40 protein-coding genes (1 of these 40 only partly in view) are annotated in these 55,580 nt (G+C 64.3%); 16 read left to right on the top strand and 24 right to left on the bottom strand.

The window, feature by feature from the left end; all coding sequences use genetic code 11:
• Positions 1-153: 153 nt before the first annotated feature.
• The 4 genes from IVB46_RS13295 to IVB46_RS13280 form a co-directional block, all read right to left on the bottom strand.
• Entirely contained in the window at positions 154-1,347 is a 1,194-nt protein-coding gene (locus IVB46_RS13295; RefSeq protein ID WP_071909074.1) for an ABC transporter substrate-binding protein, read from the bottom strand.
• Positions 1,348-1,639: 292 nt separating this feature from the next.
• Positions 1,640-4,810: a multidrug efflux RND transporter permease subunit gene (locus tag IVB46_RS13290; protein ID WP_247312923.1), complete on the bottom strand. Its 3,171-nt coding sequence runs from the start codon at positions 4,808-4,810 to the stop codon at positions 1,640-1,642.
• Positions 4,807-6,018: an efflux RND transporter periplasmic adaptor subunit gene (locus tag IVB46_RS13285; RefSeq protein WP_063979975.1), complete on the bottom strand. Its 1,212-nt coding sequence runs from the start codon at positions 6,016-6,018 to the stop codon at positions 4,807-4,809. Before IVB46_RS13285 ends, IVB46_RS13290 begins: the two co-directional genes overlap by 4 nt.
• Before the next feature lie 283 nt (positions 6,019-6,301).
• Positions 6,302-7,294 carry an aldo/keto reductase gene (locus tag IVB46_RS13280; RefSeq protein WP_247312926.1) on the bottom strand — a complete coding sequence of 331 codons (993 nt, stop codon included), beginning with the start codon at positions 7,292-7,294 and terminating at the stop codon, positions 6,302-6,304.
• A 323-nt stretch (positions 7,295-7,617) separates the two neighbouring features.
• Here IVB46_RS13280 and IVB46_RS13275 point away from each other — a divergent pair, with 323 nt between their 5' ends.
• The 7 genes from IVB46_RS13275 (at position 7,618) to IVB46_RS13245 (ending at position 16,371) form a co-directional block, all read left to right on the top strand.
• Positions 7,618-8,772, top strand: a complete 1,155-nt coding sequence (locus IVB46_RS13275) for an iron-containing alcohol dehydrogenase (RefSeq protein ID WP_247312929.1) — start codon at positions 7,618-7,620, stop codon at positions 8,770-8,772.
• 18 nt (positions 8,773-8,790) lie between these two features.
• On the top strand, positions 8,791-10,341 hold the full coding sequence (locus tag IVB46_RS13270; RefSeq protein ID WP_071909070.1) for an AMP-binding protein: 1,551 nt from the start codon (positions 8,791-8,793) through the stop codon (positions 10,339-10,341).
• Between the two features lie 374 nt (positions 10,342-10,715).
• Positions 10,716-12,314, top strand: coding sequence for an ABC transporter substrate-binding protein (locus IVB46_RS13265; RefSeq protein WP_247312932.1), 1,599 nt, complete (start codon positions 10,716-10,718; stop codon positions 12,312-12,314).
• Between the two features lie 35 nt (positions 12,315-12,349).
• Positions 12,350-13,297 carry an ABC transporter permease gene (locus tag IVB46_RS13260; RefSeq protein ID WP_208083589.1) on the top strand — a complete coding sequence of 316 codons (948 nt, stop codon included), beginning with the start codon at positions 12,350-12,352 and terminating at the stop codon, positions 13,295-13,297.
• Positions 13,298-13,487: 190 nt separating this feature from the next.
• Positions 13,488-14,381: an ABC transporter permease gene (locus IVB46_RS13255; RefSeq protein ID WP_247312933.1), complete on the top strand. Its 894-nt coding sequence runs from the start codon at positions 13,488-13,490 to the stop codon at positions 14,379-14,381.
• Positions 14,381-15,388, top strand: a complete 1,008-nt coding sequence (locus tag IVB46_RS13250) for an ABC transporter ATP-binding protein (RefSeq protein WP_247312934.1) — start codon at positions 14,381-14,383, stop codon at positions 15,386-15,388. Before IVB46_RS13255 ends, IVB46_RS13250 begins: the two co-directional genes overlap by 1 nt.
• On the top strand, positions 15,385-16,371 hold the full coding sequence (locus IVB46_RS13245) for a dipeptide ABC transporter ATP-binding protein (RefSeq protein ID WP_247312935.1): 987 nt from the start codon (positions 15,385-15,387) through the stop codon (positions 16,369-16,371). The genes IVB46_RS13250 and IVB46_RS13245 overlap by 4 nt, the downstream gene beginning before the upstream one ends.
• Here the strand turns inward: IVB46_RS13245 and IVB46_RS13240 are convergent.
• From IVB46_RS13240 to IVB46_RS13205, 8 genes are all read right to left on the bottom strand, one after another.
• Complete coding sequence (locus tag IVB46_RS13240) at positions 16,343-17,155, bottom strand: hypothetical protein (RefSeq protein ID WP_247312936.1); 813 nt, start codon at positions 17,153-17,155, stop codon at positions 16,343-16,345. The two genes, IVB46_RS13245 and IVB46_RS13240, sit on opposite strands and share 29 nt — an antisense overlap.
• Before the next feature lie 264 nt (positions 17,156-17,419).
• Complete coding sequence (locus IVB46_RS13235) at positions 17,420-19,396, bottom strand: acetyl-CoA carboxylase biotin carboxylase subunit (RefSeq protein ID WP_247312937.1); 1,977 nt, start codon at positions 19,394-19,396, stop codon at positions 17,420-17,422.
• Complete coding sequence (locus tag IVB46_RS13230) at positions 19,393-21,009, bottom strand: acyl-CoA carboxylase subunit beta (RefSeq protein WP_247312938.1); 1,617 nt, start codon at positions 21,007-21,009, stop codon at positions 19,393-19,395. Before IVB46_RS13230 ends, IVB46_RS13235 begins: the two co-directional genes overlap by 4 nt.
• Before the next feature lie 114 nt (positions 21,010-21,123).
• Positions 21,124-21,990 (bottom strand): 3-keto-5-aminohexanoate cleavage protein, encoded by an 867-nt coding sequence (locus tag IVB46_RS13225; protein WP_028155241.1) that lies wholly within the window; start codon positions 21,988-21,990, stop codon positions 21,124-21,126.
• Positions 21,991-22,189: 199 nt separating this feature from the next.
• Positions 22,190-22,990 (bottom strand): AraC family transcriptional regulator, encoded by an 801-nt coding sequence (locus tag IVB46_RS13220; RefSeq protein WP_085404006.1) that lies wholly within the window; start codon positions 22,988-22,990, stop codon positions 22,190-22,192.
• A 175-nt stretch (positions 22,991-23,165) separates the two neighbouring features.
• On the bottom strand, positions 23,166-23,822 hold the full coding sequence (locus IVB46_RS13215) for a glutathione S-transferase family protein (RefSeq protein WP_063979986.1): 657 nt from the start codon (positions 23,820-23,822) through the stop codon (positions 23,166-23,168).
• Positions 23,822-24,985 (bottom strand): acyl-CoA dehydrogenase family protein, encoded by a 1,164-nt coding sequence (locus IVB46_RS13210; RefSeq protein ID WP_247312941.1) that lies wholly within the window; start codon positions 24,983-24,985, stop codon positions 23,822-23,824. Before IVB46_RS13210 ends, IVB46_RS13215 begins: the two co-directional genes overlap by 1 nt.
• 133 nt (positions 24,986-25,118) lie before the next feature.
• Positions 25,119-26,255, bottom strand: coding sequence for an acyl-CoA dehydrogenase family protein (locus tag IVB46_RS13205; protein WP_247312943.1), 1,137 nt, complete (start codon positions 26,253-26,255; stop codon positions 25,119-25,121).
• Positions 26,256-26,522: 267 nt separating this feature from the next.
• On the opposite strand from IVB46_RS13205, the gene IVB46_RS13200 reads away from it, so the two are divergent.
• Positions 26,523-28,073, top strand: a complete 1,551-nt coding sequence (locus IVB46_RS13200; RefSeq protein WP_247312944.1) for a long-chain fatty acid--CoA ligase — start codon at positions 26,523-26,525, stop codon at positions 28,071-28,073.
• An 88-nt stretch (positions 28,074-28,161) separates the two neighbouring features.
• On the top strand, positions 28,162-29,382 hold the full coding sequence (locus IVB46_RS13195; protein ID WP_247312946.1) for an ABC transporter substrate-binding protein: 1,221 nt from the start codon (positions 28,162-28,164) through the stop codon (positions 29,380-29,382).
• Here IVB46_RS13195 and IVB46_RS13190 read toward each other — a convergent pair.
• A complete protein-coding gene (locus IVB46_RS13190) occupies positions 29,379-30,869 on the bottom strand; it encodes a glycosyltransferase family 2 protein (protein ID WP_247312948.1) in 1,491 nt (496 codons plus the stop codon). The two genes, IVB46_RS13195 and IVB46_RS13190, sit on opposite strands and share 4 nt — an antisense overlap.
• A gap of 48 nt (positions 30,870-30,917) precedes the next feature.
• Entirely contained in the window at positions 30,918-31,688 is a 771-nt protein-coding gene (locus tag IVB46_RS13185; RefSeq protein WP_247313200.1) for a helix-turn-helix transcriptional regulator, read from the bottom strand.
• 187 nt (positions 31,689-31,875) lie between these two features.
• Here IVB46_RS13185 and IVB46_RS13180 point away from each other — a divergent pair, with 187 nt between their 5' ends.
• The 5 genes from IVB46_RS13180 to IVB46_RS13160 all read left to right on the top strand — a co-directional run bounded on the left by IVB46_RS13180 (position 31,876) and on the right by IVB46_RS13160 (position 39,444).
• Positions 31,876-34,140, top strand: a complete 2,265-nt coding sequence (locus IVB46_RS13180) for a marine proteobacterial sortase target protein (protein WP_247312949.1) — start codon at positions 31,876-31,878, stop codon at positions 34,138-34,140.
• A 175-nt stretch (positions 34,141-34,315) separates the two neighbouring features.
• Positions 34,316-34,885: a class GN sortase gene (locus tag IVB46_RS13175; RefSeq protein WP_247312951.1), complete on the top strand. Its 570-nt coding sequence runs from the start codon at positions 34,316-34,318 to the stop codon at positions 34,883-34,885.
• A 153-nt stretch (positions 34,886-35,038) separates the two neighbouring features.
• Entirely contained in the window at positions 35,039-36,031 is a 993-nt protein-coding gene (locus IVB46_RS13170; protein WP_247312953.1) for a glycosyltransferase family 2 protein, read from the top strand.
• A gap of 218 nt (positions 36,032-36,249) precedes the next feature.
• Positions 36,250-38,469, top strand: coding sequence for an acetate--CoA ligase family protein (locus IVB46_RS13165; RefSeq protein ID WP_247312955.1), 2,220 nt, complete (start codon positions 36,250-36,252; stop codon positions 38,467-38,469).
• A 144-nt stretch (positions 38,470-38,613) separates the two neighbouring features.
• Complete coding sequence (locus IVB46_RS13160; protein ID WP_063979996.1) at positions 38,614-39,444, top strand: MlaD family protein; 831 nt, start codon at positions 38,614-38,616, stop codon at positions 39,442-39,444.
• A gap of 178 nt (positions 39,445-39,622) precedes the next feature.
• Here IVB46_RS13160 and IVB46_RS13155 read toward each other — a convergent pair whose 3' ends face one another.
• The 9 genes from IVB46_RS13155 to urtA all read right to left on the bottom strand — a co-directional run bounded on the left by IVB46_RS13155 (position 39,623) and on the right by urtA (position 50,822).
• Entirely contained in the window at positions 39,623-42,619 is a 2,997-nt protein-coding gene (locus tag IVB46_RS13155) for an autotransporter outer membrane beta-barrel domain-containing protein (RefSeq protein WP_247312957.1), read from the bottom strand.
• Positions 42,620-43,012: 393 nt separating this feature from the next.
• Positions 43,013-44,053: an aliphatic amidase gene (locus IVB46_RS13150; protein ID WP_063979998.1), complete on the bottom strand. Its 1,041-nt coding sequence runs from the start codon at positions 44,051-44,053 to the stop codon at positions 43,013-43,015.
• Between the two features lie 45 nt (positions 44,054-44,098).
• Positions 44,099-44,476, bottom strand: a complete 378-nt coding sequence (locus IVB46_RS13145; RefSeq protein ID WP_247312959.1) for a zinc ribbon domain-containing protein — start codon at positions 44,474-44,476, stop codon at positions 44,099-44,101.
• Positions 44,477-44,570: 94 nt separating this feature from the next.
• Positions 44,571-45,800: a formamidase gene (gene fmdA, locus IVB46_RS13140; RefSeq protein ID WP_247312960.1), complete on the bottom strand. Its 1,230-nt coding sequence runs from the start codon at positions 45,798-45,800 to the stop codon at positions 44,571-44,573.
• A gap of 28 nt (positions 45,801-45,828) precedes the next feature.
• Complete coding sequence (urtE, locus tag IVB46_RS13135) at positions 45,829-46,518, bottom strand: urea ABC transporter ATP-binding subunit UrtE (protein WP_071909047.1); 690 nt, start codon at positions 46,516-46,518, stop codon at positions 45,829-45,831.
• Between the two features lie 12 nt (positions 46,519-46,530).
• Complete coding sequence (gene urtD / locus IVB46_RS13130; protein WP_011083791.1) at positions 46,531-47,286, bottom strand: urea ABC transporter ATP-binding protein UrtD; 756 nt, start codon at positions 47,284-47,286, stop codon at positions 46,531-46,533.
• A 64-nt stretch (positions 47,287-47,350) separates the two neighbouring features.
• Entirely contained in the window at positions 47,351-48,493 is a 1,143-nt protein-coding gene (urtC, locus tag IVB46_RS13125) for an urea ABC transporter permease subunit UrtC (protein WP_028155261.1), read from the bottom strand.
• Positions 48,494-48,511: 18 nt separating this feature from the next.
• The gene (gene urtB, locus IVB46_RS13120; protein WP_014491162.1) at positions 48,512-49,438 is read right to left on the bottom strand and encodes an urea ABC transporter permease subunit UrtB; all 927 of its coding nucleotides are present in this window, start codon (positions 49,436-49,438) and stop codon (positions 48,512-48,514) included.
• Positions 49,439-49,562: 124 nt separating this feature from the next.
• Positions 49,563-50,822, bottom strand: coding sequence for an urea ABC transporter substrate-binding protein (gene urtA, locus IVB46_RS13115; protein ID WP_028149118.1), 1,260 nt, complete (start codon positions 50,820-50,822; stop codon positions 49,563-49,565).
• Between the two features lie 169 nt (positions 50,823-50,991).
• On the opposite strand from urtA, the gene IVB46_RS13110 reads away from it, so the two are divergent.
• Together IVB46_RS13110 and IVB46_RS13105 are read left to right on the top strand one after the other, a co-directional pair.
• The gene (locus IVB46_RS13110) at positions 50,992-54,363 is read left to right on the top strand and encodes an ATP-binding protein (protein ID WP_247312963.1); all 3,372 of its coding nucleotides are present in this window, start codon (positions 50,992-50,994) and stop codon (positions 54,361-54,363) included.
• Positions 54,347-55,273 (top strand): response regulator, encoded by a 927-nt coding sequence (locus IVB46_RS13105; RefSeq protein ID WP_014491159.1) that lies wholly within the window; start codon positions 54,347-54,349, stop codon positions 55,271-55,273. The genes IVB46_RS13110 and IVB46_RS13105 overlap by 17 nt, the downstream gene beginning before the upstream one ends.
• A gap of 227 nt (positions 55,274-55,500) precedes the next feature.
• Here the strand turns inward: IVB46_RS13105 and IVB46_RS13100 are convergent, their stop codons facing one another.
• On the bottom strand, positions 55,501-55,580 hold the 3' end of the coding sequence (locus IVB46_RS13100) for an NAD(P)/FAD-dependent oxidoreductase (RefSeq protein ID WP_247312966.1). Its footprint extends 1,423 nt past the window's final position; only the last 80 of its 1,503 coding nucleotides appear in the window; the start codon falls outside the window, past its right edge; the stop codon is at positions 55,501-55,503.

The following is a 55,580-nucleotide window of genomic DNA, read 5'->3' as shown; positions in this document are numbered from 1 at the left end:
CCGCCTACAACAACATCCCGCGCAAATGCCTTGACTTCCGAACCCCCGCAGAGGCCTTCTCACGAGTGTTGCACTTCGAGTGTGAATCCACCTCCCCGCATTCGCGGGGACGACAGCCAGGGTGTGGCGCCAGCGTTGCCCCCTTGCGCCTCGCTACTTCGTCAGCGGGCAGCCGCTGTCCTTGGCGGCGAAGAACGCCTTGTCGCCGGGGACGGTTGCGAGCAGCTTGTAATAGTCCCACGGCTTCTTCGATTCCGACGGCTTCTTGACCTCGAACAGATACATGTCGTGGACCATGCGGCCGTTCTCGAGTACCTTGCCGCCCTGCGCGAAGTCGTCGTCGACCGGCAGCTCCTTCAGCTTCTTGGCGACCGCGTCGGGGTCCTTGGTGCCTGCGGCCTTGACCGCCTTGAGATAGCTCAGCGTCGCCGAATAGGTGCCGGCCTGGATCATGTTCGGCATCCGGCTGGTGCGCTTGAAGAAGCGTTCGCCGAAATGGCGGGTGCGGTCGTTGAGGTCCCAGTAGTAGCCCTCGGTCAGCACCAGGCCTTGCGCGGCCTGCAAGCCGAGACCATTCACCTCGGCGAGCGTCATCAGGAGGCCGGCAAGCTTCTGGCCGCCGGAGACGATACCGAACTCGGCCGCCTGCTTGATCGAGTTGGTGGTGTCGAGGCCGGCATTGGCGAGGCCGACGATCTTCGCCTTCGAGCTCTGCGCCTGGAGCAGGAAGGAGGAGAAGTCCGACGAGTTGAGCGGCACGCGGACCGAGCCGGCCACCTTGCCGCCATTGGCGGTGACGATCTCGCTGGTGTCCTTTTCCAGCGCATAGCCGAAGGCATAGTCGGCAGTGAGGAAGAACCACGTGTCGCCGCCCGCTTTCGTCAGCGCACCGCCGGTGCCGACGCCGAGCGCGCGGGTGTCATAGGCCCAGTGGAAGCCGTAGGGCTGGCAGGCATCGCCGGTGAGGCGCGAGGTCGCGGCGCCGACGACGATGTCGATCTTCTTCTTTTCCTTGGAGAGCTCGTGGATCGCGAGCGCGACCGAGGAGGTCGTCAGCTCCGTGATCATGTCCACGTTCTCGACGTCGTACCAGCGCCGCGCGATCGACGTGGCGAGATCCGGCTTGTTCTGGTGATCGGCGGTGACCATCTCGATCTTCTGGCCAAGCACTTCACCGCCGAAATCCTCGATCGCCATCTTGGCGGCTTCGACCGAGTACTTGCCGCCGTAGTCGGCATAGACGCCGGACTGATCGTTGAGAATGCCGATCTTGACGCCTTGTGCGGAGGCCGGCGCAGCGAGCAACAGAGCAGACGTTGCGACAGCGGCCAAAAGTGCTGATTTCATATGTTGGCTCCCAGCAGTTTTCTGTTTTGAAATCGCGCGGATACTAGTGAAGAACCCCGCGTCTGCCCATCCATTTCGGCGTAGGCCGTTAGTATGGGATTCTGCGCGCCAACCACCGCTGTCGTCCCGGGGCGCGCGTAGCGCGAGCCCGGGACCCATAACCACAGGGAGAGATTTGGCGAAGGCTCGTGGTTACCTGTCTCGCGCCGCAACTTCCCCCTGGGGGTATGGATCCCCGCTTACGCGGGGACGACAGCGAGGGTGTGGATACGCCAGTGGCCACCCGCAACGACTAAGAAGCAGCCACCTCCGGCTTCTTCCCCTCGTTCCGCCCTTCCGCCAGGTTCCGCACCACCACATAGAAGATCGGGGTGAACAGCAGGCCGAACAGGGTGACGCCGATCATGCCGAAGAACACGGCGACGCCGACCGCCTGCCGCATCTCCGAGCCGGAGCCGGACGATATCACCAGCGGCAGCACGCCGAGGATGAAGGCGAAGGAGGTCATCAGGATCGGCCGCAGGCGCAGGCGGCAGGCGTCGATCACCGCCTCCAGCCGCGGCTTGCCTTCTTTCTCGATGTCGCGTGCGAACTCGACGATCAGGATCGCGTTCTTGGCAGCTAACCCCACCAGAACGACGAATCCGATCTGGGTGAGGATGTTGACGTCCTGCCCCATGATGCGCACGCCGATCGTGGCGGCCAACAGGCACATCGGCACGATCAGGATCACCGCGAACGGCAGCGTCCAGCTGCCATATTGCGCGGCGAGCACGAGATAGACGAACAGCACGCAGATCGGGAACACGAGCAGGCCCGCGTTGCCGCCGGTGACCTGCTGGTAGGAGAGATCGGTCCATTCGAAGGTGAAGCCGCTCGGCAAGATGTCGTCCGCGAGCTTCTTGATGGTGTTGAGCGCGGTGGTCGAGCTGGTGCCCGGCGCCGGCTCGCCTTGGAGCTCGGACGCAGCATAGAGATTGTAGCGCGCGACGCGGTCGGGGCCGGAGACGTCCTTGAACTCGACCACGCTGCCCAGCATCACCATGTCGCCGGAGGCGTTACGCGTGCGCAGGCGCGAGAGGTCGCTGGGCTCTTTTCGGAACGGGAAGTCAGCCTGCGCGGTGACGTGATAGGTGCGGCCGAACAGGTTGAAGTCGTTGACATAGGTCGATCCGAAGTAGGTCTGGATCGTGTCGTTGATGCTGGCGATGGGCACGCCGAGCTTCTGCGCCTTGGTGCGGTCGATGTCGACGAAGAGCTGCGGCGTGTTGGCCGAGAACGGGGAGAAAACCGTGGGGCCGAGCAGCAACGGCGATTTGCGCGCCGCGGCGACAAGCTCGTCGGTGGCCGCGGCGAGCAGCTCAGGTCCTCGGCCCTGGCGGTCCTGGACGCGGATGGTGAAGCCGCCGCCGGTGCCGATGCCGGGCACGGCCGGCGGCGGAATCACGATGATGAAGGCGCCCTGGATTGCGGCCAGGCGCTTGCGCAGTTCGACCGTGATGGCGTTCGCAGACAATCCCTTCTTCATCCGCGCCTCGGGCTCGTCGAAAACCGGGAACAGCGCCGCAGCATTGCCCGCCTGCGTGCGGGTGGCGCCCGAGAAGCCGGCGAAGGCGGCGACGCGGACGATGCCGGGCGTGTCCAGCGAGATCCGCTCGATCTCGCGCACGACTTCGGTGGTGCGCGCCAGCGACGCCGCGCCCGGCAATTGCACGGAGATGATGACGTAGCCGCGATCCTGCGCGGGAATGAAGCCCTGCGGCGTGGTCGCGATCAGCCAGCCGGCGCTGCCGATCAGCACGACATAGATCAGGATCATCACCACCGAATGGCGGATCACGAAATTGGCGAGGCCGGCATAACCATGCGAGAGCCGGTCGAACACGCGGTTGAAGACGCCGGTGAACGCATTCCAGCCACGCGCGAGGAGATTCCAGGCGGCAGGCGGTCGCTTCTCTGCGTGCGGCGTGAGGATCATCGAAGCCAGCGCCGGCGACAGCGTCAGCGAGCAGAAGCAGGAGATCGCGGTCGCCACCGCAATGGTGACGGCGAATTGCTGGAAGAACTGCCCGGAGATGCCGCCAATGAATGCGGTCGGCACGAACACGGCGCAGAGCACCAGCGCGATCGAGACCAGCGCGCCGCCGACCTCCTCCATGGTCTTCAGCGCTGCATCGCGCCGACTTAAGCCGTGCTCGAGATGGCGCTCCACATTCTCCACCACCACGATGGCGTCGTCGACCACGATGCCAACGGCGAGCACGAGGCCGAACAAAGTGAGGTTGTTGATGGAGAAGCCGAGCGCCGCCATCACCGCGAAGGTGCCGACCAGTGAGACCGGAATCGCGATGATCGGAATGATCGCCGGCCGCCAGCCCTGCAAGAACACCAGCACCACGATGACCACGAGCAGCATGGCCTCATAGATGGTCTTGATCAGCTCGTGGACGGACTGTGCGATGAACTCGGTCGGGTTGTAGCCGATATTGTAGTCGAGGCCCTTCGGAAAGCTCTCCTTGAGCTTCACCATCGTGTCGGAGATGTTTTTCGCAGTCGCGAGCGCATTCGATCCCGGCCGCTGCGTCACCAGCATGGCAACCGCCGATTTGCGCAGCAGGAAGCTGTTGGTGGAGTAGGCGAGAGCACCGAGCTCGATGCGGGCGACGTCGCGCAGCCGCACCGTGCGGCCGTCGGAGCCGGCCTTGATCAGAATGTCCTCGAACTGCTTCTGGTCCTTGAGGCGCCCGGTGAAAACGAGGTTTGGCTGGAAGGCCCGGTCGGCGATCGGCGGTTCGGCGATCTGGCCGCCCGCGATCTGGACGTTCTGGGCACGGATCGCGGCCAGCACCTCGGTCGAGGTCAGGCCGAGATTGGCGATACGATCAGGGTCGAGCCAGAGCCGCATCGAATAGTCGCGTGCGCCGAAGATCTGGATATCGCCGACGCCGTCGATCCGCAGCAGCTGGTCACGGACCTGGAGCAGCGCGTAATTGGAGATGTAGAGCTGGTCGAACGTATCGTCCGGCGACAGCATGAACACGACCATCAGGATGTCGGGCGAGTTCTTGCGCGTGACGACGCCGTTGCGCTGCACTTCGTCCGGCAGCTGCGGCTGTGCGATCGCGACGCGGTTCTGCACCAGCACCTGCGCCTTGTCGAGGTCGGTCCCGAGCTTGAAGGTGACGGTGATCGTCAATTGCCCGTTCGAGGTCGCCTGGCTGTAGAGATACAGCATGTCCTCGACGCCGTTGATCTGCTGCTCGATCGGAGCTGCGACGGTGTCGGACACGGTCTGCGCCGAGGCGCCCGGATACTGCGTGGTGACAACGACGGTCGGCGGCACCACTTGCGGATATTCGGAGACCGGCAGCGTCGTATAGGCGAGCGCGCCGACGATCAGCAGCACGATCGACAGCACCATCGCCAGGATGGGCTGGTTGATGGAGAGACGGCCAAGGTTCATGACTTGTCACCGGACTTGGCCGGCGCTGGCGCGGGAGACGGAGCGACCTTGGCGCCGACGCGGGCGCGCTGGATGCCGTTGACGATGACGCGGTCCTCCGCCTTCAGCCCCTCGCGGATCACGCGCAGGCCCTCATCGAGCGGACCGAGCACCACGGGTCGCGCCTCGACGGTGTCGTCCGGCTTCACGACGAACACGATCTTGCGGGACTGGTCGGTTGCGACGGCAACGTCGGGAATCAGCAGCGCCTCATAGGGCGCGCTGCCGATCAGGCGGACGCGGCCGAACTGGCCCGGCAGAATCGAGAGATCGGTGTTCTTGATCACGGCGCGGCTGCGCAGCGTGCCGGTGGAAACATCGAGGCGGTTGTCGAGGAAGTTGATGGTGCCCTCATGCGACGGCTTCGTCTCGCCGGCGAGCGTCACCTGCACCGGGTTCGCGGTGTCGCGCGAGCTCGGGCGGCGACCTTCGAACCACAGCTTGCTGTATTTGATGAAGGTCGCCTCATCCATGTCGAAATAGACGTAGATCGGATCGAGTGCGACGATCGAGGTGAGCAGCGTCGAGGTGCCGGTATCGCTGCCCTGCACGAGATTCCCCGGGCTGACGAGATGGCGGCTGACGCGGCCGGTGAGCGGCGCGGTCACATGGGTGAACTCGATATTGAGCCGGGCGGCCTTCAGCGCGCCTGCGGCCTGCGTCTCCGCGGCATGCGCCGCCTGCAAGGCCTGGCGGCGCTGGTCGACGGCCTGCTCGGAGACCGCGCTGGTCTGGACCAGGTTCAGGCCACGGTCGAGCTCGCGCTTGGCAAGCTCCACCTTGGCACGCGCGTCGGACAACTGGCCGTCTGCCTGCTCGGCCACCGCCTCGAACGGGCGCGGGTCGATGACGTAGAGCAGGTCGCCCTGATGCACGATCGCGCCGTCCTGGAACTCGACGGAGTTGACGAAGCCGCCGACGCGGGGGCGCACCTGCACCTCCTCGACCGCCTCGAAGCGGCCGGTGAACTCGTCCCAATCGGTGACGGTGCGCTTGACCGGCTGGGCGACGGTCACCGGCGGGGGCGGTGGGGCGGCGGCCTGCGAGGCCGGTTGTCCGCAACCAGTGAGAGCGAACGTCGCGGCGAGGAGCCCGGCAATTGCGCAAAGTCGAGGTAGGACGAAATCGTGCGTTTTGACAAAATGCTCGTTTCGGTCCGGTCCGCTCATCCCAAGTCCCTCGCACATTTGCCGCAGCAAAAGCAGCGTACTCGCCTACCCGCGGGCGACACAAGATGGGTTTCAATGATGAAATCTTCAAGACGAAAGCACGCGCAACGCTTGGGAGGATGCCCTAGCCGGATGACGGGTTGACAGCGAGACCGCTGGCCCCGGACGTCGCGGTCGGCGGCGCTCTTGCACGACACGGCTGCAGGCGCTCGCCCTGTCGAGTCGTGCCGCCGTCGATCTCGTTTTCATCCTTGAGGAAGGACATCCCCTCGCGGTCAAAGCCCTAGCGGTCGATTGCCGCATCCAGAGCTTCCGACAGGGCTCCGCCCGTAATTTCGATGGCGGCGAAGGCCTGATCGATCTCGCGCCAATCCTTGGCCGTCAGCTCGACGTCAGCCGCCGGCAGATTGTCATCGAGATGATCGAACTTCGTCCCGCCCGGAATCGGTACGATCCACGGCCTCTGCGCAAGCAGCCACGCGAGTGCGATTTGGGCCGGCGTAATGCCCCTGTCTGCCGCCAGACTTTTCAGGAAATCGACCACTTTGAAATTGGCCTCGAGCGCCTCGGGTTTGAAGCGGGGAAAATCCTTGCGCAGGTCGTTCGGATCGTCGAACTTCATATCCTTGGTGATCTTGCCGGTCAGGAAGCCCTGACCGAGCGGTCCCCATGCCACAAGACCGATACCGAGTTCTTCGCAGACCGGAAACTTCGTGCTCTCGGGTTCGCGCATCCACAACGAATAGTGATCCTGGATTGCGGCGACCGGCAGCACCGCATGCGCCTTGCGGATGTTCTGTGGGCTCGCCTCCGACAAGCCGAAGTGCTTTACCTTGCCCTCCGCAACGAGTTCCTTCACCGCGCCGGCCACGTCCTCCATCGGTACCGCCGGATCGACGCGGTGCTGGTACAGGAGGTCGATCCGGTCCGTCCGCAGCCGCTTCAGCGAGGCCTCGACGACCTCGCGGATGTGCCTTGGCCGGCTGTCCAGCCCGAGCATCTCGCCCTTCTCGTTGATCTTGAAGCCGAACTTCGTGCAGATCAGAACCTGATCCCGCACCGGCTCCAACGCTTCGCCAACCAATGTCTCATTGGTGAACGGCCCATAGGCTTCTGCGGTGTCGAACAGCGTCACGCCGCGCTCGACCGCTGCGCGGATCACCGCGATCGCCTCCTTATGGTCGGCTGCAGGGCCGAGACCGAAGCTCAGCCCCATGCAGCCCAGACCGATTGCCGAAACCTCAAGACCGCTCGGGCCAAGCTTGCGCGTTTTCATTGCTGGATGTCCTGCTCAAACAAGTCGACACGCTGCCCGGCAATTGCCCGACGGCTCAAAGCGACGCCGCTTTTTCTCTGATTTCAATCGAAGGGTAGCCCTTTGAGATGCGAGCGATTAGCCGACAGAATGCGCATGAACCTATGCATTTTATTCATGAATTAGGCTTGCGCCCGCTGAACCGCGCGCTTGCTAACGCCTGACCTCGTCACGCTTGTGGGGGTCGGCAATAGGACGGGCAGCGTCTTCGCGCATGACGAATGCCGCCCGCTCGGCTAGATTACCCCCACAAAAACAAGGCGAATTGTCCGGGGAGGACAGGCGTGCACCAGGGACGTGTCGTTTACGGCGCGATCGAGGAGGTCGTGTTCGGCCATCCCGCGGCCGAGGCCGTCGTTGCGCAGATGGACCGGACAGGGACGCGCCGCGCTTTCCTGATGGTCTCGGGCACGCTGAACCGTCAGACCGACGAAATCACGAAGATCAAACAGGCGCTCGGCGCGCGTTGCGCCGGCCTGTTCGACGCTATGCCGGCGCACACGCCGCGCGAGGCGGTGATCGCGGCGACCAATGCGGCGCGCGAAGTGAACGCCGACCTGATCGTCACCGTGGGCGGCGGCTCGATCACCGACGGTGCCAAGGCGGTGCAGCTCTGCCTTGCCAACGGCATCGACGACGTCGACGGGATCGAGCGCATCCGCGTCCACAAGGGCGTCGCGCCCGAGATGACCGCCCCTGACGTGCGGCAGATCAGCGTGCCGACCACGATCGCCGGCGGCGAGTTCAGCGCGATCGCCGGCGTCACCGACCGTGGCACGCATGTGAAGCAGATGCTGCGGCATCCGCTCACGGTGCCGCGTGCGACCATCCTCGATCCCGCCATCACCGTGCACACGCCGGAATGGCTGTTTCTCTCCACCGGCATCCGCGCCGTCGACCATTGCGTCGAGGCGATCTGCTCGCGCGAGACGCACCCTTATGCCGACGCGCAGTCGGTGAAGGGGCTGGCCATGCTCGCCGACGCGCTGCCGCGGGTGAAGGCCGACCCTGCCGATCTCGACGCCCGCATGGATGCGCAGATCGGCACCTGGCTGTCGATGGGCGCGCTCGCCGCCGGCGTGCCGATGGGCGCGAGCCACGGCATCGGCTATGTGCTGGGTGCGGCCTTCGACGTGCCGCACGGCTACACCTCCTGCATCATGCTCCCTGCGGTGATGCGCTGGAATGCGCGCGACAATTCCGAGCGCCAGACGATCGTCGCCGCCGCGATGGGTTTTCCCGGCCACAACGCCGGCGACGTGCTCGACGCCTTCATCCGCTCGCTCGGCATGCCGCGCAGCCTCGCCGACGTCCGCGTCTCGCCTGAGCATTTCGACGCCATCGCCGAACAGGCGATGCGCACCAACTGGATCCCGCGCAACCCGCGCAAGATCGACGGCCCCGCCGACATTCGCGAAATCCTGCTTCTCGCCGCATAATTTCAAGCCGGAGGACTGATGTATCCAGGTCAGCATGCTCGTCTACGCCCGCTCCAGCCCGCCTTCATCATGGCTGCAACCGGCGAGGCCGTCACCTATCGCGAGCTCGATGCGCGCAGCAACCGCCTGGCGCATCTGTTCCGCGAGCACGGCTTGAAGCGGCTCGACCATTATTCGATCTTCATGGAGAACAATTCGCGCTACCTCGAAGCCTGCGGCGCGGGCGAGCGCTCCGGGCTGTACTACACCTGCATCAACTCGTTCCTGACACCGGGCGAGCTCGCCTATCTCCTCGTCAACAGCCAGTCGAAAATCCTGATCACGTCCGTTGCGAAACTCGACATCGCCCGCGAGGCGATCAAGGCCTGTCCGGACATCAAGCTCTGCATCGTCGCCGACGGCCCCGGCGAGAGCGACCGCATCGTCGGCCTCGCCGAGGTGACCGCCGACCTGCCCGAGGCTCCGATCGCCGATGAATGGCTCGGCACCGCCATGCTCTATTCATCCGGCACGACCGGACGGCCGAAAGGCATCCTGCGCCCGCTGCCGGAGGAACCGCCGAAGCACAATCTGCCGCTGTTCGATTTCCTGACAAAGCTTTGGCGCTACCGCGAGGGCATGGTCTATCTCTCGCCTGCCCCCCTCTATCACTCCGCGCCGCAAGCCGCGGTGAACCTCACGATCCGCATGGGCGGCACCGTGATCATCAAGGAGACGTTCGATCCCGAACGTTATCTCCAGCTCGTCCAGCAATGGGGCATCACCCACACCCAGCTGGTGCCGACGATGTTCTCGCGCATGCTGAAGCTGCCGGAGGAGGTGCGCGACCGCTACGACCTGTCGTCGCTGGAGATTGCGATCCACGCCGCAGCGCCCTGCCCGGCATTGGTCAAGGACGACATCATCAAATGGTGGGGGCCGATCATCCACGAATATTACGGCGCGACCGAAGGCCTCGGCTTCACCGCCTGCAACAGCGAGGAATGGCTTAGCCACCGCGGCACCGTCGGCAAGGTGCTGCTCGGCGACCTCCACATTCTCGACGAGAACATGAGGGCGTGCCCGACCGGCACGCCGGGCCAGGTCTGGTTCAAGACGGCATCGTCGTTCGAATATTTCAACGACCCCGAGAAGACCAGGGAGGCGCGCTCGGCCGACGGCAGCATGAGCACGGTCGGCGACGTCGGCTATGTCGACGAGGATCGTTTCCTCTATTTGACCGACCGCGCGACCTTCATGATCATCTCCGGCGGGGTGAACATCTATCCGCAGGAATGCGAGAACCTGCTCATCACCCATCCGAAGGTCGCCGATGCCGCGGTGTTCGGCGTGCCCAATCCCGATCTCGGCGAAGAGGTGAAGGCGGTGGTGCAGCCGATGCCCGGCATCGTGCCGGGCGAGGCGCTGGCCGAAGAACTGATCGCCTTCTGCGGCCAGTCGCTGTCGCGGCAGAAGGTGCCGCGCTCGGTCGATTTCGAGAAGGAACTACCGCGGCTGCCGACGGGCAAGCTGTACAAGCGGCTGCTGCGGGACCGCTATTGGGGGAATAAGACGTCACGGATCGTGTGAGCCCCACTGTCGTCCCGGGGCGCGACGAAGTCGCGCACCCGGGACCCATAACCAACGGCAGGAGTCGTCACGCGAGCAGGTAACTCCGAGTCTTCATCAAACGACTTCCTGTGGTTATGGATCCCGGATCTGCGCTTCGCTTGTCCGGGACGACGGCGGAGTTTGTTGAGGCAGCTGCCCGCAACATCTGCACAGGAACCATCCCTTCGCACCTGCACTCTCACATGAAGAGAGTGTGAACGCCTGCGGCCTTCCGTCATCCGAATTGTCGAGGCGGCGAGCGGCCTTGCCGGTTGCCTCGCTGCACGTGCGTCGCTATCGTCTGACAAACAGGCCGCAAAGGCCCAAAAGACTAATGTCCAGGGAGGATGAGCATGCGGAGCGTGTGGGCGCTCGCCGCAGTGGCGGCGCTATCTGTGCTGACGACCTCGACCACCGCGCTCGCCGGCGGGCCCAAGCAGGGCGGAATCCTGCGGATGTACCACCGCGACAGCCCCGGCAATGCCTCGATCCATGAAGGCGCGACCTATTCGCTCAATGTTCCCTTCATGCCTGTGTTCAACAACCTCGTCATCTACAAGCAGGACGAGGCGCAGAACAGGATGGACAACATCATTCCGGAACTCGCCGAGAGCTGGGCCTGGGTCAACGACAACAAGACGCTCACCTTCAAGCTGCGCCCGGGCGTGAAATGGCATGACGGCAAGCCGTTCACCTCCGCGGACGTCAAATGCACCTTCGACATGCTGATGGGCAAGTCGCAGCAGAAGTTCCGGCAGAATCCGCGCAAGACCTGGTACGAGCAGGTCAATGACGTCTCCACCAACGGCGACCTCGAAGTTTCCTTCAACTTGAAGCGGCCGCAGCCGTCGCTGCTGGCCCTGCTCGCCTCGGGCTACACGCCGGTCTATCCCTGTCACGTCTCGCCCGGCGACATGCGCACGCACCCGATCGGGACCGGCCCGTTCAAATTCGTCGAGTTCAAGGCCAATGAATCGATCAAGCTGACCCGAAATCCCGACTATTGGCGCGAGGGGCGGCCCTATCTCGACGGCATCGAGTTCACCATCATCCCGAACCGTTCGACCGCGATCCTCGCCTTCGTCGCCGGCAAGTTCGACATGGCGTTCCCGACCGAAGTTAGCATTCCGCTGTTGAAGGACGTCAAATCGCAGGCGCCGAACGCGGTCTGCGTGGTCGAGCCCAACAATGTCGCCACCAACATCATCGTCAACTCGTCCGCGCCGCCGTTCGACAATATCGACATCCGCCGCGCCATGGCGCTGACGCTCGACCGCAAGGCCTTCATCTCGATCATGTTCGAGGGCCAGGGCGATGTCGGCGGCACCATGCTGCCGCCGCCGAACGGGCTGTGGGGCATGCCGAAGGAGATGCTCGAGACCATTCCCGGCTATGGCCCCGATGTGAACGCCAACCGCGAGGAAGCCAGGAAGCTGATGCAGAAGGCCGGCTACGGGCCGGACAAGCATCTCGCCGTCAAGGTCTCGACCCGCAACATCCCGGTCTATCGCGATCCCGCGGTGATCCTGATCGACCAGCTCAAGAGCATCTATATCGACGGCGAGCTCGACGTGGTCGAGACCGCGAACTGGTTCCCGAAGATCGCACGCAAGGACTACATGCTCGGGCTCAATCTGACCGGCAACGCCGTCGACGATCCCGACCAGTCGTTCTACGAGAACTATTCCTGCGGCTCCGAGCGCAACTACACCAATTACTGCAACAAGGAGATCGAAAAGCTTTTCGACGTGCAGTCGCAGGAGACCGACGTCAACAAGCGCAAGAAGATGGTGTGGGACATCGACAAGAAGTTGCAGGAGGACGTCGCCCGCCCGATCATCTTCCACGCGCGCACCGGCTCCTGCTGGCAGCCCTATGTCAAGGGCATAACGGTGATGTCGAACAGCTCCTATAATGGGTATCGCTACGAGGACGTCTGGATGGACAAGTAGCGCAGGCGGCTGACGGTTTCGACAGGAGGCGATGCATGTTTGCCTATCTGGTGCGGCGCCTGTTCCTGATGCTCGTGACCCTGTTCGGGATCTCGGTCGTCATCTTCTTCCTGCTGCGCATCGTGCCCGGCAACATCGTCGATATCCTGTTTGCCGCGGCCGGCTACGTCGACCCCGCCGACAAGGCCAATCTGGAGAAGGAGCTCGGCATCGACCAGCCACTGGTCGTGCAGTACTGGCACTGGATCAGCGGCTTTCTGCGCGGCGATTTTGGCTACTCCTATGTTTCCGAGAAGCCCGCGCTTCAGGAGATTTTGCCGCGGATCCCGATCACCGCGCGGCTCGCCGGGCTGGCGCTGTTGTTCTCGGCGTCGATCGGCATTCCGCTCGGCGTCATCAGCGCGGTGAAGCAGGGCACACGGCTCGATTACGCATTGCGCGTCGTCAGCCTCAGCGGCTTGTCGCTGCCCTCGTTCTGGCTCGGCCTGCTGATCCTCACGGCGTCGGTGGCGATGTTCAACCAGATGCCGATCTTCAATCCGAATCCGCAGACCTGGCTCGAGGCGTTCGCGACCTACGCCGTGCCGGCGGCCGCCGTCGGCTTCCGCAGCGCGGCGCTGACCATGCGCATCACGCGATCCTCGATGCTCGAGGTGCTGCGGCAGGACTATATCCGCACCGCGCGCGCCAAGGGCGCCTCCGACGCCGCCGTCAACTATAAGCATGCGCTGAAGAACGCGATCCTGCCCGTCATCACCGTGATCGGCATCGAGGCCGCGTTCCTGATCGGCGGCCTGATCGTGACCGAGACCGTGTTCAACATCCCCGGCGTCGCACGCTTCCTGGTCGAAGCGATCCGCTGGCGCGACTATCCGATCGTGCAAAACCTCGTGATGCTGATCGCGGTCGTGGTGGTGAGCGCGAACTTCATCGTCGACATGCTCTACGCGGTGTTCGATCCGCGCATCCGGTATACGGATTAGCCACATGATTTTTGTTCACGCCGCGAGCGCACTCTCCTTCACCTCTCCCCGCTTGCGGGGAGAGGTCGGATTGCGCAGCAATCCGGGTGAGGGGGAGTCTCCGCGAGTCCAACTCTCACCTCCTCCGCGGAGAGCCCCCCTCACCCCGACCCTCTCCCCGCAAGCAGGGAGAGGGGGAAGATAGAGATCCATGGCCGCAATCGACTATGACGTTGAACTGAGGCGGGCCGGCGCGTATGCGACCGGTGGCTGGCGACGCGTGCTGTATTTGGCGCAGCGTCACGTGCTGGGCGCGGCCGGGCTGATCATCATGACGCTGTTCGTGCTCACGGCGATCTTTGCCGACTTCATCGCGCGCTACGATCCCCTGACCATCGACGCCGCTCGCGCGCTGGCGCGCCCGAGCCTGGCGCATTGGATGGGCACGGATTCCTTCGGCCGCGACGTGTTCAGCCGCATCATCCACGGCGCGCGTATCTCGCTCGCGGTCGGCATCGGCTCGACGGCACTTGGCGGCACGATCGGCGTCATCGTTGGCCTGACCTCCGGCTATCTCTCCGGCTGGGTCGATCTGGTGTTCCAGCGTGTCTCCGACATTCTTCAAGCGCTTCCACTGCTGGTCCTGGCGTTGATCATGACCGCCGCGCTCGGTCCGTCCCTGCCGAACGTCATCATCGCCATCGCTATTCCGCTGATCCCGACGGTGTCGCGCGTCATTCGCGCCAACACGCTGGCGTTGCGCGAACTGCCCTTTATCGAAGCCGCCAAGTCGATCGGCATGAGCGAGGTGCGGATCGCGCTGCGCCACGTGCTGCCGAACACGCTGGCGCCGCTGATCGTGCTCGCGACCGCGCAGCTCGGCTCGACCATCCTCACCGAAGCCTCGCTGTCCTTCCTCGGCCTCGGCATTCCCGAGCCTTATCCGTCATGGGGCCGCATGCTGTCGGAGTCCGCGGCCGAATATGTCCGCACCGCGCCGTGGCTCGTGATCTTCCCGGGTATCGCGATCAGCCTCGCGGTATTCGGAGCCAACTTGTTCGGCGACGCCTTGCGCGACATCCTCGATCCGAGGCAGCGCGGCTGATGAAAGAGGCAACCGATCTCGTGCTCGAAGTGAAGAACCTGAAAACGGTGTTCTTCACCAATTCCGGCCTGTTCAAAGCCGTCGACGACGTCTCCTTCACCGTGAGGCGCAGCGAGACGCTGGCGATCGTCGGCGAATCCGGCTGCGGCAAGAGCGTCACCGCGCTGTCCCTGATGCGGCTGATGCCCGATCCGCCCGGCCGTATCGTCGGCGGGTCGGTCTCGCTCGAAGGCACCGAACTGCTGGCGCTGGATGAAGCCGAGATGCGCGCCGTCAGGGGCAATCGCATCTCCATGATCTTCCAGGAGCCGATGACTTCGCTCAATCCGGTAATGCGGATCGGTGACCAGATCGTCGAGGCGGTGCGGCTGCACCGGGCGATGCCGGCCAGAGAAGCGCGCGACATCGCGGTCGAGATGCTGCGGCTGGTGCGCATCCCCGAGCCGGCGCGGCGCGCGCGGGAATATCCCCATCAGCTTTCCGGCGGCATGCGCCAGCGCGCGATGATCGCGATGGCGCTCGCCTGCAGGCCGGCGCTGCTGATCGCGGACGAGCCGACCACCGCGCTCGACGTCACCATCCAGGCGCAGATCCTGGCGCTGATCCTCGATCTTCAGAAGGAGCTCGGCACCGGGCTCGTGCTGATCACGCATGATCTCGGCGTCGTCGCGCAGACCGCGCAGCGGGTGATCGTGATGTATGCGGGGAAGAAGGTGGAGGAGGCAACGGTGGAAGCGCTGTTCGCGGCGCCAAAGCATCCCTATACGCGCGGGCTGATGGCCTCGATCCCCGCTGTGCCGGCGTCCGGCATGCCGGCGCAGGCTCGACTGAACGAAATTCCCGGCACGGTGCCGTCGCTGGTGCGGTTGCCGAAAGGCTGCGCCTTCGCGCCACGCTGCAAGCTCGCGATCAAACGCTGCGAGGCCGAATATCCGCCGCTGGCGGACTGGGGCGGCGGCCATCTCGCGGCGTGCTGGCGCGCGGCCGAAGTGGCGGAGGTGGCATGACCGAGGCGCTGCTCGAAGTCACCGATCTCAAGAAGCACTATCCGGTGCGCGCCGGCGTGTTGCGGCGGCAGGTCGGCACCGTGCATGCGGTCGACGGCGTCTCGTTCACGGTTCATACCGGCGAGACGCTCGGCCTGGTCGGCGAATCCGGCTGCGGCAAGTCGACGGTGGCGCGCAGCGTGCTGCGGCTGGTCGAGCCGACTTCGGGTCAGATCCGCCTTGATGGCGAGGACATCACCCGTCTCTCCAAAGCCGCGCTGCGGCCGCATCGCCGCTCGATGCAGATCGTGTTCCAGGACCCGTTCGCTTCGCTCAATCCGCGTATGACCGCCGGCGACATCGTCGGCGAGCCGCTCGCCGTGCATGGGCTCGCAAGCGGCAAGGAGCTGGAAGCGCGCACCGCAAAACTGTTCGAGCAGGTGGGCCTGCGGCCCGATCAGATGCGCAACTTCCCGCATCAATTCTCCGGCGGCCAGCGCCAGCGCATCTGCATCGCACGCGCGCTGGCGCTGGGGCCGCGCCTGATCGTCTGCGACGAACCGGTCTCCGCGCTCGACGTTTCAATCCAGGCGCAGGTCATCAATCTCCTGATCGACCTGCAGAAGCAACACGGCTTCTCCTATCTCTTCATCGCGCATGACCTCGCCGTGGTCGCCCATATCAGCCATCGCGTCGCGGTGATGTATCTCGGCCGCATCGTCGAGATCGCCGACAAGGACGAGCTGTTCCGCAATCCGCGCCATCCCTACACGCAGGCCCTGCTCGCGTCAGTGCCGGTTGCGAACCCGTTTGCCAAGAAGCTCGCGCCGCTGGTCGACGGCGACGTGCCGAGCCCGGTCAATCCGCCCTCCGGCTGCGCGTTTCACACCCGCTGCCGGTTTGCGATCGAGCGATGCAAGACGGAGCGGCCGGCGCTGGTGGATGCCGGCGACGGGCATCAGGTGGCGTGTCTGCTCAACGAGGGGACGGGGCGCGGGCAGTAGGCCGCAACGCCCGGATCACCGGCCACGCCGCCAGCGCGGCGGCCAGATGCTTGAGCGTGTGGCCCGAGACAATGTGGCCTGTCGCTTCAAATATGGTCACGTCACCCAGCTCGAAAAGCTTGGCCAGCGCGTAAAAGAAGATCACGCCGCCCAGAGGCACGCCAAGCGCACCGGGCCGGGGCCGTGTCAACACCAGTCCCACGGCCAACGCCATGCCGCCGAACTGCACGACCACCCATGGCGTGAGATTCTCGCGTGCCACCCAGGCCGCGAGCAGGCCCGCAACCGTCACCAGCACCACCACCGCCTGACCGGCACGCACGCTGATGCGCTCGCTGGCCGCGATGCCCAGAAAGCCCGCGAACGCCACCGCCATACCGAGACGATCGGCCACCAGCCGCTGCGGCGCGTCGGGATCCAGATGATAGATGCACGATCCTATGCAAGTGAGGATCAGACCCACGAAGAGGCAACCTGCACCCGCGGGCGCATCAGGGTGGGCACGCAGGCGCAGCAAGCCCCAAGCGCCCATCGCCAGGAAGGCAAGATTGCTCAGCACGTCGCCGGCGTTGGGCACGCCCAGCCAGGTGCGAGTGTCGACGAAATGCGGGATGTGCCAGGCGGAGGCGGGCAACGCCGGCGCGAGGAGCGCCACCAGCGTCAGGACGAAGAGCGCGCCAATCAGATATTTTTCGCGGACTTGCGGCGCGGCGAACGAGAGCCGGCGGGACACTGACGGCAGCAAGGCATCGGTCTCTCGGGCGTGGTGATTTGCGCGCAACATGCAGGCCTCCACATGATTTGACATCGCTCAATATTAGTAGCCTTAAATTGAACAATGTTCAATAAAAATCGTAAGCGAGATCAAACAGGCAGTATCATATTGGAATTATTTGGATTTATTGGGACGCCCGAACGCAGCCACGGCGGCGAGTCGAGTTTGAGACGGCATCTCCCCATCGTCATTGCGAGCGCAGCGAAGCAATCCAGAGTGCTTCTGCGGATGCAGACTGGATTGCTTCGCTGCGCTCGCAATGACGGAGAGAGGCTACCCTGCCCCGATCTCCGCGACGATCCTGCCCGTCGTGACCTGCTCGCCTTCGGCGACGTCGATCGCGGCGACCACGCCGTCGATGCCGGCCTTGTGGACGTGCTCCATCTTCATTGCTTCCAAGGTCATCACCGGTTGACCGGCGGTGACGCGGTCGCCGGGCTTGACCAGCACGGCGACGACGCGGCCGTTCATGGCGGCGCGGACTTTGCCATCGCCGCCATTGCTCGCAGCCGCCTTTGGCGCGGCAAGGGTGAGATCGGTGACCGCAAGCGGGATGCCGCGATGCTGGAGATAGAGCCGATCGCCGTCGCGCAGGAATTTTGCGCTGTCCATCACGCCGTCGTGGCGGAAACGGATGGCGTCGGCATCGAGCTGGTCGATCTCGAACTTGTCCTGACGGCCGTCGGCGGCGACGATGTAGCCGCCATCGCGCTCACGCGTGACTTCGAGCTCGTGGGTGTGGCCGGCGATCTCGACTTTTGCCGGCAGCGGGAATGTTGCCGCCAGGCTTCGGCCACCTTGCCATGACGGCGCGCGCGGATTGGTGACATAGAGCAGCAGGCCAGCCAGCGCCGTATCGAATGCAGCATTCGCCGGCGGCGCCAATAGTTCGTCGCGATGTGCGCCGATGAAGGCTGTCGTCGCCTCGCCCCTGGCAAATCCGGGATGGCGCAGGCAGGACATCAGAAACGCTTGATTGGTGGTCACACCAAACGCAGTGAGTTGCTCCAGGCCGACGATCAGCCGCCCCCTCGCCTCCTCCCGTGTCGCGCCATGGCTGATCACCTTGGCGATCATGGAATCGTAGAACGGCGGGATCTCCGCGCCCGATTGCAGCGCGTGCTCGACGCGGATGCTGTCAGGCACCTGCCAGCGCGCCATGCGGCCAGACTGCGGCATGAAATCCTGCGCGGCATCTTCCGAGCACAGCCGCACCTCGATGGCGTGGCCCGAGAATCGGACGTCCTGCTGCTTCACCGGCAGAGGCTCGCCGCGCGCGACACGCAGCTGCAGCTCGACGAGATCGAGCCCGGTGATCGCCTCGGTGACGGGATGCTCGACCTGGAGGCGCGTGTTCATCTCCATGAAGTAGAATTCGCCGCTGGCGTCGAGCAGGAATTCCAGCGTGCCGGCGCCCTCATAGCGCAGCGCCTTGACTGCGGCGACAGCGACCTCACCCATTTTCGCGCGCAGCTCCGGCGTGACCGCCGGCGATGGCGCCTCCTCGATCAGCTTCTGATGTCGCCGCTGCACCGAGCAGTCGCGCTCGCCGAGATGGATGGCGTTGCCGTGGCTATCGCCGAACACCTGGATTTCGATGTGCCGCGGGTTCTGGATCGCTCGCTCGAGGATGACCGTGGGATCGCCGAACGCGGCGTTTGCCTCCGACCGCGCGCTGCGCAGCGCATCGGGGAAGGATGCGGCATCGGTGACCAGCCGCATGCCGCGGCCGCCGCCGCCCGCAACCGCCTTGATCATCACGGGGAAGCCGATCTTCCTGGCTTCCGTGAGCATGACCTCGTCGCTTTGGTCGGCGCCCTGATAGCCGGGAACGCAGGGCACGCCGGCCTTCTTCATGATCTCCTTGGCGCCAGCCTTGTTGCCCATCGCCTCGATCGCCAGCGGCGAGGGGCCGATGAAGACGAGGCCGGCCTCCTTGCAGGCCTGTGCAAAGTCCTCGTTCTCGGCGAGGAAGCCATAGCCGGGATGCACGGCATCTGCGCCGCTCACCTTGGCCGCGGCGATGATCGCGGGAATGTTGAGATAGGATTGCGCCGGCAGGGCTTCGCCGATGCGCACGGCCTGGTCGGCCTGCCGCACGTGGAGCGCATCGCGATCGGCATCCGAATAGACCGCAACGACGCCGAGGCCGAGTTGCCGCGCACTCCGCATCACCCGCAGCGCGATCTCGCCGCGATTGGCAACCAAAACCCTGAAAAACGGCCGGTGCTGCACTGATCCGTTCCTCATGGGCGGGCCACCGAGAATTGCATGCGCTGGGGCGTGCGCGCGTCGCCCTCGCGGCAGATCGCGAGCACCTCGGAGAGCACCGCACGGGTGTCGCGCGGGTCGATCACGCCGTCATCGAGCACGCGGGCGCTGGTCGAGAACACGTCCATCTGGCCGTCGAACACACCGATGATCTGCGCCTTCATCGCATCGAGCTTTTCTTTCTCAACCGGCTTGCCGCGGCGCGCGGCGGCGGCCTCGGTCACGATCGCCATGGTCTCGGCGGCCTGCTCGCCGCCCATCACGGCGGTCTTGGCGTTGGGCCAGGAGAAGCAGAAGCGCGGATGGAAGCCGCGTCCGCACATGCCGTAATTGCCGGCGCCGAACGAGGCGCCGCAATAGATGGTGATCTGCGGCACCGTCGCCGACGTGACAGCCTGGATCATCTTGGAGCCGTGCTTGATCATGCCGGCTTCTTCATAGGCCTTGCCGACCATGTAGCCGGTGGTGTTGTTGAGATAGAGGATCGGCGTGCGGGTCTGACAGCAGGCCTGGATGAAATGCGTCGCCTTGTTGGCGCCGGCGGGATCGAGCGGGCCGTTGTTGGTGATGATGCCGATCGCCTGGCCTTCGATGCGGGCGTGACCGCAGACGGTGGCGGGGCCGTAATTGGGCGCCATCTCGGTGAAGTCGGAATCGTCGACGATGCGCGCGATCACCTGCTTCATGTCGACGGTGCGCTTGTGGTCCATCGGCATGATGCCGAGCAGCTCGTCCTGGTCGTAGCGCGGCGGTTTGAACTGCGGAGCCGCGCGGCCCGGCCGCTCCCATTCCAGCGCTGCCATGATCTCGCGCGCGATGCGCAGCGCATCGCGGTCGTCCTCCGCGAGGTAATCGCCAAGACCTGAGACCTGCGTGTGCATCTCGGCACCGCCAAGCTCTTCCTCGGTCGCGATCTCGCCGGTTGCGGCTTTCAACAGAGGTGGCCCGGCGAGGAACGCGCGGGTGCGGCCACGGACCATGACGATGTAATCGGACAGGCCGGTCTGGTAGGCGCCGCCCGCGGTCGACGAGCCGTGCGTGACGGTGACGACCGGCAGCCCCGCCGCCGAGAGCCGCGCGAGATTGCGAAAGATGTTGCCGCCACGGACAAAGTCCTCGACGCGGTAGCGCAGCAGATTGGCCCCGGCGCTTTCGACGAGCTGGACGTAAGGCAGCTTGTTCTCCAGCGCGAGCTCCTGCACCCGCAGCGTCTTGTCGAGGCCATAGGGCTGGAGCGCGCCCGCATCGATGCCGGCGTCATTGGCACTGACCATGCAGCGGACGCCGGAGACGAAGCCGATGCCGGCGATGACGCCGCCGCCGGGCACGCTCTTGTTCGCATCTGATACGTCGAACATGTAACCGGCGAGCGTCGACAGCTCGATGAAGGGCGCGCCGGGATCGAGCACCAGCGCGACGCGTTCGCGCGGCAGCAGCTGGCCGCGCTTGTGGAAGCGTTCCTTTGCCGCCGCCGACGCCGCACGCGTGCGCTCTTCCAGCGCACGCATGCGGTCGATCAGACCGAGCATGCCGTCGCGATTGGCGTGGTAGCTGGCGCTGCCGGGGGAAATGGTGTTGTCGAGAATGGACATAACTCTATCCTGCTCGTCATTGCGAGGAGCGAAGCGACGAAGCAATCCAGACCGTCACCGCGGAAAGACGCTGGATTGCTTCGCTTCGCTCGCAATGACGGTTGAGGCGATACCTTACCTATTCGTCCCAAAGATCTTCCGCGCCTCGGCGGGGCTTGCGATCTCGCGGCCCGCACGGCGGGCGCAGGCGGCGATGGCCTCGATCAACTGGCCATTCGACGTCACCTTCTTGCCGTCGGCGAGATAGAAGGCGTCCTCCAGACCGGTGCGGAGATGGCCGCCGAGTTCGGCACAGCGCTGGTGCAGCGGCCAGATCTCTTCGCGACCGATCGCGGTGACCTGGAAATGCGCCTCGGGCCGTTTCAGCTTGATCAGGATCGGCAGCAGATCGGGATCGGACGGCATGCCGGAGGCAACGCCCATCACGAAGTTATATTCGAGCGGGCCTTTGTACATGCCGACCTGGTGGTACATGCCGACGCAGCGGACGATGCCGACGTCGAAACATTCGAACTCGGGGATGGTCCCGACCGCGTTCATGACGTCGAGATAGTCCTTCACCTTCTCGACCGCGTTGTCGAACATCATCGGCGGCCAGGCCCAGGTGTTGTCGGCTTTCACCTTCAGATAGTTCAGCGAGCCGGCGTTGCAGGCCGCGATCTCGGGCCTGGTCTCGCGGATGCAGTCGAGCGCGCCGCTGTAGTTCGGCCCTGACACGCCCGAGGTGTGATTGATAATGACGCCGGGGCAGGCCTCGCGGATGGCCTGCTGAATCTCCTTGCTGACGCTCACGTCCCAGGACGGCAGATGTCCCTTGTCTGGCGCCTGCTGGCGCAGATGGATGTGCATGATGCTGGCGCCGGCATCGAACGCAGCCTTGGCTTCGCGCGCCATCTGCTCGGGCGTCACAGGCACGTTGTGCTGCTTCGGGTCGGTGAGCACGCCGTTCAGCGCGCAGGTGATGACGGCCTTGTCGCTCATGCCAAAAATGTCTCGCAAGTTGAGAATTCAACGCTTGCGATCATGTGATGAGCAGCATGCGGCTTCTTGCGCGGAGAAGCTAGCTAAAGACGAGCTATCGTAGGGTGGGCAAAGGCGCTCTCGCGCCGTGCCCACCACATTTCGAGGCTCGGTGAAGATGGTGGGCACGCTTCGCTTTGCCCACCCTACGAGAGCGCGCCTAGCTCGCCTCCGCGAGCCGCACCGTCTCGGTACTGCGATAGATCGCGAGATCACGCGAGCCGACGAAGATCGCGCGCGGTTTCAATCCATAGAAGCGCCGGATCGAATGGCTGAAATGGGTCGAGTCGGGATAGCCGATGTCTTGCGCGAGATGGGCGAGATTGAGGTCCTGGTTGGCGAAGTGCAGCAAATGCCGCGCGCGCTTCCAGGCGCGGAAGGAGCGGAACGAGATGCCGGTCTCCTCCTTGAACAGATGCAGGAAGCGCGAGGCCGAGAGCCCCGCTTCGGTGGCGCACGTATCCGCCGTCACCGGCTCGCCGGAGAAGCGGCCGATGCGGGCGACGGCGCGCATCACGCGCGGATCGAGCACGCGACGCGGCAACGCCTCGCCAAAGCACATCTCGTCGAATTCGGCGGTGGTGATGTCGCCATAGCGGCGCTGGCGCAGCAGCGTGTAGGCGGCGAGGATCTTGCGGGCATAGACGGCCCGGTCAGGTCCGGTCAGCCGCTCGGCCAGGGCCTCGATTACGCCGTCCGGCATGCTTTCCGGCTCGAGCGTCACGCTGATTGCAGTGCGGTAGTCGCTGGCGATGGAATGCCGCTGGTTCGGCAGGGTCACGAACAGCTCGCCGGTGGCGAGAACGTCGTCGATCGTCAGATGCAGGCTGCCCTTCACCGCGACATAGACGTGGCAGCAGCCGGGGGTGCGCTTGCGGGGACGGCCTAGCAGGCCGGCATAGAATACCCGCTCCGGCGTGATCAGCATCAGATGGTCGGATTCGCGACCGTTATCTTCCATTGGGATCCTCCTCGCGCGGCTCTTTGGCCGCTGCGGACGGAGGTCACCTTAGCGGAAATTTGGGCGCTGTCACGGCGCGATAGCGCTGTCATGGCGCGCAAAAGATTACCATTCCGGGACGATGATCAGTCGTCCCGGAACCGCGATGAGACCGCAGTCCCATCCTACGGAATGCTTACGCCCTCACGCGCGGCGCAACATTCTGCTCGACGCCGGCCTTCTGCTCCGCAGCGACCGCACGCTTGAATCCGTCGCGCTGCTGCAGCCGCGCCCAATAGGCTGCGACATTTGGCCCGAAATCCTTGGCGAGTCCGACGTTGTTGGCAAGCCGGAGCGCGTAGCCGATGACAATGTCAGCGGCAGTGAAGCGGCCTGCGCACAATGTTTCGGCATCGGCCGTCGCCGCCTCGACCGCGCGCAGGCGCCCCAAGAACCATTTCGCATAATCCCCGGCGACCTGCGGATTGCGGCGCTCCTCCGGCTCGAGCTGGGTGTACCGGAGCACCAGCGTCTGCGGGAAGGTTAACGTGGCATCGCTGAAATACATCCAGTTCAGGAAGGCGCCATAGGCGGGATCTTCGGGTCCGACCATCAACGGCGTCGGTCCGTGCTTGATGCCGAGGTAATGGCAGATGCCGGAGGACTCGGTCATCTTCGTCTCGCCGTCGACCATGAAGGGAATGGTGCCGAGCGGATTGAGCGCAAGGTACTCCTTGGCGAAGACCCGCGGCGGGAACGGCAGCATCTTCAATTCATACGGAAGCCCCATCTCCTCCAGCATCCAGAGCGGACGGAACGAGCGCGCGGCGTCGCAGTGATAGAGCGTGATCATCAGGAAATACCTTTACTGCCGGGCAGCGTGCCCATCATCTTGCACAGGACCATCAGCATGACCTCGTCGGCGCCGCCGCCGATCGAGGTCAGGCGGCTGTCGCGATAGGCGCGGCTGACCGGCGTCTCGTTGGTAAAGCCCATTCCGCCCCAATATTGCAAGCAGGCGTCGGTGAGCTCGCGGCCGAGCCGGCCGGCTTTGAGCTTGGCCATGGTCGCAAGCTTGGTTACGTCCTCGCCGGCCACGAGTTGCTCGGCGGCGCGATAGATCAGCGCGCGCAACAGCTCGACTTCGGTCTGCATCTCCGCGAGCTTGAAGTGCACGACCTGGTTGTCGAGGATCGACTTCCCGAACGCCTTGCGGTTGCGGGTGTACTCGATGGTCTCGTTGATGATGTATTCATGCGCCTTCAGGCAGGCCGCCGCGCCCCAGAGCCGCTCCTCCTGGAACTGGATCATCTGGTAGGTAAAGCCCTTGCCCTCCTCGCCGATCCGGTTGCGCTTGGGCACGCGGACATTGTCGAAGAAGATCTGCGCAGTGTCGGAGGAGCGCATGCCCATCTTGTCGAGCTTTCGCGCCACCGTGACGCCCTTGCTCTTCATGGGCACGCAGATCAGCGACTTGTTGCGGTGAACCGGCCCATCGCCGGAGTTGGCGAGCAGGCAGATCCAGTCGGCCTGGGTGCCGTTGGTGATCCACATCTTGCCGCCGTTGATGACGTAATCATCGCCGTCCGAGCGCGCATTGGTCTTGATCGAGGCGACGTCCGAGCCGGCGCCGGGCTCGGAGACGCCGATGCAGGCGACGTAATCGCCTGATATCGAGGGGCTGAGGAATTCGCGCCGCACCTCGTCCGAGCCGAACCGCGCCAGCGCCGGCGTCGCCATGTCGGTCTGTACCCCGATCGCCATCGGCACGCCGCCGCAGGTGATGGCGCCCAGCTCCTCGGCCATCATCAGCGCATAGGAATAGTCGAGGCCGGAGCCGCCGAATTCGACCGGCTTGTTCAGCCCCAAGAAGCCGAGGCTACCCATCTTCTTGAACAGCTCATGCGCCGGGAAGATGTCGGCCTTCTCCCATTCATCGACATGAGGATTGATCTCGTTGGCGATGAATTTTTGTAAGGAGCGGCGGATGTCGTCGTGGTCGGCGGTGAATAGCATTTTTGTCAGCTCAGCTCTCGGTATCTCTAATGTGCTCGTCATGGCCGGGCTTGTCCCGGCCATCCACGTCTTCGTCACCCGGCAGCAAGAACGTGGATGCCCGGGACAAGCCCGGGCATGACGGAGAAAGCGGTTATAATCCCATCTGCCGCGACGCCAGATCCTTCATGATCTCCTCCGTCCCGCCGCCGATGGCGTTGACCTTGACCTCGCGGTAGATGCGCTCGGCCTTGATGCCGCGCATGAAGCCGGCGCCGCCGAAGATCTGCACGGCTTCCGAGGCACAGAACGCCATGGTCTGCGTCGCCTGGTTCTTCATCATGCAGATCTCGGCGACCGGGCTCTCGCCCTGCTCGAGCCGCCAGGCCAGTAATTCCAGCATCGACTGGGATGCCGCGACCTTCTGCCCCATGTCGACGATCTTGTGACGGATGACCTGGTGCTGGGCGAGCGGCTTGCCAAAAGTCTTGCGCTCCTTGGCATAGGCGATCGCCTCGTCGAGGCAGACCCGCGCGAAGGCGGTGCAGCCGGCCGCCATGCCCATGCGCTCGCTGTTGAAATTCCGCATGATGATCTTGAAGCCCTGGCCTTCCTCGCCGATCAGGTTTTCGGCCGGCACGCGGCAGTCGTCGAAATGCAACGTCGCGGTGTCGGAGGCCCACCAGCCCATCTTCTTCAGTTTTGTGCGCGACAGGCCGGGCGTGTCGCCCTCGATCAGGAGCAGGCTGACGCCGCCGGCGCCCTCGCCGCCTGTACGCACCGCAACGGTCAGATAATCGGCGCGCATCCCTGAGGTGATGAAGGTCTTCTCGCCGGTCACGACGTAGTGATCGCCATCGCGCCGCGCCCTGGTGCGGAGGTTCGCGACGTCCGAGCCGCCGCCCGGCTCGGTGATCGCCAACGCGGAGATCTTCTCGCCCGACAGCACTTGCGGCAGCACGCGCGCCTTTACTTCCGGGCGCGCCGCCCGCGCGATCGGCGGCGAGCCGATGGTGTGGCTCATCAGGCTGGCGCTGACCCCGCCGGCCCCGGCACGCGCCAATTCCTGGCTCGCCACGATCTTCATGAACTGGTCGGCGGCGATCCCGCCATATTCCTCGGGGAATCCAAGCCCCAACAGGCCAATCTCGGCCGCCTTGCGATAGAGCACGCGGGGAAATTCGCCGGCCTCGTCCCATTCATGTGCAAAGGGCGTGATCTCCTTCTCGACAAAGCGGCGCATCACCTCGCGGAAGGCGTCATGCTCGGCGGTATAAAACGGGCTCTTCATCGTCGTTTCGCCCTGCTGGCGGATTCGTGTTGGCCACCATGGCCGGAACATCTGCCGTTCACTTGCGCAGAGTGGCTGACCGGGGGAACCGCTGCACGGGAGCCCATCGCCTAGCAACTCAACGCAAGACGATTTTCGCCCCCCGCAGGCCAACTCCGGGGCAAAAAAAGACGTGCGCACAAACTCCGGCTGGCCCCAGGGCCACGCCGGGCATGGTGCCCGGCAAATAGGGACGCAGGCGGCACAAGACCGCCGAGGGAGGGATTTTTGGCCGTTCGTTATTACGACTGGATCGTCCATCACGGCCGCCGCACGCCTGACAAGGTCGCGGTGATCGACCTCGCGAGCGAGCGCCGCTTCACCTATTCGCAGCTGGATGCCCGCGTCTCGCGCCTGGCCGGATTTCTCCGTGACGCGCTCAAGGTGTCGCGCGGCGACCGCGTCGCCGTGCTGGCGCTGAACACGACCGATACGCTGGAGGTGCAGTTCGCCTGCGGACGGCTCGGCGCCGTCTTCGTACCGCTGAACACCCGCCTCACCGTTCCCGAGCTTCAGTTCATCACCGGCGATTGCGCGCCGAAGGTGATGATCCACGACACCGATCTGGCCGAGACTGCGCTCGCCGTCGCAAAGCTCTGCAACGTCGCGAGCAGCCTGCTGCTCGGCCCCGGCGGCGCCTACGAGACCGGCATCGCGTCCGCCAAGCCGCTCGCCCGCGCCGAGGAGGTCACGCTCGATGATGTCTCGACCATCATGTACACGTCGGGCACCACGGGCCATCCCAAGGGCGCGACCATCACCCATGGCATGACGTTCTGGAATTGCGTCAATCTTGGCGGCCCCGCCTGCATCGGGCCGGCCTCGGTGCTGCTCACCGTGCTGCCGCTGTTCCACACCGGCGGGCTCAATTGCTACACCAACCCGGTGCTGCATGCCGGCGGCACCGTGATGATCATGCGCGCCTTCGATCCCGGCACGGCGCTCGGTCTGATCAACGATCCCGCACAGGGCATCAACGTCTTCTTCGGCGTGCCCGCGATCTATCAGTTCATGGCGCAGCATCCGGCCTTCGCGACCACCGACCTGACCCGGTTGATCGTCTGCGGTGTCGGCGGCGCGCCGATGCCGGTGCCGCTGCTCAAAGTCTGGGAGGCGCGCGGTGTCGCGCTGCAGCAGGGCTATGGCATGACCGAGACCTCGCCGGCCGTGCTGGTGCTGGATCGCGAGGATGCGGCGCGCAAGGCGGGCTCGGCCGGCAAGCCGGTGCTGCACACCGAGGTGCGGATCGTGCGACCCGACGGCAGCGACGCCGATGTCGGCGAGCTCGGCGAGCTCTGGGTCAAGGGTCCGAACATCACACCGGGCTACTGGAACCGGCCGGAGGCAAACAAGACCTCGTTTACCGACGGCTGGCTCCACACCGGCGATGCGACGCGCGTCGACGAGGAAGGCTTCTACTACATCGTCGACCGCTGGAAGGACATGTACATCTCGGGCGGCGAGAACGTCTATCCGGCCGAGGTCGAGAACATCCTGCATCAGCTCACCGCGATCGCGGAAGCCGCCGTGATCGGCATTCCCGATCCGCAATGGGGCGAAGTAGGGCTCGCCATCGTCGCAGCCAAGCCCGGTCAGCGGCTGACCGAGGCGGATGTCTTTGCGCACTGCGCGGCCAATCTCGCGCGCTTCAAATGCCCACGACAGGTGCGCTTCGTCGATGCGCTGCCGCGCAACGCCACCGGCAAGATCCACAAGCCGACGTTGCGGAAAGAATTCTCGGTGGCGTCCGAAGTCGACAAGAAAGTCGCCAACACCTGATCAAAGCGCCCCTTGCGGGCGCTTCTTCGTTTCTGACGTGCCTGCTCCAACCCAGAAGAAACCGCAAAGAAAACCCCAAGGAATTTTCATGAACAAGAAACTCCCCCTGCTTGCCGCAGCAACGGCGTTGACGCTGCTTGCGACCCCGTCCGCGTATGCGCAGAAGGCGTACGACACCGGCGTCACCGACACCGAGATCAAGATCGGCAATGTCGAGGCCTATTCCGGCCCCGCCTCCGCCTACGGCATCATCGGCAAGACCGAGGAAGCCTATTTCAAGATGATCAACGACCAGGGCGGCATCAACGGCCGCAAGATCAACTGGATCTCCTATGATGACGGCTACTCGCCGCCGAAGACCGTGGAGCAGATCCGCAAGCTGATCGAGAGCGACGAGGTCTTCCTGGTCTTCAACGCGCTGGGCACGCCGACCCAGACCGCCGTGCAGAAATACCACAATTCCAAGAAGGTGCCGCAGCTCTTCCTCGCCACCGGCGCCAGCAAGTGGAACGACCCGAAGAACTTCCCCTGGACCATGGGCTTCCAGCCGAGCTACCGGGTCGAGGCACAGATCTTCGCGAAATACATTCTGAAGGAGAAGCCGGACGCGAAGGTCGCGATCTTCTATGCCAACGACGATTTCGGCAAGGACTACCTCGCCGGCATCAGGGACGTGTTCGGCGAAAAGGCGTCGAAGCTGATCGTGGCGGAGGAGAGCTACGAGACGTCGGAGCCGTCGATCGATGCCCATATCGTCAAGCTCAAGGGCACCGGCGCCGATGTCTTCGTGAACATCGCGACCCCAAAGTTCGCGGCGCAGGCGATCAAGAAGATCGCGGAGCTCGAGTGGAAGCCGATGCACCTGATGACCGACGTCTCGGTCTCCATCGGCGCGGTGATGAAGCCGGCCGGCCTTGAGGCATCCGAAGGCGTGTTGTCGGCCGGTTATCTGAAGGATGCGTCGGATCCCCAGTGGAAGGACGACGAGGGCATGAAGAAGTTCATGACCTTCATCGACAAGTACATGCCCGGTGCGAACATCTCGGACGCCAATCTGGTGTACGCCTATGCCGCAGCCCAGACCATGGTGCAGGTGCTGAAGCAGTCGGGCGACAATCTGACCCGTGAGAACGTGATGAAGCAGGCCGCGAGCCTGAAGGACTTCGTCCCTGACACGCTGATCCCGGGGATCAAGATCAACACCTCGGCCACCGACTTCGCGCCGATCGAGCAGCTCAAGATGTGGCGGTTCAAGAAGGGCCAGTGGGAGCTGTTCGGCGACATCATCAGCGCCGAAACGGGCGGCTAGCCACGCATCGCAGCAACGGGTGGAGACGTCCAGCTGACGTCTTCGCCTGCACTGACGTCGATCCCCGCGACCGGCAGGCCGAGCCGGCGCGGGTCATCGATGGCCGCAAAGCGCGGACATGCCCATGCCAGGATCGCCGCGCCCGATGGCGGCAGATCGAGCTGAAGAACGAAGGCACCCGCGTCGATCGCGGTCGCGGCATCCGCAACGCGCACGCCGTCGAGATAGAACTGCACGCCGATCCGATCCAGCGGCCCGCGAATCTCCGGCGACGCGATGCGAATGATGGTGCGCCCAGGCGGCGCCCCGATCCGCAAGGCGGCTTCCGGCTCGCTCCAGCGGAAGCTGCGGCCCTGCCAGACCTCCCAGGCATGGAAGCCGGCCTGTGCGACCATCTGATCGCCGAGACTCTGCGCAGCTCCGCCAAGGCTCCCCCGAATGCCACGGATACAAGAGAGGCGCTGATAGTGGATCAGCGCGGCGATATAACGCTTCAGCCAGCGCGCGATGCTGCCGCGAGAGCCGCCCATGGTGAGCACGGTCAGACTGCAGCGCGCATAGCCTGCCGACAAACGTGCAAGGCCAAGCGCAAGGCGGTCGCCGGCCAGTGCGATCGCGCCCCAACGCCCGATCGCCTGCAGGCCTTCGCTGGTCACGCCGCCGGCGCGTATCCGTGCACCAAGAGCGCTACGCGCCAGCGCGACGTTGAAATCGCCGCGACTGCTCCACTCGACCGGAGTTTCGAGCAGCTCGCTGCCGGGATCGTTGCGCGCTTCGCTGAGATAGCGGATCTCGCCCCGCACGAAATCGAGCGTGAATGTCTTCAACTCGCCGATTTCGCCGATATAGTAGTGATGGAAGCGCGCCTCCTCGAGATAGCCGATCGTATGGCCCCTCGCGTGATACGCGGCGGCGAGCACCCATTCGGCGAAATGGCCGAGCTCCTCGCGCAGGCCGCCGCATTCCCAATAGACGTCGCGCCGCGTCACGAAGCACTGGTCCAGCACTTTGCGCCAGGGATGCTGCTTCATGCCGAACTCGATGTCGGCCTGGTACATGGCGGCCTCCGCCACGGACAGCCGGTTATGGCAGATCGGCACCGACTGACAGGAGAACCCCGCCCAGTCGGGACGCGCGTCGATCGCGCGGATGCAGGCCTCCATCACGTCAGGCTCGGGCCGGCAATGCGACTCCGTGAAGAACAGATATTTGCCGCGGGCCTTGGCGGCGCCGAAGGCGCAGAGCCCGATGTCATGGTCCGAATTGGTGAATTCGAGGCGCGCTTTGCCGCCGGCCAACGCCTTCAGCTCGTTGAGTGCCTTGAAATCAGGCGGCACCACCAGAATGATTTCGTAAAGCGATTTGTCGGCGGTTTGCGACGTCCAGCCGAGCCAGGACAGCTCCCACTGCCCGCGGTGATGTTCCAGCGGGATGATGATGGAGAACAGCGGAGATTCACCGCCGTATGGTGCGGGCACGTCCTGCATATTCCCTTATAGACGCACGCGACGCCATTCCTGACTCTTTCTCGCGGACTATACCGACAGAAACAACGCGAACGATTCCTCCACCGTGCGGCGCAGATGCTTTCCATACAATGCGTGGTTGGCATCGTCGGGGCCGACCCGTCCCAGCGACGGCTTCGCAACGTTGCGGAGCGGCACATAGGCGATCGGCGCTGCGATCGGCGTCAGTTGCGAGCCGGGTCCGGCGCGGAGCGTCGAGATGATGCCGTACATCTCGCCGGCAACCGTCGGCCGCGACACCGTGATCACGCGATGCTGGCCGTGCTTGATGATGACGAGATAGATGAAGCCGGACTGATGCGGCACCGCAACCTCGCCGGTATGCTCATAGGCGGCATCGGTCCGCTCGCCCTCGCGGAACACCAGTGAGGACACCTTCGGCTCCCAGACGATCTCGGTGCGATAGGCGAAGATCGCATCCTTGTCGCCGAAGGACGGCCGCAGCGTGATGTAGACGTCCTCGAGCCAGGTCACCGCGCGATGCGCATAGGAGCCGAGGCTGTCGGGCGCGACATCGTTTGCGGCCGGAGGCGTCACCACGGCGGCGCTTTTGCGCAAGGAGACGCCCAGCGCCTGCTCCAGCCGCACGGTCGTTGCCAGCGTGAACGGCCGCCGGCCACCGAGCACCTTCTCCAGCGTCGACACGCTGAGCTTGGCCTGCTCGGCCAGCGCCTGCCGGGAGATCCGGCGCCGGGCGAGCTCCTCCCGAATTGTCTCCGCGATCTCGCGGCTCTGCTCGTCCGACAGCTGCTTGTCGGGGGATTTGTCCTGCATCTGCATCGTCAACCCTGCTCCACAAGCAACAGTCTAGCAGGGCGGACAAACCAGCACAAAACCGTACATGGCCATCCCGGCCGCGGCCCGCCCGGGCCTGCCGCGGCGGAACATTGCCGATCATTCTGCTCGCGCATTCAGGCGCTCCCGACGGATGCTCCGAGCCAGCGAACACCCTTCGGGAGCAGGCGAAATGGATAGCGACGACACAGCCGACAGCGACGAGCACCCCATGCTGGGGCGGCTGATCAAGCTCGGATTGTTTCTTCTGGTGCAGGGCATCGCGGTGATGCTGGTCGCCTTCGTGGCCCTGCTCGTGAGTCTTGAGCCCGGATGGTCGGCGACGACGGAGCAGGCCAGCCTGCTCCAGCCCGGCGATGCCAAATCCGGCACCCTTCTCCTGAAGGAGGACGGTGCCTACACGGAGGCGATCCGCCTCGGCATCGACGTCGACATCACGGTATCAGGCCCGACGCTGCGCGCACGCGTCACCCAAGTCTTCCGCAATCCGACCAAGGACTGGGTCGAGGCGACCTACGTTTATCCGCTTCCCGCCGGCGGCGCTGTCGACACGCTGAAGATGGTGATCGGCGACCGCGTCATCATCGGCGACATCAAGGAGCGGCAGCAGGCACGCGTGATCTACGAGCAGGCGCGCCGCGCCGGCCAAAAGGCCGCGCTCACCGAGCAGGAGCGGCCGAACATCTTCACCAATTCGGTCGCCAATATCGGTCCCGGCGAAACCGTGCTGGTGCAGATCGAATATCAGGAGCCGGTGCATCAATCCGGCAATGAATATTCGCTGCGGCTGCCGCTGGTGGTCGGGCCGCGCTACAATCCGGCGCCGATCGTGCAGAGCGTCGACTTCCGCAAGGACGGCTCGGGCTGGGGCGCGACCAATTCGGAGCCGGTGCTGGACCGCGACCGTATCGCGCCACCGGTGCTGGATCCCGCCAGGAACGCGCCGGTCAATCCGACCAGCATCACGGTGCGCCTGAAGGCAGGCTTCGCGCTCGGTGAGGTCAGGAGTCACCACCATAACGTCAAGGTCGAGAGCCCGGACAATGCGACGCGAATCGTCACGCTCGCTGACGGCGCGGTGGCCGCCGACCGCGATTTCGAGCTGACCTGGAAGCCGGCCGCGGAGAAGGCACCGTCCGTTGGGCTGTTCCGCGAGCGTGTCGGCGATGCCGACTATTTGCTCGCCTTCGTCACCCCGCCCAGTGCCGAGCAGGCGACGCAAAAGCCGCTGCCGCGCGAGGTCGTGTTCGTGATCGACAATTCCGGCTCGATGGGCGGTACATCGATCGTTCAGGCCAAGGCCAGCCTGACTTACGCGCTCTCTCGCCTTCAACCCAGTGACCGCTTCAACGTCATCCGCTTCGACGACACCATGGACGTGCTGTTCCCGGCCTCCGTGCCGGCCGACGCCGTGCATGTCGGTGAAGCCACTTCGTTCGTCAGTGCCTTGCAGGCCCGCGGCGGCACCGAGATGGTGCCGGCGATGCGCGCGGCGCTGGCCGACAAGGCTGGCGACACCAGCATGGTCCGCCAGGTGGTGTTCCTGACCGACGGCGCGATCGGCAACGAGCAGCAATTGTTCGAAACGATCACCGCGATGCGGGGCCGCTCGCGCGTGTTCATGGTCGGCATCGGGTCCGCGCCCAACACCTATTTGATGACGCGCGCCGCCGAGCTCGGCCGCGGCGCCTTCACCCATATCGGCTCCGTCGAGCAGGTCGAGGAGCGCATGCGCGGCCTGTTTGCCAAGCTGGAAAACCCGGCCGTGACCGGCCTCAGCGTAAAGTTCTCCGATGCCAAGGCGGACGTGACGCCTGCGATCATTCCCGACGTCTATCGCGACGAACCGCTGGTGCTGGCGGCGAAGCTCGACAAGCTCGCCGGCTCGCTCGAGATCAAGGGACGCGTCGGCGACCGCCCGTGGTCGGTGACGCTGCCGCTGCAAAACGCCGCCGAAGGCAAGGGCCTGTCAAAACTCTGGGCCAAGCGCAAGATCGGCGACGCCGAGGTGGCGCGTACCATGCGCGAGATGACGCCCGAAGACTCCGACAAGGCGATCCTGGCGCTGGCGCTCGACCACCAGATCGTCACGCGGCTCACCAGCCTCGTCGCGGTCGACAAGACGCCGAGCCGCCCCGAGGGGGCGCCGCTCAAGCTCAGCGAGCTGCCGCTCAACCTGCCGGCCGGCTGGGATTTCGAGAAGGTTTTTGGTGAGCGACCGCACCTGACGCCCACACAGTTGCGCGAACGCCATGCAGATGCGCGCAACCAGCCGACGACGAGGCGGCCGACGCCCGCCGCGCCGGATGCGATCCGTCTGCCCAAGACCGCGACCTCGGCCGAGCTCAAGATGATCGCAGGCTTCATCCTGATCGTGCTCGCCCTGATCCTGTACGTGTTCAACCGGCGTCAGCCCTTGCTCACTGACGCCGCTTGAGAGAGGAGCCCCCCGAACTCCTCTGTTAGCGCGCGCGGCTGCCCGTCCCATACCAACGGCCGCGCGCGCCTTTTTCTTCTTGCCGTCATTGCGAGCGCAGCGAAGCAATCCAGGCTGCCTCCACGGAAGGATTCTGGATTGCTTCGCTGCGCTCGCAATGACGCGTGTGGAAACAATGCTCCGCCTGATCTCCCCTCTCGCTCTCGCACTTGTCGGCCTCATCCTGTTCGGCGACGGCGCCTACATCCATGCCAAGGCCTGGCTCGCGCAGGTGCTGCTGGATCGCGCGTTCGACAGGAGCGTTGCGACCGGCGGCGTGGTCAAGCCATGGTCATGGGCCGACACCTGGCCGGTCGCACGAATCGAGGTGAAGCGGATCGGCGCCAGCGCGATCGTGCTGGAAGGCACCAGCGGCCAGGCCCTCGCCTTCGGACCCGGCCATATCCACCAAACGGCTGATGCCGGCGAGCGCGGCATTGCGGTATATGCCGCGCATCGCGATACACATTTCCGCTTCCTGCGGAATGTCGCCATTGGTGACGTAATCGATGTCACACGCCGTGACGGAAAGCACTTTCGCTATCGGGCGGATTCCTCCGCTGTGGTTCGCTTCGATGAGTCCGGCATCGATCCCGCGGCGCAGGATGTCGAGCTGGTGCTCACAACCTGCTGGCCCTTCGACGCCGTCACGCCCGGACCCGAGCGCTACACCCTGCATGCCACCTTGATCGAAACAGGTGAATAGCGGTTCGCAATCGGCCATCCGGGATCGATAGAGACCGCGCCGAACAGCCGGGGAACCGCGCTTGATCGGGCCGCTGAACTGGCGTCGTCTCCTATAGACCTGTAAGAACAGCCGATTGATCTTTTGACGCTGTAATTTTCAGGACAACCTGTAATGGACGACGAGTTCAGGCAGCGCCTCGAACAGCGGCTGGAACAACTCGAAAATCGTGTCGCGCTCCTGGAACGGAATCAGGACCTCATTGCTGCCGGACAGAGACGATCCTCGCTGCGGAGCCTCTGGCGACGCCCGCCGATGTGGACCTTCGAGCAATATCCGCCGCGCCTGCTCAACCTGACTGCCTTCCCGCCTGCGCCCGCGATCCCGGCGAATGCGCCGCGGATCACGATGGTCACACCGAGCTACAATCAGGCGCAATATCTCGGCGCCACGATCGAGAGCATCGTCAGTCAGAACTATCCGAAGCTGACTTATCACGTGCAGGACGGCGCCTCGATCGACGGCACGATCGATCTCCTGAAGAGCCGAGGTGAGAGCATCAGCTGGACGAGCGAGCCGGACGAGGGGCAGTCGAACGCCATCAATCTCGGCTTCGCCGGTGCCGATTGCGAGATCATGGCTTATCTCAACAGCGATGACATGCTGCTTCCCGGAGCGCTCGCCTATGTCGCCGACTACTTCATAGCGCATCCCGATGTCGACGTCGTCTACGGCCATCGCGTCTTCGTCGACCGCGAGGGGCTCGAGGTTGGACGCGCCGTGCTGCCGCCGCATGACGGCAAGGCTTTGCAATATGCCGACTACATCCCGCAGGAGACGATGTTCTGGCGCAAGCGCGTGTGGGACAGGATCGGGCCCATCGACGAGAGCTTCCACTACGCGATGGACTGGGATTTCATCCTGCGGGCGCAAGCCGCGGAATTCAAATTCGTGCGCCTGCCGCGATTTCTCGCCTGCTTCCGCATCCACGATGCACAGAAGACGGCTTCGACCTACGCGCTCGGCGTCAGGGAGATGGGCATCCTGCGGCGCCGCGTTCTCGGCTTCGATCCGACGCAGATGCAGATCCGGCGCGCCATCGCTTCCTATCTCGCGAAGCAGTTGGCCTATCACTACGCCTACAAGCTGCGCCTGCTGCGTTACTGAACGATAGCAGAGGCGTGATCACCATTTGAAAGAATGCGCGTCACGCAGTCGTGGCACGTCGTCCGATCGTTCGCACTTTCGCCAAAAGTCTGGTGATGCTAGCCTTGTCGCGAAGCACCCGCCATTCCGCCACGCGGCATTGAGCCATCACGATCAGTCCCGCCAGACGCCGGCGCAAGACAGCGCGCTGCAACAAGAACAAGAGGTGAGGAAGCGCCATGGAAGCCAAGGTACCTGCTGCGTCCGTTTTTCCGCGTCCATGGTCTCCAGCGCCCGATGCCAGCGACATCGTCAAGGGCATCCACGCCATGCTGCACCCGCACAACATTGTGCTGGTGGGCGCGACCGACAAGCCCGGCAATTATGCCGAGCGCATCTGGAACAACCTCGTCAAGTACGGCTACGAGGGCGGGCTCTATCCGGTCAACGCCAAGCGCGAGGCGATCTGGGGTGTGCCCTGCTACAAGGATTTTGCGAGCCTCCCGGAAAAGCCCGATCACGTGCTGGTGCTGGTGCCCGCGCGCTTTGCCGTGCAGGTGATCCGCGACGCCGCTGCGGCCGGCGCGCGCTCGGCCACCATCGTCACGTCGGGCTTCAGCGAGTTGCAGGATGAGGAGAGCCAGAAGCTCGCTGCCGAATTGCAGGCCGCGATACGCGAGACGGGGCTCGCCGTCACCGGCCCGAACTGCCTCGGCAATTTGAGCGCCGGCGAGAAGCTCTTCACCAATATCGACGACCGCGTCGTCACCATGGAACAGGGTGCGGTGGCGATCGCCGGGCAATCCGGCGCCATCGTGATGGCGATCCGGCAGGCGCTGGAGGATCGCGGCGTCGGGGTCGGTTACATGGTGACGACCGGCAACGAGGCCGGGCTCGAGACGCCGGACCTGATGCGCTATTTTGCCGAGGATCCGAGCATCAAGGTCATCGTGGTCTACCTCGAAGGCGTGCGCAACACGAAGGCGTTTCGCGACGCCTGCAAGGCCGCGCGCGCCGCAAGCAAGCCGGTCATCGCACTCAAGCTCGGTTCGTCCGAGGGCGGCCGCGCCGCGGCGATGGCACACACCGGTGCGCTCGCAGGGTCGATCGAGACCTTTGACGCCATCGCGACCCGTGAAGGCGTGATCCGGGTCGGCGGGCTCGACGAGCTGATCGAGACCACCGAATGCTTCGTTCACGCGGCCGTGCCCAAGGGCGACCGGCTCGCCGCGGTCACGCTATCAGGCGGCAAGCGCGGCATGCTGCTTGACGCCTTCTATGCGGAAGGCCTGAATTTTGCGCCGCTGAGCCCGCACGTCGGCTCCGAACTGGCGAAGATGCTCGGGCCGGGCTCGATCGTCGGCAATCCGCTCGATGCGGGCTTTGCCGCGGTGGTCGATCCCTCCGTCTACATGAAGTCGATCGAGCTGATGATCGACGACCCCGATATCGACATCGTCATCATCGATGCCGAACTGCCCAAGGCGCCGCACGAGTTGCGCGAGCGCAATCTGCGCATCGTCGATGGGATGGCGAGCCGGGCCGGCAAGCCGGTGATCTACATCAGCGCGATGTCGGTCGGCTTCACCGAATTCACCAAAGGCTTGCGCAAATCGCTGCCGCATCTCGCGGTCATGCAGGGCATGGACCGCGCGGTGACCGCGATCAAATCGCTGCTCGACTATGCGAAGCTGCGCAAGGCAGTGCCCGACATCGCCTCGAGCTCGAAGCCTGCCGCCCGCGCCGTGCTGGAGAAGGCGCTGAAATCGGCGAGCGGTGCCGCGCTCGACGAGGTTGCCTCGAAGAAGCTGCTGAAGGCCTACGGCATCCCGATCTCGAAGGAGGCGATTGCGCAGACGGCGGCGGACGCCGCGAAGATCGCGAAGCAGATCGGTTTCCCGGTCGTGGCAAAAGTCGTCAGCGCCGAGATCCTGCACAAATCCGACATCGGCGGCGTGGTGCTGAACCTCAACAGCGCAGCGGAGGTGAAGAAGGCATTCGCCGACATCACCGCGCGGGTGGCGAAGCTGAAGGGCAAGCCGAAGCTCGACGGCATCCTGATCGCGCAGCAGGTCAAGGCCGATCTCGAGCTCGTGGTCGGCGCCTCGCTCGATGCCGAGATGGGTCCGGTCGTGCTGTTCGGCACCGGCGGCATCGACATCGAGCTGATGAAGGACGTCGCGCTCGCTGGCGCACCGCTCGACGAGGCCGAGGCCCGGCTCCTGATCGGCCGCACCAAGGCCGGTATCAAGATGCGCGGCTATCGCGGCAAGCCGGCCTTGCACGAGGCCTCCGCGGTGAAAGCGCTGGTCGGCCTGTCCAATTTGATTGCAGACGCCGGCGACCGGATCGCATCGATCGACATCAATCCGTTCCTGATCAACACCAAAACGGGCGTCGCCGTCGACGCCCTGATCGTGCTGAATAATGCTGCGGCAAAACGCGCGGCAGGGCATTGATGTCGCGTAAGGCGGATTGGCGGGTTACGCTTCCGCCTTCGCTCTTCGAGCTACGGCGGACAAGTCGTTAACCCGCCCACTCTAGTATTGCGGCCGCAGCATCGTCCTTCCAACCATCCCGCTTTGGCCGTAAAATCGCCCTGCATGGCACGCGCGAGCAACCTCGTAATCGGAACGGCGACGCTGGCGGTCATCGCCGTGGCGTTCGGCGGCGTGCTCGGCGTGCAGAAATGGCGCACCGCCCAGAGCCGGAGCCAGTTGCGCGTGGTGTTCGAGGGCGGCTCCGCCAGCGGCCTGCGCCGCGGCGGGCCGGTCAATTTCGACGGTGTTCCCGCGGGCCAGATCCTGTCGATCAAGCTGGATAATCCGCGCAAGATCGTGGCGCTGGTGATGCTCGACAACACCGCGCCGATCCGCAAGGACACGGTTGCGGGCATCGAGTTCCAGGGTCTCACCGGCGTCGCCGCGATCTCGTTGATCGGCGGCGCGCCCTCCGCGCCGCCGGTGCCGCTGGATACGGACGGCGTCCCCATGCTGATCGCCGATCTCAGCGACGCCGAATCCATCGTCGACACCCTGCACAGCGTCGATCGCACGATCGTCAGCAATGCCCCTGCGATCAAGGACGGCCTGCGCACGTTCGAGAACTACACCGCCGATCTCAGAAGCAAGGGCGGCGAGATCGACTCCGTCATGGCCAAGGTCGACAGCGCCTTCGCAGGCTTCGACAAGGCGGTCACCAAGATCGAAGGCGTGGTCCCCGGCTTCGCCGACGGCAAGGCGGACGAGCTGTTCGAGAAGATCAGGGGACTGCACGAGCTCGCCGATGCCATGAAGAAGAAGTCGGCTGCCTACGTCGAGGACATCCGCCGCTCGCTGCTCGACGTCAGCGACGCCGCCAACAAGATGGCTGGCACGCCCACGCCTGCCGCCGCCCCGCGCCCGCCGCGCAAGCCTCCGCAGAAGAAGCAGTGACGCTCTTTCTTATCCTCCCCTGGAGGGGGAGGATCGGATCGCATGCAGCAAAGCGAAATGCGATCCGAGGTGGGGCGAAAGTGCTTCCCAGCATGCAGTGCCCGAGTGGAGAGATCACCCCACCCCGCTCGCGCTTCGCGCGATCGACCCTCCCCCTCCAGGGGAGGGTGGCAACGCCCTACCACGCGTAGCGCACGACGCCCTTGCCGGCGTAGGAGCGGGTGACGTTCGAGAACTCGCCCTCGAAGGTCGCCGACGCAGACCAGCCGTTCATCCAGTTCATCTGCACCGCCGCCGTGGTCAGCGCGGAATCGCGCGCCAACGCTGCACCGTTCACGACGAAGGCCGAGCCCGGCAGGGTCTGGAACACCGCGCCGACGGTGCGGTCCGGATTGTAATCATGCGCCCAGGCGACGCGGCCGCGCAGGGTCATCAGGCCACCGGCCGCGGCGAATGATTTGTCGGCGCGCAGGCCGAGCTCGGTACGGGTGCTGGTCACGTCCTTGGCGGCATAGTTGAGCGCGAAGGTGCTGTTGCCGACCACCGCGAACTCCGAATAGTTCGGAAGGCTGAACATGGTGGCCTGGGCCGCCGCATAGGGCGTGAGGCCGATCCACTGCGTAGCGTAGCGGTAACCGCCCTCGACACGGCCCGAGAGCGCATTTGCGTTGAACTGCGCCCGCAGCTGATCGACGCCGGCGGCCGTGACGATGCGGTTGGTCGTGACGTCCTGCCAGCCATAGGCCAGTGCCGCCGTGATATAGGCAGGTCCTGCCGTGTGACGAACGAAGGCGCCGGCCTGGAACAGGTCGGAGCGGCCCCAGCCGAGCCCGTTGACGTTGAAGCCGGTCCCACCGCCGGCAAGCGCAAAGCCGGCGATCGTCGATGGCGAGAAGCGATAGTCGAGGCCGACGGCGGTGCCATAGACGCTGCTGGTGGTGTTGTTCGAACCGAGCGCGGCATTGCCGTCGGTGGTCTGCGAGCCACCGTAGCCGGCCGCCCATACATCCCAGCGCTGCTCGAAGGTTGCGGCCGGTGCCTTGCGGTAGATCGAGGCGAAGGCATCGCGCGCACTTTTGTCACGCGCGCCCTTGCCGGTCGCCGCATAGGCATTCGCGCCCGGCTCGTCGGCATATGGTGTTGCACCTGCCGTGCTGCTGCGTCCCGAGCCGAAGACATCGGTCAAGAGGCCGAGGAACAGGTTCATCGCATTGAAGGTCGCCTGCTGCGAACCCGTTGCCGGTTCGCCGGAGGCCTGGGTCAGGCCGTTGGGGCCGAGGCCCGCGAATTCGGCTTGAAGGAAGCCATTGGCGTTGAAGAAATTCTGAAGCGTCGTGGCAACGTTCTGCTGGTTGATGTTGAGCGCGTATTTCGCGCCATAGTTCAGCGTGAAATCGAGGAACACTTCGTTTGACCCGACCGTCGTCGTGCCGACTAGGCCACCCGGCGCGGCAACGCCGGCGAAATTACCGGTGGCGCTGCCGAAAAACTGCATGATCGAGTAGTGTTGCATTATCTTGCTGCCGGGATACAGCGCGACACCCACGGTCCCGTCCAGCGTGACGTTGCCGCTGACGAGCGCATGGCTCGTGCTGAATCCACTACCGGCCTGCACAACATAGACCGAGCCGGGCTGCAAGGTGAGATCGCCCTGGACCTGCATGCTTGAGCCCGGGCCGCCGTCGCCGGGCGCATAGATGCCACCGGTGGCGATAACGGTGTTGCCGACAATCCCGGCGCCGAACAACGCACCGCCGGCATTCACGGTGGTCAGGCTCGATTGCGAGATGTCGCCATCAACCCGCAAGATGCCGCCATTCACCGTCGTCGTACCGGTGTAAGTGTTTGTGCCGGAGAGGATCAGCGTTCCGCTGCCGACCTTTTCCAGCGAGCCGGAGCCGATGAAGCCACACCCGCAGGGATCGTAGTCGCCGATGACGCCATCGACCAGCGCGGAGCGGTTATTGCTGCCGACGACGAGCGTGTTGCCGCCACCGATATAGTAGGTGCCATTGCCTTCGATCGAACCGGCCGTGATGCGGCCGTCGCCGTACGGGCCGAGGCTGATCCCGAAATCGACGACGCCTGTGCCGGTGGTGATGAAGCGCGCATTGCCGCCGGTGGAATTATCGAAGAACTCGGTCTTGCCACCGTCCTTGGTGATGATCGTGGCGTTGCCGGCCGTCGTGAACGCACCGAAATTGGTCAGGCCATCGGCCTCGTTGATAATGGTTGCATTGCCGGCGGTCGCAGTATCGGACCCGGACAGCGTACCAAACACGGTCCCGCTGAAATCCTTGTTCACGATGGTCGCGGAGCCCGCCGAGGATTGATCAAGGAATGCGGTGCCGCCGCCATTCTGGTTGGTGATGTTGGCCGTGCCCGCATTGGTCCGGCCAAAGAAGCCGGTCAAGCCGCCGTCATTGATGATGGTCGCCCGGCCGGCCGTGGCGGTGTCGGTGCCGCCCCCGAGCGGATCACCGAAGTACAGCTGGCCGTTATTGGTGATCACCATAGAGCTGGCGGAGGTCGCGTTGAGGAACATCGTCGTGCCGGAGATAGCGTTCAGGAGCGATGTAATTCCCGACGTATCGGCATTGACGATATTGAAGAGGCCCTCGTTGTTAACGGCGCCAATGATGCTCGCGGTGTGGGTGGCGTCACCGAGTTGCAGCGCTGCGCACGAACAGATGAACGTGTCGCCGGTATAGGTGTTGGCACCGAGCAGTGCCAGGATGCCGGGTCCCTGCACGGAGATGCCACCACTGCCGGTGATGCGCGAGGCGATCACGGCCGATGGGTCTGTCGTGCCGGTGACATCGTTGGTGAAGAACGTCGTCCCCCCGGAGGCTAGCCTGAGATCGCCGCCCTGAATGGTGTAGACAGTACCGTCGCCGGTGAGGTCGAAGCCCACGAGGCTGGTGAGCTGCACGCCGCCTGGCGTAACCGTCACCGTGCCACCGCTTGCCGGCGTCGAGACTCCCGAGTAGCCGAACACCGTGCCGACTGACGAGGGATCGTAAGCAGTGCTGGTCGAACCGAAGACGTCCGTCCAATTCGTGGTGGTGGTGTCCCAGACGCCGCCTCCGCCGTTGACGGCGCCGTTCGGCGTGGTCTGCGACCCGTTGAAGATTTGCTGCGCTGCTGCGGGGCTCGCCGCCGCCGCCGCGCTCAAGGCGAGGCCGATCCAGAATGCCGCGCGAACAGCGGTGGCACGACGCGAGCGACCCCGCCCGCTCGATGGCAACCAAGCCCCCACGCTCTTCCCCTCACCCGCGGCGCTCCCCAGCGGCGCCGCGAGGAACTTAGGCCATGAGGCTGGCCGGTAGAACTACGGTTCCTCGAGAATCAGCCAACGGGACCGCAACTTGGGCAGATTCAACAACTCATGTTGCAACCGAGCCACGGTTTTGCCGGGCTCAATTCCTACCCCGCGCATGCGCCCATGCGTCAGAATGTCCGTTCCATGTACAGCTGTTCACATCTTGGCTGATCATCCAGGGCCGCGCCCCGTGCCCCCATTCCTCGGTGCATTCGCATGAATGGCAAGCGCGCCGTCCGCAATAGCTCAGTAATTGCTCGCCGCCGACCCATTCGGGATGCCGTCGATCGGACATTCCTCCGTCCCCGGCGTCGAACGGGTCATCGCCTCGACCATGTCCCGCGTCCCTTCCGGATCGGCGATCCAGTTCTTGTAGAAATCATAGGGGCAGGCCGCGACGCCACGCGGGCTCTCGCCGGAATTGATCATGCCGGTGTAGCCGCGGTGGACCAGCTTGTAGAGATGGTTCTGCGACTGGCCGTTGCGGCGCGCATCGCGGATCAGATGTTTCGACAGCTGGGCATATTGGATGCCGTAGTCCTCCTCGCCGCACTCGCCGAGCGTCCGGCCGTCGAAGCCGATGATCGCGGAGTGACCGAAGTAGGAATAGACGCCGTCGAAGCCGGCGGCGTTTGCGACGGCGACATAGACGTTGTTGGCCCACGCCATCGCCTTGGAGATCATGACCTGCTGCTCCTTGGCCGGATACATGTAGCCCTGGCAACGCACGATCAATTCGGCACCCTTCATGGCGCAGTCGCGCCAGATCTCCGGAAAGTTGCCGTCGTCGCAGATGATGAGGCTGACCTTCATTCCTTTCGGGCCGTCGGAGACATAGGTGCAATTGCCGGGATACCAGCCCTCGATCGGCACCCATGGCATGATCTTGCGGTATTTCTGGACGATCTCACCCTTGTCGTTCATCAGGATCAAGGTGTTGTAGGGCGCCTTGTGCGGATGCTCCTCGTGGCGCTCGCCGGTCAGCGAGAACACGCCCCAGACCTTCGCCTTGCGGCAGGCCTCCGCGAAGATCGCGGTCTCCTCACCTGGCACCGCCGAGGCCGTCTCGTACATCTCCTTGGAGTCGTACATGATGCCCTGGGTCGAGTATTCCGGGAAGATCACGAGATCCATGCCGGGCAGGCCCGCCTTCATGCCCACCAGCATGTCGGCGATCTTGCGGGCGTTGTCGAGCACCTCGGCCTTGGTGTGCAGGCGGGGCATCTTGTAGTTCACCACTGCGACGCCGACGGTGTCGTTGCTGCTGGAAATGTCACCGTGAAGCATTTGGGCCGCTCCTGTCTTTTGTTCGTTTGATTTTGGCGCGTGGCGTCAGTGGCTGATCATCCAGGGCCGCGCCGTCGGAAAGCCCTTGGCGCCGCTCTTGGTCTTGGTCATCAGACGCGCGGGCTTTTTCTTGTCCGTCGAGCTCTTGTCCTTCACGGTCTTGCCCGACGAGCAGCAGCCGCAGCCGGGGCCATGCGAGGCCTTGTATTGCGCAAGCGTCTGCGGCGCATGCGTGCTGCGCTCGTTGACGGCGTGCGCCTTGCGCTTCTCCGCCGGCATGCAGAAGAAATTCGGCGCGGTCAGGATCACCCGCGGCGCCATCGTCTCGCAGTGCGGACAGCTTTGCGGATCGTCGCATTCCGCCATCGGGCGCAGGTCCTTGAACGGACCGCAATCGTCACAGAGATATTCATAGACCGGCATCGCATCATCCCTACGCTGTTGCCTGTGAGAGAATTCCCGCGGCGGATGCGGGGCGGCAAAGTCGCGCCGTCCCGCATCCCGTCGCGCAGGGAGACTATTTGTCCGGCGAGATCGGCATCTGGATATCGCCAGTGATGTGCTTGATCGGTCCTGCCGCCGAGGGCATGACGTCGAAGTCGAAGATCTCCGTCGGCAACCACAGCGTGGCGCAGGCGTTGGGCACGTCGACCACGCCGGAGATGTGGCCCTGGCACGGCGCGGTGCCGAGGATCGAATAGGCCTGGGCGCCGGAGTAACCGAACTTCTTCAGATATTCGATCGCGTTGAGGCAGGCCTGTCGATAGGCGATGTGGACGTCGAGATAGTGCTGCTTGCCCTGCTCGTCGACCGAGATGCCCTCGAAGATCAGATAGTCCTTGTAGTTCGGCGTGATCGGCGACGGCTTGAAGATCGGGTTCTTGATGCCGTATTTCGCCATGCCGTCCTTGATCACCTCGACCTTCAGATGCAGCCAGCCGGCCATCTCGATCGCGCCGCAGAACGTGATCTCGCCATCGCCCTGGCTGAAGTGCAGATCGCCCATCGAGAGACCGGCGCCGGGCACATAGACCGGGAAGTAGATCTTCGAGCCGCGCGAGAGATCCTTGATGTCGCAATTGCCGCCGTGCTCGCGCGGCGGAACGGTGCGCGCGCCTTCCGCGCCGATCTTGGCCTTGACGTCGCCCTTGGCGCGGCCGCCATGGGCGGTCGGCGCGAATGGCGGATTGGCGAGGCCGGGCACGCGGGTTGGGTTGGTCGAGATCAGCTCGGCCTCACGCTTGTTCCAGGTCTCCAGCATCTTCGGATCGGGCAGACAGCCGATCAGGCCGGGATGGATCAGGCCGGCGAAGTTGACGCCGGGCACGTGACGCGACGAGGTGTAGAGACCCTTGATGTCCCAGATCGACTTCTGCGCCAGCGGGAAATGGTCAGTCAGGAAGCCGCCGCCGTTCTGCTTGGAGAAGAAGCCGTTGAAGCCCCAAAGGCTTTCCTTCATCGGGCCGACGTCGAGCAGATCGACGACGAGGAGATCGCCGGGCTCGGCGCCCTTGACGCCGATCGGGCCGGACAGGAAATGCACGATCGACAGATCGATGTCGCGCACGTCGTCGGCGGAATCGTTGTTCTTGATGAAGCCGCCGGTCCAGTCATAGGTCTCGATGATGAAGTCGTCGCCGGGATTGACCCAGGCCACGATCGGGATGTCGGGGTGCCAGCGGTTGTGCACCATGTCATTATCGTAAGCCGATTTGGTGAGATCGACCTTGATCAGTGTCTCTGGCATCGAGATGCTCCCCTTTTTACACGGTTGGTTAGACGGACAGATATTTCGAGACCTGCGCGGCATCGACGGCGTCGCGCGGATCGTCGCGCACGATCTCGCCGTTCTCGATCACCAGCACGCGGTCGGCGATATCGAGCGCGAAGCTCAGGACCTGCTCCGACACCACGATCGAGAGCCCCTTTTCGTCGCGGATGCGCTTCAAGGTGCGCGCCATGTCCTTGATGATCGACGGCTGGATGCCTTCGGTCGGTTCGTCCAGCAGCAACACTTTCGGCTTGGTCGCGAGTGCGCGGGCGATGGCGAGCTGTTGCTGCTGTCCGCCGGAGAGATTGCCGCCGCGGCGGCCCTTCATTTCCAGCAGCACCGGAAACAATTCGTAGATGTCGGCCGGAACTTCGGTCCCGCCGGAGACGACGAGGCCGGTCTCGATGTTCTCCTTCACCGTCATGGTCGAGAAGATCATGCGGCCCTGCGGCACATAGGCGAGGCCCTTGGCGACGCGCTCGTAGCTCGGCAAGCCGCCGAGCTCGGCACCGTCCATGGTCACCGAGCCGCTTTTGGCGGGGAGGATGCCCATCAGCGACTTCATCAGCGTGGTCTTGCCCATGCCGTTGCGGCCCATGATCGCAACGATCTCGTTGGGCGCGACCTTGACGTTGAGCCCGTGCAGCACCTCGCTCTGGCCGTAGGCGACGTGAAGATCGGAAATAGCCAGCATCGTCGCGTCTCCTTAATGGCCCAGATAGACTTCGACGACCTTGGGGTCGTTCTTCACCTTCTCCATGGTGCCCTCCGAGAGGATCTGGCCCTGGTGAAGCACGGTGACCTTGTGCGCGATGTCCTCGACGAACTTCATGTCGTGCTCGATCACCAGCACCGAACGGTTCTTGATGATGCGGTTGAGCAGCTCGGCTGTCTTGGCGCGCTCGGACACGCTCATGCCGGCGACGGGCTCGTCCAGCATCAGCAAATCCGGATCCTGGATCAGCAGCATGCCGATCTCGAGCCACTGCTTCTGGCCGTGGCTGAGCAGATCGGCGTTCACGTTGAGCCGATCCTTCAGGAAGATCATCTCGGCGACCTCGTGCACCCGGTCGCGCACGGCGGCGTCGCGGGTGAAGGTCAGCGCGCCGAACACCGAGCGTCCGCGCGGATAGGAGATCTCCAGATTCTCGAACACCGTGAGATCGTCGTAGATCGACGGGTTCTGGAATTTGCGGCCGACGCCCGTCTTGACGATCTCGTTTTCCTTCATCCGCGTCAGCTCCTTGCCACGGAACTGGATCGAACCCGACGTTGCTTTGGTCTTGCCGCAGATCAGGTCGAGCACGGTGGTCTTGCCGGCGCCGTTGGGACCGATGATGACGCGGATCTCGTTCTCGTCGACGTAGAACGAGAGATCGTTGACCGCCTTGAACCCGTCGAACGACACGGTCAGCGCCTCGACCGCGAGCAGGAATTCCTTGGGCTGATGACCGACGAGCATGATCTATCTCCTCACTGCCAGCGTGGCATCGGCATCGTGGTGACCTACGAGCATGATGATCTCCTCACTCCGCCGGGGCGCCGTCGGCGACCGAGCTGTCGGTCCAGCCGTCAGGTTTCGGTTTGCGCGACGAGATCAGGCGATCGATGCGGGGCTGGACGTAGTCGCCCCAGATCCCGGCGAGACCGTTCGGGAAGGCCAGGACCACGGCGATGAACAATCCGCCGAGGCCAAACAACCACAATTCGGGGAAGGTTTCCGACAGGCTGGTCTTGGCGAAGTTGACCAGCAGCGTGCCGTAGACCGCGCCGAGGATCGACAGCCGCCCGCCGACCGCCGTGTAGATCACCATTTCGATCGACGGCACGATGCCGACGAAGGACGGCGACATGAAGCCGACATTGAGCGCGAACATGGCGCCGCCGATCGCGGCGAACACGGCGGCAATGCAGAAGGCGAAGATCTTGAAATTCGCGACGCTGTAGCCGGAAAAGCGGACCCGGTCCTCCTTCTCGCGCATCGCGACCAGGATACGCCCGAGCTTGGAGTGCCGGACGAACTGCGCGATCATGATACAGGCGAACAGCAGTCCCACTTCGAAGAAGTACAGCACGATCTTGGCGTGGTCGGGCCGGATGTCCCAGCCCTTCAACGTCCGCAGGTCGGTCATGCCGTTGATGCCGCCGGTGTAGCCCTGCTGTCCCACGATCAGGATGGTGAGGATGGCCGCGACCGCCTGGGTGATGATGGCGAAGTAGGTACCGCCGACCCGGCGCTTGAACATCGCGGTACCGATGATGAGGGCGAAGATGCCAGGCACGAGAATGATGGCGGCGATCGTGAAGGTGAGGCTGCTGAATGGCTTCCAGAACAGCGGCAGCGCGGTGATCTGATTCCAGTCCATGAAATCGGGGATACCCGGCGTCGACTGGATCTTGGTGTTCTCCACGCTCGATGCCTCGAGCTTGAGGAACATCGCCATGCAGTAGCCGCCGAGCCCGAAGAACACGCCCTGACCGAGGCTCAGAATGCCGCCATAGCCCCAGCAGATCACCAGCCCCAGCGCGACGAAGGCATAGGTCAGGTATTTCGCGACCAGATTGAGCCTGAAGACATCAAGTGTGAGCGGCAGAACCACCACCAGGAAGACCGCGAGCACCAGAATTCCGATGAACTCCGATCGATTGAAGAAACGATTGTCGGTCATTGCATCAGCCCCAGTTTCTCACTTGCGGACCTTGAGGGCGAACAGCCCTTGCGGCCGCAGCATCAGGATTCCGACAACCGCGAGCAGCGTCAGCACTTTCGCCATCGAGCCCGACATGAAGAACTCGAGGGTGGATTGCGTCTGCGAGATCGAGAAGGCCGAGGCGATGGTGCCGATCAAACTGGCGGCGCCGCCGAACACGACCACCAGAAACGTATCGACGATGTAGAGCTGTCCGGAGGTTGGCCCGGTGGAGCCGATCATCGTAAAGGCGCTGCCGGCGACACCGGCGATGCCGCAACCGAGACCGAAGGTGTAGCGATCGACTTTTTCGGTGTTGATACCCACCGCGCCGGCCATGATGCGGTTCTGCACGACGGCGCGGACCTGGCGGCCCCAGCGCGATTTGTACATGACATAGGCGACGCCGATGGTGATCAGCACGGTGAGGCACATCACGAAGACGCCGTTGATCGGCACCTCGATGCTGTCGGTGACGTGCAGCGAGCCGAGCATCCATTGCGGCAGCTCGACGCCGACCTCGCGCGCGCCGAACACGGAACGATAGGCCTGCTGCAGCATCAGGCTGAGGCCCCAGGTCGCCAGCAGCGTGTCGAGCGGGCGCTTGTAGAGATGCCGTATCAGCACCCATTCCACCAGCATTCCCAGCGCGCCGGATGCGACGAAGGCCAGGATCATCGCCAGGAAGAAGTAGCCGCTGAACAGGCTCGGCAAATAGGCCTGGAAGAAATTCGACGTCATCCAGGTGACGTAGGCCCCGAGGATCATGAACTCGCCATGGGCCATGTTGATGACGCCCATCTGGCCGAAGATGATCGCAAGCCCAAGCGCCATCAGGACGTAGACTGAGAACAGGATCAGTCCTGCAAACCCCTGCATGACGAAGATGGAGCCAAGATCACCAAGCGAATAGTCGCCGAACATCGATGTCCTCCGTCGGGGATAAGGTCCCGCGTCGCGAGCAGGTTCGCGACGCGGGGGTCTTGGGCGTGGATTTGCGGTCCACGCCAGGGAGAGGCTTGGGGGAAAGCGCGGCTGATGCCGCGACTTACTGATAACCCTTGGGGAACGGATCCGGCTCGACGAGATCGGCGGTCTCGTAGATCAGCTCGAACTGACCATCGAGCTTGGCACGTCCCACCCGGGTCTTCGACCAGAGGTGATGGTTTTCGTGGATGCGGACATAGCCTTCCGGCGCACCCTTGAACTCGACGCCGGGCGAGGCCGCCGCGATCTTGTCGACGTCGAAGGAGCCCGCCTTCTCCACCGTCAACTTCCACAGCCACGGGCCGAGATAGGCAGCCTGGGTGACGTCTCCGATCACGGTCTTCTCGCCCCACATCTTCTTGAACGCCGGCACGAACGTCTTGTTGTTGGGATTATCGAGCGACTGGAAGTACTTCATGCAGGCATAGGCGCCCGCGATGTTCTCGCCGCCGATGCCGTCGATTTCGTCCTCGGTCACCGAGATCGTCAGCAGCGCCTGCTTCGAAAGGTCGATGCCGGCGGCCTTGAGCTGCTTGTAGAACGCCACGTTCGAGCCGCCGACGACGTCGGTGAAGATCACGTCGGGCTTGGTCAGCTTGATCTTGTTGATGACCGAATTGAACTGGGTGTTGCCGAGCGGATAGTACTCTTCGCCGACAACCTTGCCCTTCAGCACGTTCTCGACGTGCTTGCGCGCGATCTTGTTCGAGGTGCGCGGCCAGATGTAATCGGAGCCGATGAAGAAGAACGACTTGGCGCCCTTTTCCTTGGCGATCCAGTTCAGGCCGGCGAGAATCTGCTGGGTCGCCTCCTGGCCGGTGTAGATCACGTTCTTGGACTGCTCGAGGCCCTCATAGAAGGTCGGGTAATAGAGCATGCCGTTGTACTGCTCCATGACCGGCAGCACGGCCTTGCGGGATGCCGAGGTCCAGCAGCCCATGATCGCCGCAACCTTGTCGTTGACGAGCAGCTTCTTGGCCTTCTCCGCAAAGGTCGGCCAATCGCTGGCGCCGTCTTCCTGGATGAACTTGATCTTGCGCCCGAGCACGCCGCCCATGGCGTTGATCTGCTCGATGGCGAGCTTTTCGGCCTCGATCGAGCCGGTCTCGGAGATGGCCATGGTGCCGGTCGCCGAGTGCAGGATGCCGACCGTCACCTCGGTGTCGGTGACTGCCAGGCCCGTCGTGTTGACCGCCGAGGTCGCCGGAGCCTGCGCGAAAGACGCCCGCGGCAGCATCGTGATGGCCGGCACGGCGGCCATTCCCATCAATAGTTTGCGCCGGAGCGGCGACAACAGGCCCTTGTTTGCTTCGTCTGACATGAGCACCCCACTTTTGTTCGAGGACACGCGATTGGTGCCGTGAGGATGGCTCGAATTTGTGCAGCGCAAGCATACGCAAGATCGCGTATACTGCACCGCAAAATACCGACGTAGGCTTCTGGTACGGAATTTGCGAGGGCTCTGGGACGTATCGGGAGTGGGGTAACGAGTGGCAGGGCGGCAGCGAATAGACCGCGTCAGGCGCCAGTACAACCAGTGGGTCGCCAACCAGACGCTGGAAGACTACGCGCTGCGCTTCACCGCCAAGAGCGCGCGCCGCTGGTCTGCCGCCCGTGTCGCCAACACTGCACTCGGCGCCATCTCCTTCCTGGCGCTGGAAGCGATCGGCGGCACCATCACGCTGAACTACGGCGTCACCAACGCCAGCGCCGCGATCCTCGTCGTCTCCACCATCATCTTCTTCTGCGGCGTGCCGATTGCCTATTACGCAGCCAAATGCGGCATCGACATTGACCTGCTCACCCGCGGCGCCGGCTTCGGCTATATCGGCTCGACCGTCACCTCGCTGATCTACGCCTCCTTCACCTTCATCTTCTTCGCCATCGAGGCGGTGATCCTGGCAACCGCGCTGGAGATGTGCTTCGGCATTCCGCGCCCGATCGGCTACCTCATCAGCGCAGTGGCGATCATTCCGCTCGTGACCTACGGCATCACGCTGATCAGCCGCTTCCAGCTCTGGACGCAGCCGATCTGGATCATCCTGCACATCCTGCCCTTTGCTGCGATCGCCTGGGCCAACCCCTACTCGTTCACGGAATGGCGCAAGTTCGCCGGCGAACATGGCGACCCGAGCGGACATTTCGATCTGCTGCTGTTCGGTGTCGCATCCTCCGTGGTGTTCTCGCTGGTGGCGCAGATCGGCGAGCAGGTCGACTTCCTCCGGTTTCTGCCGCGCGACCGCCGCACGTCGCGAACGTCGTGGTGGATCGCCCTGCTGATCGCGGGCCCGGGCTGGATCATCTTCGGCGCACTGAAATTGTTGCTGGGCTCCTTTCTCGCCTTCTTTGCGCTGAGCCATGGCCTCTCGGGCGAGCTGGCCGCCGAACCCGCCCACATGTATCTCGAAGCGTTTCGCTACGTGCTGTCGCAGCCGGATCTGGCGCTGGCGCTTACCGGCATGTTCGTGATCCTGTCGCAGCTCAAGATCAACGTCACCAACGCCTATGCCGGCTCGATCGCCTGGTCGAACTTCTTCTCGCGTCTGACGCACAGCCATCCCGGCCGGGTCGTCTGGCTGGTGTTCAACGTGATGGTGGCGCTGCTGTTGATGGAGATCGGCGTCTACAAGGCGCTGGAGCAGACGCTGGCGCTCTATTCCAACGTCGCGATCGCCTGGGTCGGCGCGCTCGTCGCCGATCTCGTCGTCAACAAGCCGCTTGGCCTGCGCCCGCCGCAGATGGAGTTCAAGCGCGCCCATCTCTACGACATCAATCCGGTCGGTGTCGGCGCCATGACGATCGCGACCATCGTCTCGATCGCGGCGTTCTACGGCCTGTTCGGCCCGACCATGAAGGCGCTGGCCGCCTTCGTCGCGCTGACGGTCGCCTTCGTCACCGCGCCTGTCATCGCCTGGCTCACCGACGGAAAGTACTACATCGCGCGCAAGCCGAAGCGGAGCTGGGCCAACATCGAGTCGATCCAGTGCTGTATCTGCGAGCACAGTTTCGAGCCGGAGGACATGACGTCCTGCCCCGCTTACGCCGGCCCGATCTGCTCGCTGTGCTGCTCGCTCGATGCACGCTGCCACGACCTCTGCAAGCCGCATGCGCGGGCGCAGGTGCAGTTCGCCGACGCGCTCGGCAGGATTCTTCCCGAGCCGATCTACCGTCGGATCAACTCCCAGTTCGGCCACTATATCGGCGTCTTCGTGGTCTCCGCCGGCCTCGTCGCGCTGGTGCTGGGACTGATCTATCTCCAGACTTCGGCGAGCGTGCCCGGCGAGAATTTGCTCGTCTCGAACGTGCTCTGGAAGGTGTTCTTCTCACTCAGCATCATCATCGGCGTGGTGGCCTGGCTGTTCGTGCTGGCGCAGCAGAGCCGCCGCGCCGCCGAGGCCGAGACGCGGCGGCAGACGACGCTGCTGATCCAGGAGATCGACGCGCACAAGCGCACCGACGCCGAGCTTCAGCGCGCCAAGGAGGTCGCCGAATCCGCCAACCTCGCCAAGAGCCGCTACGTGGTCGGGCTGAGCCACGAGCTGCGCTCGCCGCTGAACGCGATCAGCGGCTATGCCCAGCTCCTGGAGCAGGACGCGACGCTCAACACCAAGCCGCGCGACCAGGTCCGCGTCGTTCGCCGCAGTGCCGATCACCTCTCCGGCCTGATCGACGGCATCCTGGATATTTCCAAGATCGAGGCGGGGCGGCTGTATCTGTCGCGCGACGAGGTGCGGCTGAGCGATTTCCTCGACCAGCTCGTCGGCATGTTCCGTCTTCAGGCGGCCGCCAAGGGCATCGACTTCGTGTTCAGGCGGCCCGCGCATTTGCCGGTCGTGGTCTATGCCGACGAGAAGCGGCTGCGCCAGGTGCTGATCAACCTGCTCTCCAACGCGATCAAGTTCACCCAGATCGGCAGCGTGCAGTTCATCGTGCACTATCGCAGCCCCGTTGCCGAGTTCGAAGTGATCGACACCGGCCCCGGCATCCAGGGCGACGACCTCGAACGCATCTTTGCACCCTTCGAGCGTGGCGCGCTCGGCGTCTCGCAGCCTCAGACCGGCACCGGGCTGGGCCTGACCATCAGCCGGCTGCTCGCCGGCGTCATGGGCGGCGACATCAAGGTCCTGAGCACGGTCGGCACAGGCAGCACCTTCAAGGTCAAGATCCTGCTGTCGGAAGTCGCCAATCCGCTGCGCATCGCGCCGGTGGAGGCGCCGGTCTCCGGCTATCGGGGCGCACGCAAGACCATCCTCATCACCGACGACGACCCCGTGCATCGCGACCTCCTGCGCGAGGTGCTGGCGCCGCTCGGCTTCATCCTGCTCAGTGCACCCGATGGGCCAGGGTGCCTCGCGCTGGCGCAGCATTGCCGGCCCGACCTGTTCCTGCTCGACATCTCGATGCCTGCCATGGACGGCTGGGCCGTCGCGGAGGCCTTGCGCACGAGCGGCCATCACCAGGCGCGCATCCTGATGGTGTCGGCGAGCGCGCTGGAGGCTCACGGCACGCCGCTGGCACAGCCCTTCCATGACGGCTATCTGATGAAGCCGATCGACATCCCCCGGCTGCTGGAGACGATCCGCCAGCTCCTGAAGATCGAATGGCAGTACGGCGCGGACCAGATCGCGGTGCCGTTCTGGCGGCTCGAGAGCGGATCAAGGCCACCGGTGCGGCACATCGAGGCGCTGATGGGGCTCGGCCAGATCGGCTACGTCAAGGGCATCCAGTTGAAGCTGGACGAGATCGGCAGCGAGCACCCCGAGCATGCCGACTTCGTCGCGGAAATGCGGTCGCTGGTCGACCGCTTCGATCTCGACCGGTACATGGCCACATTGAAGACGTTGCATGCGCATGAGCATTGAGTCGAGGAAGCGCGATGTCGCGCTCGTTGTCGATGACTCCCCGGAGACGCTGCGGCTGCTCACCGACGCGCTCGACGGCGCCGGGATGACGGTGATGGTGGCGCTCGACGGCGCGGCCGCGATGCGCATCGTCGACCAGATCACGCCCGACATCGTGCTGCTGGACGCCGTGATGCCCGGCATGGACGGATTCGAGACCTGCCGCCGGCTCAAGCGCGACGCGGGCGTTGCCAACGTGCCCGTGATCTTCATGACGGGCCTTGCAGAGACCGAGCACATCGTGCGCGGGCTGGAGGCCGGCGGCGTCGACTACGTGACAAAACCGATTGTGATCGAGGAGATGCTGGCGCGCATCCGCGTCCATCTCGGCAACGCCCGCCTGACCCAGAGCGCGCGTGCCGCGCTCGACGTCTCCGGCCGCTTCCTGTTCGCGGTCAACCGCCAGGGCCACGTGCTCTGGGCCACCCCGCAGGCGCAAAAACTGCTGGCCGATCATCATGGCGCGCAGGCCGACGACTTCGTCCTGCCGCCATCACTCCTGCAATGGCTGGAGCAGGCGAAGGACAAGGGCAGCTCGAAGTCGCAGGCGGCTCCCCTGCCCGACAATCCGCAACTGCGGCTCTACTACATGGGCGAAACCGCGCCGAACGAGTTCCTGCTGCGGCTGTCCAAAGAGTCCGGCACTGCGCTGCCGCCCGAATTCACCAGCGAGCTCGGCCTCACCACCCGCGAGGGCGAAGTGCTGGCCTGGCTCAGCAAGGGCAAGACCAACCGCGACATCGCGCAGATTCTGGGCTTGAGCCCGCGCACCGTGGACAAGCACCTGGAGCAGATCTACGCGAAGCTCGGCGTGGAGAACCGGACCGCGGCGGCGGCGATTGCAACGAATGCGACGCGAAGGAATTCGTAGCAGCACTGCAAATGAGTTGAGACGCAGTTCGCCCAACCAACAGTGTCGTCCCGGGGCGCGAAGCGAGCCCGGGACCCTTAACCACAGGAAGTGGTTTGGCGAAGACTCGGAGTGACCAGCCAGCCCTATGACCACTGCCTGGGAGTATGGGTCCCGGGCGCGCTTCGCGCCCCGGGACGACAGCCGTGTGCGTGGCAATCGCTACCGCCCCTCACACGAACAATCACTCACCCGTAAACAAACGCCCCGTCATCCAGATCCGTCCTCGGGATCTCGTCCTTCTCGGTCCAGTAATCCTGGCTGTGCT

The sequence above is a fragment of the Bradyrhizobium sp. 61 genome (assembly GCF_023073075.1).
GTDB lineage: Bacteria > Pseudomonadota > Alphaproteobacteria > Rhizobiales > Xanthobacteraceae > Bradyrhizobium > Bradyrhizobium barranii.
This window is presented reverse-complemented; position numbering and strand designations above follow the sequence as displayed.

Excerpts from the sequence above, each read along its gene's own strand:
- IVB46_RS13295 (WP_071909074.1), bottom strand. The coding sequence starts at position 1,347 with ATGAAATCAGCACTTTTGGCCGCTGTCGCAACGTCTGCTCTGTTGCTC.
- IVB46_RS13290 (WP_247312923.1), bottom strand. The coding sequence starts at position 4,810 with ATGAACCTTGGCCGTCTCTCCATCAACCAGCCCATCCTGGCGATGGTG.
- IVB46_RS13285 (WP_063979975.1), bottom strand. The coding sequence starts at position 6,018 with ATGAGCGGACCGGACCGAAACGAGCATTTTGTCAAAACGCACGATTTC.
- IVB46_RS13280 (WP_247312926.1), bottom strand. The coding sequence starts at position 7,294 with ATGAAAACGCGCAAGCTTGGCCCGAGCGGTCTTGAGGTTTCGGCAATC.
- IVB46_RS13270 (WP_071909070.1), top strand. The coding sequence starts at position 8,791 with ATGTATCCAGGTCAGCATGCTCGTCTACGCCCGCTCCAGCCCGCCTTC.
- IVB46_RS13265 (WP_247312932.1), top strand. The coding sequence starts at position 10,716 with ATGCGGAGCGTGTGGGCGCTCGCCGCAGTGGCGGCGCTATCTGTGCTG.
- IVB46_RS13260 (WP_208083589.1), top strand. The coding sequence starts at position 12,350 with ATGTTTGCCTATCTGGTGCGGCGCCTGTTCCTGATGCTCGTGACCCTG.
- IVB46_RS13255 (WP_247312933.1), top strand. The coding sequence starts at position 13,488 with ATGGCCGCAATCGACTATGACGTTGAACTGAGGCGGGCCGGCGCGTAT.
- IVB46_RS13250 (WP_247312934.1), top strand. The coding sequence starts at position 14,381 with ATGAAAGAGGCAACCGATCTCGTGCTCGAAGTGAAGAACCTGAAAACG.
- IVB46_RS13245 (WP_247312935.1), top strand. The coding sequence starts at position 15,385 with ATGACCGAGGCGCTGCTCGAAGTCACCGATCTCAAGAAGCACTATCCG.
- IVB46_RS13240 (WP_247312936.1), bottom strand. The coding sequence starts at position 17,155 with ATGTTGCGCGCAAATCACCACGCCCGAGAGACCGATGCCTTGCTGCCG.
- IVB46_RS13235 (WP_247312937.1), bottom strand. The coding sequence starts at position 19,396 with ATGAGGAACGGATCAGTGCAGCACCGGCCGTTTTTCAGGGTTTTGGTT.
- IVB46_RS13230 (WP_247312938.1), bottom strand. The coding sequence starts at position 21,009 with ATGTCCATTCTCGACAACACCATTTCCCCCGGCAGCGCCAGCTACCAC.
- IVB46_RS13225 (WP_028155241.1), bottom strand. The coding sequence starts at position 21,990 with ATGAGCGACAAGGCCGTCATCACCTGCGCGCTGAACGGCGTGCTCACC.
- IVB46_RS13220 (WP_085404006.1), bottom strand. The coding sequence starts at position 22,990 with ATGGAAGATAACGGTCGCGAATCCGACCATCTGATGCTGATCACGCCG.
- IVB46_RS13215 (WP_063979986.1), bottom strand. The coding sequence starts at position 23,822 with ATGATCACGCTCTATCACTGCGACGCCGCGCGCTCGTTCCGTCCGCTC.
- IVB46_RS13210 (WP_247312941.1), bottom strand. The coding sequence starts at position 24,985 with ATGCTATTCACCGCCGACCACGACGACATCCGCCGCTCCTTACAAAAA.
- IVB46_RS13205 (WP_247312943.1), bottom strand. The coding sequence starts at position 26,255 with ATGAAGAGCCCGTTTTATACCGCCGAGCATGACGCCTTCCGCGAGGTG.
- IVB46_RS13195 (WP_247312946.1), top strand. The coding sequence starts at position 28,162 with ATGAACAAGAAACTCCCCCTGCTTGCCGCAGCAACGGCGTTGACGCTG.
- IVB46_RS13190 (WP_247312948.1), bottom strand. The coding sequence starts at position 30,869 with ATGCAGGACGTGCCCGCACCATACGGCGGTGAATCTCCGCTGTTCTCC.
- IVB46_RS13185 (WP_247313200.1), bottom strand. The coding sequence starts at position 31,688 with ATGCAGATGCAGGACAAATCCCCCGACAAGCAGCTGTCGGACGAGCAG.
- IVB46_RS13180 (WP_247312949.1), top strand. The coding sequence starts at position 31,876 with ATGGATAGCGACGACACAGCCGACAGCGACGAGCACCCCATGCTGGGG.
- IVB46_RS13175 (WP_247312951.1), top strand. The coding sequence starts at position 34,316 with ATGCTCCGCCTGATCTCCCCTCTCGCTCTCGCACTTGTCGGCCTCATC.
- IVB46_RS13170 (WP_247312953.1), top strand. The coding sequence starts at position 35,039 with ATGGACGACGAGTTCAGGCAGCGCCTCGAACAGCGGCTGGAACAACTC.
- IVB46_RS13165 (WP_247312955.1), top strand. The coding sequence starts at position 36,250 with ATGGAAGCCAAGGTACCTGCTGCGTCCGTTTTTCCGCGTCCATGGTCT.
- IVB46_RS13160 (WP_063979996.1), top strand. The coding sequence starts at position 38,614 with ATGGCACGCGCGAGCAACCTCGTAATCGGAACGGCGACGCTGGCGGTC.
- IVB46_RS13150 (WP_063979998.1), bottom strand. The coding sequence starts at position 44,053 with ATGCTTCACGGTGACATTTCCAGCAGCAACGACACCGTCGGCGTCGCA.
- IVB46_RS13145 (WP_247312959.1), bottom strand. The coding sequence starts at position 44,476 with ATGCCGGTCTATGAATATCTCTGTGACGATTGCGGTCCGTTCAAGGAC.
- fmdA (WP_247312960.1), bottom strand. The coding sequence starts at position 45,800 with ATGCCAGAGACACTGATCAAGGTCGATCTCACCAAATCGGCTTACGAT.
- urtE (WP_071909047.1), bottom strand. The coding sequence starts at position 46,518 with ATGCTGGCTATTTCCGATCTTCACGTCGCCTACGGCCAGAGCGAGGTG.
- urtD (WP_011083791.1), bottom strand. The coding sequence starts at position 47,286 with ATGCTCGTCGGTCATCAGCCCAAGGAATTCCTGCTCGCGGTCGAGGCG.
- urtC (WP_028155261.1), bottom strand. The coding sequence starts at position 48,493 with ATGACCGACAATCGTTTCTTCAATCGATCGGAGTTCATCGGAATTCTG.
- urtB (WP_014491162.1), bottom strand. The coding sequence starts at position 49,438 with ATGTTCGGCGACTATTCGCTTGGTGATCTTGGCTCCATCTTCGTCATG.
- urtA (WP_028149118.1), bottom strand. The coding sequence starts at position 50,822 with ATGTCAGACGAAGCAAACAAGGGCCTGTTGTCGCCGCTCCGGCGCAAA.
- IVB46_RS13105 (WP_014491159.1), top strand. The coding sequence starts at position 54,347 with ATGCGCATGAGCATTGAGTCGAGGAAGCGCGATGTCGCGCTCGTTGTC.